55 protein-coding genes and 1 tRNA gene are annotated in these 50,063 nt (G+C 64.2%); 27 read left to right on the top strand and 29 right to left on the bottom strand.

Features of this window, described 5'->3' with window-relative positions; genetic code table 11:
• Positions 1 to 63 precede the first annotated feature (63 nt).
• From IH615_RS08165 to IH615_RS08120, 10 genes are all read right to left on the bottom strand, one after another.
• Entirely contained in the window at positions 64 to 1,302 is a 1,239-nt protein-coding gene (locus IH615_RS08165) for an extracellular solute-binding protein (protein ID WP_291361265.1), read from the bottom strand.
• 486 nt (positions 1,303 to 1,788) lie between these two features.
• The gene (locus tag IH615_RS08160; RefSeq protein WP_291361264.1) at positions 1,789 to 2,388 is read right to left on the bottom strand and encodes an HAD family phosphatase; all 600 of its coding nucleotides are present in this window, start codon (positions 2,386 to 2,388) and stop codon (positions 1,789 to 1,791) included.
• Between the two features lie 5 nt (positions 2,389 to 2,393).
• Positions 2,394 to 3,473, bottom strand: a complete 1,080-nt coding sequence (locus IH615_RS08155) for an ABC transporter ATP-binding protein (RefSeq protein ID WP_291361262.1) — start codon at positions 3,471 to 3,473, stop codon at positions 2,394 to 2,396.
• A complete protein-coding gene (locus IH615_RS08150; protein WP_291361260.1) occupies positions 3,457 to 5,685 on the bottom strand; it encodes an iron ABC transporter permease in 2,229 nt (742 codons plus the stop codon). The genes IH615_RS08155 and IH615_RS08150 overlap by 17 nt, the downstream gene beginning before the upstream one ends.
• A gap of 65 nt (positions 5,686 to 5,750) precedes the next feature.
• Complete coding sequence (locus IH615_RS08145; RefSeq protein WP_291361259.1) at positions 5,751 to 6,773, bottom strand: ABC transporter substrate-binding protein; 1,023 nt, start codon at positions 6,771 to 6,773, stop codon at positions 5,751 to 5,753.
• A 159-nt stretch (positions 6,774 to 6,932) separates the two neighbouring features.
• Positions 6,933 to 9,065: an ATP-binding protein gene (locus tag IH615_RS08140; RefSeq protein WP_291361258.1), complete on the bottom strand. Its 2,133-nt coding sequence runs from the start codon at positions 9,063 to 9,065 to the stop codon at positions 6,933 to 6,935.
• The gene (locus IH615_RS08135; RefSeq protein WP_291361256.1) at positions 9,056 to 9,754 is read right to left on the bottom strand and encodes a response regulator transcription factor; all 699 of its coding nucleotides are present in this window, start codon (positions 9,752 to 9,754) and stop codon (positions 9,056 to 9,058) included. Before IH615_RS08135 ends, IH615_RS08140 begins: the two co-directional genes overlap by 10 nt.
• Before the next feature lie 414 nt (positions 9,755 to 10,168).
• Positions 10,169 to 10,252 (bottom strand) — tRNA-Leu (locus tag IH615_RS08130).
• A 28-nt stretch (positions 10,253 to 10,280) separates the two neighbouring features.
• The gene (locus tag IH615_RS08125; RefSeq protein ID WP_291361255.1) at positions 10,281 to 10,589 is read right to left on the bottom strand and encodes an AzlD domain-containing protein; all 309 of its coding nucleotides are present in this window, start codon (positions 10,587 to 10,589) and stop codon (positions 10,281 to 10,283) included.
• Positions 10,579 to 11,298, bottom strand: coding sequence for an AzlC family ABC transporter permease (locus IH615_RS08120; protein ID WP_291361254.1), 720 nt, complete (start codon positions 11,296 to 11,298; stop codon positions 10,579 to 10,581). Before IH615_RS08120 ends, IH615_RS08125 begins: the two co-directional genes overlap by 11 nt.
• Positions 11,299 to 11,673: 375 nt before the next feature.
• Between IH615_RS08120 and IH615_RS08115 the strand changes: the two genes are divergently transcribed.
• Positions 11,674 to 13,032: an MATE family efflux transporter gene (locus IH615_RS08115; RefSeq protein ID WP_291361252.1), complete on the top strand. Its 1,359-nt coding sequence runs from the start codon at positions 11,674 to 11,676 to the stop codon at positions 13,030 to 13,032.
• Between the two features lie 164 nt (positions 13,033 to 13,196).
• Here IH615_RS08115 and IH615_RS08110 read toward each other — a convergent pair whose 3' ends face one another.
• Complete coding sequence (locus IH615_RS08110) at positions 13,197 to 13,613, bottom strand: helix-turn-helix domain-containing protein (protein ID WP_291361251.1); 417 nt, start codon at positions 13,611 to 13,613, stop codon at positions 13,197 to 13,199.
• A gap of 92 nt (positions 13,614 to 13,705) precedes the next feature.
• Here IH615_RS08110 and IH615_RS08105 point away from each other — a divergent pair, with 92 nt between their 5' ends.
• Together IH615_RS08105 and IH615_RS08100 are read left to right on the top strand one after the other, a co-directional pair.
• The gene (locus IH615_RS08105) at positions 13,706 to 14,128 is read left to right on the top strand and encodes a DoxX family protein (RefSeq protein ID WP_291361249.1); all 423 of its coding nucleotides are present in this window, start codon (positions 13,706 to 13,708) and stop codon (positions 14,126 to 14,128) included.
• Between the two features lie 97 nt (positions 14,129 to 14,225).
• Entirely contained in the window at positions 14,226 to 16,682 is a 2,457-nt protein-coding gene (locus IH615_RS08100; RefSeq protein WP_291361247.1) for a glycoside hydrolase family 3 C-terminal domain-containing protein, read from the top strand.
• A gap of 22 nt (positions 16,683 to 16,704) precedes the next feature.
• Here IH615_RS08100 and IH615_RS08095 read toward each other — a convergent pair whose 3' ends face one another.
• The 6 genes from IH615_RS08095 to IH615_RS08070 form a co-directional block, all read right to left on the bottom strand.
• Entirely contained in the window at positions 16,705 to 16,923 is a 219-nt protein-coding gene (locus IH615_RS08095; protein WP_291361246.1) for a hypothetical protein, read from the bottom strand.
• A 15-nt stretch (positions 16,924 to 16,938) separates the two neighbouring features.
• Positions 16,939 to 17,121, bottom strand: coding sequence for a YjfB family protein (locus tag IH615_RS08090; protein WP_291361244.1), 183 nt, complete (start codon positions 17,119 to 17,121; stop codon positions 16,939 to 16,941).
• A 110-nt stretch (positions 17,122 to 17,231) separates the two neighbouring features.
• On the bottom strand, positions 17,232 to 17,915 hold the full coding sequence (locus IH615_RS08085) for a rhomboid family intramembrane serine protease (RefSeq protein WP_291361243.1): 684 nt from the start codon (positions 17,913 to 17,915) through the stop codon (positions 17,232 to 17,234).
• Positions 17,916 to 18,094: 179 nt separating this feature from the next.
• Complete coding sequence (locus IH615_RS08080) at positions 18,095 to 18,691, bottom strand: cob(I)yrinic acid a,c-diamide adenosyltransferase (RefSeq protein WP_291361241.1); 597 nt, start codon at positions 18,689 to 18,691, stop codon at positions 18,095 to 18,097.
• Positions 18,692 to 18,696: 5 nt separating this feature from the next.
• Entirely contained in the window at positions 18,697 to 18,897 is a 201-nt protein-coding gene (locus IH615_RS08075; RefSeq protein ID WP_291361239.1) for a twin transmembrane helix small protein, read from the bottom strand.
• A gap of 21 nt (positions 18,898 to 18,918) precedes the next feature.
• On the bottom strand, positions 18,919 to 19,809 hold the full coding sequence (locus tag IH615_RS08070) for a LysR family transcriptional regulator (RefSeq protein WP_291361237.1): 891 nt from the start codon (positions 19,807 to 19,809) through the stop codon (positions 18,919 to 18,921).
• Positions 19,810 to 19,895: 86 nt separating this feature from the next.
• Between IH615_RS08070 and IH615_RS08065 the strand changes: the two genes are divergently transcribed.
• The gene (locus IH615_RS08065) at positions 19,896 to 20,843 is read left to right on the top strand and encodes an NAD-dependent epimerase/dehydratase family protein (protein WP_291361236.1); all 948 of its coding nucleotides are present in this window, start codon (positions 19,896 to 19,898) and stop codon (positions 20,841 to 20,843) included.
• A 108-nt stretch (positions 20,844 to 20,951) separates the two neighbouring features.
• Here the strand turns inward: IH615_RS08065 and gluQRS are convergent, their stop codons facing one another.
• Positions 20,952 to 21,815 carry a tRNA glutamyl-Q(34) synthetase GluQRS gene (gene gluQRS / locus IH615_RS08060; protein WP_291361235.1) on the bottom strand — a complete coding sequence of 288 codons (864 nt, stop codon included), beginning with the start codon at positions 21,813 to 21,815 and terminating at the stop codon, positions 20,952 to 20,954.
• Between the two features lie 13 nt (positions 21,816 to 21,828).
• Between gluQRS and IH615_RS08055 the strand changes: the two genes are divergently transcribed.
• The 5 genes from IH615_RS08055 to IH615_RS08035 all read left to right on the top strand — a co-directional run bounded on the left by IH615_RS08055 (position 21,829) and on the right by IH615_RS08035 (position 24,388).
• On the top strand, positions 21,829 to 22,488 hold the full coding sequence (locus IH615_RS08055) for a DNA-3-methyladenine glycosylase (protein WP_291361233.1): 660 nt from the start codon (positions 21,829 to 21,831) through the stop codon (positions 22,486 to 22,488).
• Positions 22,485 to 23,144 (top strand): alpha/beta hydrolase, encoded by a 660-nt coding sequence (locus tag IH615_RS08050; protein WP_291361231.1) that lies wholly within the window; start codon positions 22,485 to 22,487, stop codon positions 23,142 to 23,144. Before IH615_RS08055 ends, IH615_RS08050 begins: the two co-directional genes overlap by 4 nt.
• Positions 23,145 to 23,233: 89 nt before the next feature.
• Positions 23,234 to 23,791, top strand: coding sequence for an HNH endonuclease (locus IH615_RS08045; RefSeq protein ID WP_291361230.1), 558 nt, complete (start codon positions 23,234 to 23,236; stop codon positions 23,789 to 23,791).
• 58 nt (positions 23,792 to 23,849) lie between these two features.
• On the top strand, positions 23,850 to 24,107 hold the full coding sequence (locus tag IH615_RS08040) for a type II toxin-antitoxin system ParD family antitoxin (protein ID WP_291361229.1): 258 nt from the start codon (positions 23,850 to 23,852) through the stop codon (positions 24,105 to 24,107).
• Positions 24,104 to 24,388, top strand: coding sequence for a type II toxin-antitoxin system RelE/ParE family toxin (locus IH615_RS08035; protein ID WP_291361228.1), 285 nt, complete (start codon positions 24,104 to 24,106; stop codon positions 24,386 to 24,388). The genes IH615_RS08040 and IH615_RS08035 overlap by 4 nt, the downstream gene beginning before the upstream one ends.
• On the opposite strand, the gene IH615_RS08030 is transcribed toward IH615_RS08035, so the two are convergent.
• The 4 genes from IH615_RS08030 to IH615_RS08015 form a co-directional block, all read right to left on the bottom strand.
• Entirely contained in the window at positions 24,385 to 24,894 is a 510-nt protein-coding gene (locus tag IH615_RS08030) for a disulfide bond formation protein B (RefSeq protein WP_291361227.1), read from the bottom strand. The two genes, IH615_RS08035 and IH615_RS08030, sit on opposite strands and share 4 nt — an antisense overlap.
• A 136-nt stretch (positions 24,895 to 25,030) precedes the next feature.
• Positions 25,031 to 25,885 (bottom strand): PAS domain-containing protein, encoded by an 855-nt coding sequence (locus IH615_RS08025; protein ID WP_291361226.1) that lies wholly within the window; start codon positions 25,883 to 25,885, stop codon positions 25,031 to 25,033.
• Positions 25,886 to 26,005: 120 nt separating this feature from the next.
• Positions 26,006 to 26,830, bottom strand: a complete 825-nt coding sequence (locus IH615_RS08020; protein WP_291361225.1) for a DUF72 domain-containing protein — start codon at positions 26,828 to 26,830, stop codon at positions 26,006 to 26,008.
• Between the two features lie 58 nt (positions 26,831 to 26,888).
• A complete protein-coding gene (locus tag IH615_RS08015) occupies positions 26,889 to 27,539 on the bottom strand; it encodes a TetR/AcrR family transcriptional regulator (protein WP_291361224.1) in 651 nt (216 codons plus the stop codon).
• A gap of 102 nt (positions 27,540 to 27,641) precedes the next feature.
• Here IH615_RS08015 and IH615_RS08010 point away from each other — a divergent pair, with 102 nt between their 5' ends.
• The 3 genes from IH615_RS08010 to IH615_RS08000 are packed head-to-tail and all read left to right on the top strand — an operon-like array spanning position 27,642 to position 30,177.
• Complete coding sequence (locus IH615_RS08010) at positions 27,642 to 28,019, top strand: VOC family protein (protein WP_291361223.1); 378 nt, start codon at positions 27,642 to 27,644, stop codon at positions 28,017 to 28,019.
• Complete coding sequence (locus tag IH615_RS08005) at positions 28,016 to 28,960, top strand: alpha/beta hydrolase (protein WP_291361222.1); 945 nt, start codon at positions 28,016 to 28,018, stop codon at positions 28,958 to 28,960. The genes IH615_RS08010 and IH615_RS08005 overlap by 4 nt, the downstream gene beginning before the upstream one ends.
• A complete protein-coding gene (locus IH615_RS08000; RefSeq protein WP_291361221.1) occupies positions 28,957 to 30,177 on the top strand; it encodes an MFS transporter in 1,221 nt (406 codons plus the stop codon). The genes IH615_RS08005 and IH615_RS08000 overlap by 4 nt, the downstream gene beginning before the upstream one ends.
• A 21-nt stretch (positions 30,178 to 30,198) precedes the next feature.
• Here the strand turns inward: IH615_RS08000 and IH615_RS07995 are convergent, their stop codons facing one another.
• Both IH615_RS07995 and IH615_RS07990 read right to left on the bottom strand, forming a co-directional pair.
• On the bottom strand, positions 30,199 to 30,879 hold the full coding sequence (locus IH615_RS07995) for an outer membrane protein (RefSeq protein ID WP_291361220.1): 681 nt from the start codon (positions 30,877 to 30,879) through the stop codon (positions 30,199 to 30,201).
• Positions 30,880 to 31,031: 152 nt separating this feature from the next.
• Entirely contained in the window at positions 31,032 to 32,183 is a 1,152-nt protein-coding gene (locus IH615_RS07990; protein WP_291361219.1) for a D-alanyl-D-alanine carboxypeptidase family protein, read from the bottom strand.
• Positions 32,184 to 32,343: 160 nt separating this feature from the next.
• Between IH615_RS07990 and IH615_RS07985 the strand changes: the two genes are divergently transcribed.
• The gene (locus IH615_RS07985) at positions 32,344 to 32,913 is read left to right on the top strand and encodes a DJ-1/PfpI family protein (protein WP_291361218.1); all 570 of its coding nucleotides are present in this window, start codon (positions 32,344 to 32,346) and stop codon (positions 32,911 to 32,913) included.
• Positions 32,914 to 32,946: 33 nt separating this feature from the next.
• On the opposite strand, the gene IH615_RS07980 is transcribed toward IH615_RS07985, so the two are convergent.
• A complete protein-coding gene (locus IH615_RS07980; RefSeq protein WP_291361217.1) occupies positions 32,947 to 33,609 on the bottom strand; it encodes a redoxin domain-containing protein in 663 nt (220 codons plus the stop codon).
• Between the two features lie 14 nt (positions 33,610 to 33,623).
• Here IH615_RS07980 and argH point away from each other — a divergent pair, with 14 nt between their 5' ends.
• The 4 genes from argH (at position 33,624) to IH615_RS07960 (ending at position 38,579) form a co-directional block, all read left to right on the top strand.
• Positions 33,624 to 35,072, top strand: coding sequence for an argininosuccinate lyase (gene argH / locus IH615_RS07975; protein WP_291361216.1), 1,449 nt, complete (start codon positions 33,624 to 33,626; stop codon positions 35,070 to 35,072).
• Between the two features lie 140 nt (positions 35,073 to 35,212).
• Positions 35,213 to 35,929 (top strand): gamma-glutamylcyclotransferase, encoded by a 717-nt coding sequence (locus IH615_RS07970; RefSeq protein ID WP_291361215.1) that lies wholly within the window; start codon positions 35,213 to 35,215, stop codon positions 35,927 to 35,929.
• A gap of 189 nt (positions 35,930 to 36,118) precedes the next feature.
• Positions 36,119 to 37,378 carry a diaminopimelate decarboxylase gene (gene lysA, locus IH615_RS07965; protein WP_291361214.1) on the top strand — a complete coding sequence of 420 codons (1,260 nt, stop codon included), beginning with the start codon at positions 36,119 to 36,121 and terminating at the stop codon, positions 37,376 to 37,378.
• Positions 37,379 to 37,472: 94 nt separating this feature from the next.
• Positions 37,473 to 38,579: a winged helix DNA-binding domain-containing protein gene (locus IH615_RS07960; protein WP_291361213.1), complete on the top strand. Its 1,107-nt coding sequence runs from the start codon at positions 37,473 to 37,475 to the stop codon at positions 38,577 to 38,579.
• Positions 38,580 to 38,582: 3 nt separating this feature from the next.
• Here the strand turns inward: IH615_RS07960 and IH615_RS07955 are convergent, their stop codons facing one another.
• Complete coding sequence (locus tag IH615_RS07955) at positions 38,583 to 38,993, bottom strand: response regulator (protein WP_291361212.1); 411 nt, start codon at positions 38,991 to 38,993, stop codon at positions 38,583 to 38,585.
• Positions 38,993 to 39,946, bottom strand: a complete 954-nt coding sequence (locus IH615_RS07950; RefSeq protein ID WP_291361211.1) for a DUF3426 domain-containing protein — start codon at positions 39,944 to 39,946, stop codon at positions 38,993 to 38,995. Before IH615_RS07950 ends, IH615_RS07955 begins: the two co-directional genes overlap by 1 nt.
• Before the next feature lie 217 nt (positions 39,947 to 40,163).
• Between IH615_RS07950 and ftsE the strand changes: the two genes are divergently transcribed.
• The 7 genes from ftsE (at position 40,164) to IH615_RS07915 (ending at position 45,911) form a co-directional block, all read left to right on the top strand.
• Positions 40,164 to 40,826: a cell division ATP-binding protein FtsE gene (ftsE, locus tag IH615_RS07945; RefSeq protein ID WP_291361210.1), complete on the top strand. Its 663-nt coding sequence runs from the start codon at positions 40,164 to 40,166 to the stop codon at positions 40,824 to 40,826.
• The gene (locus IH615_RS07940) at positions 40,819 to 41,748 is read left to right on the top strand and encodes an ABC transporter permease (RefSeq protein ID WP_291361209.1); all 930 of its coding nucleotides are present in this window, start codon (positions 40,819 to 40,821) and stop codon (positions 41,746 to 41,748) included. Before ftsE ends, IH615_RS07940 begins: the two co-directional genes overlap by 8 nt.
• A 215-nt stretch (positions 41,749 to 41,963) precedes the next feature.
• Positions 41,964 to 42,773, top strand: coding sequence for a lysophospholipid acyltransferase family protein (locus IH615_RS07935; RefSeq protein ID WP_291361208.1), 810 nt, complete (start codon positions 41,964 to 41,966; stop codon positions 42,771 to 42,773).
• A gap of 127 nt (positions 42,774 to 42,900) precedes the next feature.
• Positions 42,901 to 43,245 (top strand): hypothetical protein, encoded by a 345-nt coding sequence (locus IH615_RS07930; RefSeq protein ID WP_291361207.1) that lies wholly within the window; start codon positions 42,901 to 42,903, stop codon positions 43,243 to 43,245.
• Between the two features lie 238 nt (positions 43,246 to 43,483).
• Entirely contained in the window at positions 43,484 to 43,663 is a 180-nt protein-coding gene (rpmF, locus tag IH615_RS07925; RefSeq protein ID WP_056233007.1) for a 50S ribosomal protein L32, read from the top strand.
• 122 nt (positions 43,664 to 43,785) lie between these two features.
• On the top strand, positions 43,786 to 45,186 hold the full coding sequence (gene fumC / locus IH615_RS07920; RefSeq protein ID WP_291361206.1) for a class II fumarate hydratase: 1,401 nt from the start codon (positions 43,786 to 43,788) through the stop codon (positions 45,184 to 45,186).
• 266 nt (positions 45,187 to 45,452) lie between these two features.
• Positions 45,453 to 45,911: a hypothetical protein gene (locus IH615_RS07915; protein ID WP_291361205.1), complete on the top strand. Its 459-nt coding sequence runs from the start codon at positions 45,453 to 45,455 to the stop codon at positions 45,909 to 45,911.
• 46 nt (positions 45,912 to 45,957) lie between these two features.
• On the opposite strand, the gene IH615_RS07910 is transcribed toward IH615_RS07915, so the two are convergent.
• Complete coding sequence (locus IH615_RS07910; protein ID WP_291361204.1) at positions 45,958 to 46,209, bottom strand: hypothetical protein; 252 nt, start codon at positions 46,207 to 46,209, stop codon at positions 45,958 to 45,960.
• 171 nt (positions 46,210 to 46,380) lie between these two features.
• Entirely contained in the window at positions 46,381 to 47,148 is a 768-nt protein-coding gene (gloB, locus tag IH615_RS07905; protein WP_291361203.1) for a hydroxyacylglutathione hydrolase, read from the bottom strand.
• A gap of 106 nt (positions 47,149 to 47,254) precedes the next feature.
• Between gloB and IH615_RS07900 the strand changes: the two genes are divergently transcribed.
• The 3 genes from IH615_RS07900 to IH615_RS07890 all read left to right on the top strand — a co-directional run.
• Positions 47,255 to 47,986, top strand: coding sequence for a class I SAM-dependent methyltransferase (locus tag IH615_RS07900; protein ID WP_291361202.1), 732 nt, complete (start codon positions 47,255 to 47,257; stop codon positions 47,984 to 47,986).
• Positions 47,987 to 48,058: 72 nt separating this feature from the next.
• Positions 48,059 to 49,156 carry a histidinol-phosphate transaminase gene (gene hisC / locus IH615_RS07895; RefSeq protein ID WP_291361201.1) on the top strand — a complete coding sequence of 366 codons (1,098 nt, stop codon included), beginning with the start codon at positions 48,059 to 48,061 and terminating at the stop codon, positions 49,154 to 49,156.
• Positions 49,153 to 50,063 (top strand): prephenate/arogenate dehydrogenase family protein (locus IH615_RS07890; protein ID WP_291361200.1); only part of this gene is annotated, 911 nt, incomplete at its 3' end. The genes hisC and IH615_RS07890, both read left to right, overlap by 4 nt.

The following is a 50,063-nucleotide window of genomic DNA, read 5'->3' as shown; positions in this document are numbered from 1 at the left end:
CATCAGAGGGGGAGGTGCCGTCTTGTGGATGCGGCGCAATCACGCCACATCCGCTTCGCCATCTTACAGGAAGCCGCCTTCCTTGGCAGCGGTATCGTAGGCGGCCTTGACGTCGGCCAGGGCCTGGGCAGCATCTTCGGTCCCGGCCATGAACTCGGCCAGCTCGGAAGAGAGGGCCGTGTGCAGCAGGCCCATATAGGGCTGCATCGGATAGGCACGGGCGCCGCCATTGGCCGTGGCGATCACGCCAACGGCCGCCGGACCGGGCTCGTAGCCAGCAACCAGCCAGGTGGCGACGGAGGGATTGGCAGCGACCATTTCGGGGCTGATGCCATGCACCATGGCCTGGAACGAGACCGCAGCGTCTTCGTCGGAGACATTCTTGGCAATGGTGAAGCCGTCCCACCACAGCGCAACCGCTGGGATGGTGCCGCCACCGATGGTCGGCGCAGCGGCCAGAACCGTGTTGGCGACGACGCCCTCAGCAGCGCCTTCATCATCGATGGTAGCGCCGGCGAGCGAGCCCCATTCGACCATCATGGCGGTGTTGCCGGCTTCATACTCGGCCTTGATGCCATTGGCGTCAAAAGTCAGGTAGTCCGGGTCCATATAGGCGGTCAAAGCGCGCATGGTCTCGAGGACCTTGAGGCCGTTTTCGTTGTCGATGGCCAGCTCGGCCGAGCCCGGTGTGAAGAACTCGCCGCCAGTGCCCAAATAGGCATTGACGAATTCGGCAGCGAGATCCCAGCCTGGCTTTACTGAAGCGGCCACCGGATATTCCATGGCGCCCGATGCCTTGATGGCTTCGGCGGCGGCCAGGATGTCTTCATAGGATTTGGGCTCGGCGACGCCGGCAGCGTCCAGGACGTCCTTGCGGTAGAACAGGTGCTGGGCGTTGCCCATGAAGGCGATCGCCATGACCTTGCCGTCGATCTTGATCAACTGGTTGGGCTGGAGCGAAGCACCATACTTGGCGACCAGGTCGTCAAGCGGACGGATCAGGTCGTCATTGAGCAGCGGCACGATGGAATTGTTGGCGACCACGGCCACGGTATATTCGGCCGGGTTGATCGAGAGCGCCGGAACCTGGAGGTTCTTGTGCTCGGCATTGGCATTGGCGGTGACGGTCACCGCATCGCTGGCGCATTCCTCGGCGGTGGCATTGACGAGGCGCAGGGCCTCGAAGTCGTTGGAGAGGATGCGGACGGAGCCGGCCCCCTCGATGCCGCAATCGGCAAACGCAGCGCCGGCAGTGAGGCACAGGACCCCAAGCGATACTGATGTCTTCAAGATAAGCTTCATGTTGTTCTCCTGACGGTGAACGGCGCTCCCTTGGGCCAGTGCGCCGACCATCCCCTGTTGTCGTTTACGCTCCCGCGACCGGGGCCGGGACACTTGCTCAACTCGTCCAGACCCGGCCTTTGTCTTCCGCACGTCATAATTGGTACGCAGCAATGCATACGCATGCAACACATTTTTGCATTCGTATGCAAAAATGATAGTGCGGGCTTGCCGATGCCACGACGCGACTAGACTGGCGTGACCGAAGAGCCAAAAGGCGGTGGTCGTTTTGCCTGGGATTGTCGAGCAGAGTCCTGCTTGACGGGGGGTTAGCCGCCCTGCCTGCGTCCGCTGACACTCGTGGAAACTAAACCGCCGTTCCGCCCCTACCCTGCCCGTCCGCAACGCGCCCGGTCCTTCAACACATTGTGGCGGCCCCCTAAAAGCAGACGCTCAGGCGAGCACGCGACGTTACAAGGATCAGCCGCGCGTTCGTGCAGGATCGCCTCAGCGCGTTCGATATGGCCGCACGTCGACGGCTTTCATCCTCGCGGCGAGTGCTGCGGTTAGGCCTTCAGCGGAATCTTCAAAAACGAGGCACTCCTCCGGTGGCAGGCGCAACAGATCGGCGGCCATTAGGAAGACGCGCGGTGCCGGCTTGGGCACGATCGCTTCCGTTATCGTCACGATAGCCGAGAAGGCCTCCAGCATGCCGATTGCCTTGAGCGTCGCCAGGACGACCGGCCGTTCGGCATTCGAGGCCACCGCCATGGGTATCTCGCCCTGGAACTGCTCTATGATCCGGGCTGTCGCCGCTATCGGCCTTACGCTCGACGCCATCGCACCGAAGGCGGCAATGCTCTGCCAGGCGGCGCGGCGGCAGTCCAGGTCAATGCCGAATTCTGAGCGGAAGCATTGTAGCAACTCGACGCGGGCCATACCGCCTCGGGCATGATACCAGTCTGCATCCATGGCGAACCCTTGCTGCGCCAGCGCTTCTTGAAACGACCGGAGGTGAAGCTCGCCGGTATCTGCCAGCGTGCCATCGCAATCAAAGATCAGCCCAGAGAAGCTGAACCCGGTGATGTCGATGTCGTCGACAACCATCGGCCTCATTTCACAACGCGCAGCTTGGCAGCGTCGAACCGGATGACGACGTCGCTGGACTTGGGATGCCTTACCGACGACGTGTGCTCGATATGGAACAACTGGCCCAGGGGACTGGAGAGCCCGTAATAGACACGGTCGCCAAGATAGGCCACCGAGCTGACAGTAGCAGGGATAGCACCGGCTCCGTCGCCTTCGGACAGCGTGGTTGCCTCCGGTCGGATGACCAGTGTCGCCTCGCCTCGAAGCTCGGTCTGCGGGACAGCAACGTGCACGCCGTTCACTTCGGCATGGCACTGCCCGTTCGCCGCGCGTTCGATTGAGCAAGGCACCAGGTTGGCCTCGCCGATGAAACTGGCGATGAACCGGGACCTGGGGTGTTCGTAGAGATCCTGTGGCGTCCCATCCTGGGCGACCTCGCCCTTCTCCATGACGATGATGCGATCGGAAACGGCCATGGCCTCTTCCTGGTCATGAGTGACGTAAATGGTGGTCACCTGCAGCCGCTGCTGCAGCGCCCTGATCTCTTCCCGCACCTGGCGGCGCAGCTTGGCATCAAGGTTGGAGAGCGGTTCGTCGAGCAGCAGGACCTCGGGTTGCAGCACAACTGCGCGCGCCACGGCGACGCGCTGCTGCTGGCCGCCGGAGAGTTCGCTGGGCAGGCGGGAGCCGTAGCCTTCCAGCCCCACCAGTCCCAGCGTTTGTTCGGCACGCACATAGGCATCAGCTTTCGGCACCTTCGTCATGCGCAGGCCATAGGAGACATTGTCGAGCACCGACATATGCGGGAACAGCGCGTAGGACTGGAAGACCATGGCGACGTTGCGATAGGTGGCCGGCAAATTGGACACGTCCGTGTCACCAATCTCGATCCTGCCGGCAGTCGGCAATTCGAGGCCGGCAATCATGCGCAGTGTCGTGGTCTTGCCGCAGCCACTGGGGCCCAACAGGGTCACCAATTGACCGGGGTCAATACTCAGGGTCGTGCCGTTGACCGCGCGTATCTTTCCATAGTTCTTGACGACGTCGGTAAACTGGACGCGTCCGAAATTGGCGAGAGACGTGGCTTTAGCGAGCTGGGACATGTTCAGCCTCCGAAATGGCTTGATTGGGGGTGGGCGCGATGGCGCCTTGGGCTTGCCCGAGGCGATTTTCGCGACGGAGCGTGCGCTTGCCGAACAACAACTGGACACCGGTCACGACCACCAGCATCACCAGGATCAGCACCGATGAATAGGCGATGGCCACGCCATATTCGCCGCTCTCGACCAGGCCGATAATGTAGGCCGTCGCCATGTTCTGATCGGCCGTGACGAGGAAGATCACGGCGCTGACCGAGGTGATGGCCCGGATGAAGCTATAGGCAATCGCGGCAACGATGGCCGGACGTAGCAGCGGCAGAATGACGACCCGCAGGGTCTGGAAGCTGTTCGCGCCTAGGGTCAGCGATGCTTCATCAAGGCTCGGATCGAGCTGCTTCATCGCGGCCACGCCACCGCGGACGCCGACGGGCATGTTGCGGAACACGAAGCACAGAACCAGGATGATGCCAGTGCCCGTTAGTTCGACAGGCGGGGCATTGAAGGCCAGGATATAGCTGACCCCCACGACCGTGCCGGGCACGGCAAAGCTCAGCATGGTGGCGAATTCGAAGGTCGCCTTGCCGAAGAAGTTCTGGCGGATCAGCAGCCAGGCCGTGAGCAGGCCTATTGCGGCGGTGATCGGCGCGGCGATGGCCGAAAGCGAGATGGTGGTCCAGAAGGAGTCCCAGGCGCGCCCGTTCCACCACAGGCCGCGCTCGGTCCATTCCACACCGAAGGCGCTCACATAGTGCTGCAGGGTCAGCGAGTGATCCAGGCCCCAGAGCTTGACCACGCTGCCATAGAAAATCATGACGTAGATGATCACGGTGAAGGCCAGCCACGGCACGGTGACGGCATGCACCAGGAATGAATGGGCCCTCGACAGTGGAGCGTGTGCACCGCTGTCGCCCTTGCCGGTAATGGTGGTGTAATTGGCCTTACCTAGCCATTGGCGCTGCACGTGGAAGGCGCCAAGGGTCATGCAAAGCAAGATCAGCGCCAGAACCCCCGCCCGGCCGGCATCGGCCTGAGCGCCGACGACTGCAAAGTAGATGTCGGTCGACAGGACGCCATGGGAACCGCCGAGCACCAAGGGGTTGCCGAAGTCGGCGAGGCTTTCGATGAAGCCAAGCAGGAAAGCGTTGGCGATACCGGGCTTGAATAGGGGCAGTGAAATGCTGCGCATGGTCGCGCCCAGGTCGGCCCTGAGCGTCTGTGCCGCCTCTTCGAGGGACGGACTGACGCCCTCAACCACGCCCACCAGCACGAGGAAGGCGATAGGCGTGAAGGCCAGCGTCTGGCCGAGCCAGACACCCCAAATGCCGTAGAACCAGCGGCCGGCATCCATGCCGGTCAGGTCGGCGAAGAATTGGGTGACGCTGCCGGCGCGGCCGAACAGCAGGATCAGCGCCAGCCCCACTACGAAGGGCGGCGTGATGACGGGCAACACGGCCAGCGCCCGCAGCAGGCGCTTGGCAGGGAAGCGGGTGCGCGTTGCCAATAGCGCAAAGGCCAGGCCCAAGAAGGTGGTGCTGGTGGCCGTCATGATGCCGAGGGTCAAGGAATTGACGGCAGAGCCGCAGGCGCGGCCACCAAACCAGCAGGATACACTCCAAAGGTCCGAACCGGTCAGTGTGTGCCACGCCGATTCAAGGCCGGAGCGGCCTCCGGCAGGACTGAAGGCGCTGCCCAGCACGTGGGCCAGCGGATAGAAGACGAAAATCCCGATGAGCGCGACGATGAAAGCAATCGCGCCTACCACGAAGGCATCGCGATTGCCACGGCCGAGCTTGGACCAGATCGTCGTGGCGCAGAAGAACATGCTCGCCAGGGCGGCCATCGCGCCATAGCCGAGCGGCTCCCTGATGACGCCGAGCGCGGGGAGGTCCAGGCCCGTCCAGCGCGACAGGAAGCCCGGTGCTGCTGTGACCAGCAGGCCGGCCAGCGTTACGCCGAGGGCTATCCGCTGTTGACCGGCGGTTGGCTTGCCGAGCCGGGCGAAGCCGAGAAGGAACATCAGGATGGCACCCGGCAGAAGCAGGTAGAAGCGGCCGGCGAGCGGAGTCTGCAGCAGCCCCGACGCACCCTCGGGCGAAAGCAGGCCGCCGGCGTCGATCCAGTCGCGCTCAAAGATGCCGTATTCGACGCCAAACCAGGGCAACAGGACATAGCCTATCAGCCCGAGCGCAGCGCTCAGGGTCAGGGGTTTTGCCACGATACACTCTCCGAAGAAGGAAAATGGGGCCGGCTAGTGCCGACCCCGAGCAGGTCGGGATGGACCTATTCGATGACGCGAACCTGCTCGGCGAAGCGCCCGAGCAAATAGGTCCGGTATTCCGCCGTGCCATAGGTGGCGAAGTCATAGTCGATCAGCTTGATCGTCGTGATGTCTGGCGCTTCTGGCGGCACCACCGAATTCACGTTGGATGGCACCTGGTTCATGCCGGCCGCAGCGCCCGCGCCTTGCCCTTCGGGGCTCAGGGCGAAATCGACAAACAGCTTGGCATTGTCGATGTTGCGAGCGCCCTTGATGATGCTCACGCCACCGATCTCATAACCCGTCCCCTCGCAGGGCGCGACGATCTCGATCGGGAAACCGGCCTGCTTCTGGGTAACCATGTCGTGCATGAACGAGATGCCGATCATCGTCTCGCCACGGGCAGCCGCCTTGATCGGAGCCGAGCCGGACTTGGTATAGCTGTTCACATTCTTGTCGAGCGCCACCAGATAAGTGAAGGCCTCCTTGTCGTCGAACAGTTGAACAAGCGTGGCCAGCGCGGTGTAGGCTGTGCCGGACGAGTTGGGATCGGCAATTTGGATTTCGCCGCGGTAGTCTTCCTTGATCAGGTCGGCCCAGCACTGCGGTGCCGGCACGCCCTTCTGGGCGAGCAACTCGCTGTTGTAACCGATACCGAGGGCGCCGGCGTAGATGCCGGTGGCCTGGCCGTTCGCAACCGAGGCAAAGTTCTGCGCCCAGCCCAGCAGGTCCGGCAAAGCGGGGGAGGTATATGGCTCAAGCAGGCCCTCCTCTGCGGCTTGAAGCTGCGGATCACCGGTGCCGCCCCACCAGACGTCGACCTTGGGATTGTCCTTCTCGGCGCGGACCTGGGCGAGGATCTCGCCAGTGGACTTGCGGACCATGGATACGTCGATGCCAGTCTTGGCCTCGAAAGCCGCTTCCAGTGCAGCGCAGTGGGGTTCTTCGGCGCCGCAGAGCACGCTCAGGCGACCATCGGCAAATGCCGGACCGGCGGCGGACAGCAGCGAAATCGCCGCAACGCTCACCAACAGTGAATTGCGCATATTCTTCCTCCTCTGGTGTGACCGCAAGTCTTGATTGCCCGCAGCACCACACCTAAAGCATCATCCCACGCCACTGTTTTCGATAAAATCAGATTTGAGTTTCAAAAGGCCCCGATATTCTACTACTGTGTTTCGGAATTACTTCAAATATTCCAAATATTACATTGTAGTGACCTGTACGGGGAACGATAGGGTGACGGCAGTGCCCTTCTCCAATGCAGACTTGATGTCCACTGCGCCGCCCGATTGCCGCACGAAGCCATAGACGACCGCCAAGCCAAGACCGGTTCCTCCCGAACCCGTCCGCGTGGTGAAGTAGGGGTCAAAGGCGCGATCCAGGACCTCGGGCGCCATCCCCGAGCCGGGGTCGGACACGCAGATATCGACGCCGCCATCCTCGCCTTTGGCGACGCGGATGGTGATGACGTGACCCGCCTCGGTCGCGGCGACCGCGTTCAGGCAGAGGTTGAGGATGGACTGCTCCAGGAGTGCCGGATCAAGATAGACCCTGGGCAGGTTCATCGCCGCGGCGAGGGCCAGCTTCCGATCCGGCCCAACGGCAAGCTCGAGGATGTCCTGCATGCCCCGCAGCAGGCCGGGTACGTCTGTCCATTCGGGCGCCAGCGGCTGATGGCTGGCGAAGGCCAGCATGCTGCCGGTGAGCGCCTTGCCGCGGTCCGCAACCTTCTTGATGCGACGCAGGTGGCGCGACTGCCTTTCATTGAGCGCACCGGCCGTTTCGAGCAAACCGGCGCTGCCACTGACGATGCCGATCATGTTGCCGATCTCGTGCGCGACCTGCTGTGTAATCGTTGTCATGCCCTCAAGCCGCTGCAACCGGCGCAACTCGCTTTCCTGTCGATCCAACTCCGTCCGGTCCTGCGCGGTCACGACAATGCGGCCATCGGTCTGCCTGGCTATGGTCATCTCGACCAGCGTATTTGGCCTTGGCCGGCACCGGACGACCCTCGAGGTGCCCGGAGAAATGTCGGCTGACAGCCAAGACAGGTCGACCTCCGGCAGCTCTGCCAGCAGTTCGGGCAGTTTCATCGCCCGCGCGCCGGGGCCACGGCCAAGAATTTCGACCATGCGCGAATTGACGGTAATGGGCCCGCCCTGCGCATCGAAAATGGCAATGCCATCCGTCATGCTGCGAAAGGTGGAGCGGATGATCCGGGCCGCCTTGGATGCCGTTTCCCGCAGCCGGCTCTCGCGATCGACGCTGGTCTTGAACGCCGAAAAGCTGGTGACCAGGCGAACCAGCTCGGTTTCCTTGCCCTCGATACGCGGCAGCGGCGCCTCGCGCTCGCCCTGTGCGAGGCGTTCCATAGAGGCCGAAATCCCGGCAATGGCCCGCGAAATCCGGACAACGACGTAATAGATGATCGCCGCGCTGATCAGGCCCACGAGAACCAGGCTGACCAGAATGGTCGTTTCCAGCCGTCCCAGGCGCGCATTGGTATCGGAGAGCCCCTCCCCGAGATTGACGTCGACAATCTCGGCATATTGCCGCGTGGCGGCCGCCAGCCGGCCGGATGCCTCTCGCATGGCGGTCAGCACCGTTCGTATTTCCAGCACGGTCTGGAGATAGGTGCCGCGCTCGGCGAATATCCTGGACTGAAGCGTGGTGATCACATCGGGCTGGCTTGCCGCCAATATCAGCTTCAACGCGGCGAATTCCCGCTGCAATTCGCCCAGCTGGATCAGACTTTCCGAGGATGCTGCCGTCAGTGCCAGAATCTGGAGCTGCCCATTGGGCCGGGAGCCATCGCTCTCCTCGTTGTTGAAGCTAGTGAGCCTGTTCACAACCTCGACCAGTCCGTTCCGGCTGGCCTGCGAGTTGGCGCCGACTTCGGCCAATGCCACGGTCCTCTCGCGTATGGCCTTGAGCTGGACGATCACCTCGTCGATGGGAAGGGGCGTCAGGTTGGTGCCGGACACGAGCTGCGGCTGCGTCGAAAGGAACGCCACCAGTTCATCGATCTGGCGTGTCACGCTGACGCTTTCGGTGGCTAGCCGATAGGGCGACGTGGCGCTCAGAAGGAACGGAGCGGATGCCAAGAGATCTGTTGTCTGGCGAGAAATGCTGGCGATGGCGCCCAGGCTGGCGAATGTGTTCGAGCCGTAGGCCGAGAGGTCATCCTTGGCCTGCCGCAGCACATAGGTGGCAACCCCGCCTATCACCGCGACCAATAGAAACAGCGCCACCATCGCGGCAGGCAATCGAAAGGCAATCGAGGAGAACCAGCCCGGCCGCCCGCGCCGGGCGGCGTCCGAGGCCTCTAGAGACACAGCAGGTAACCCTTGCCGCGACGTGTCTTGATATGGCGCGGCATTTCGGGGGCCAGTTCGATCTTGCGTCGCAGCCGAAGGATCAGCACGTCGACATTGCGATCGAGATAGCGCTCGTCGTCCGCGCCCAGGCGGCGCAGGATCTCGGCCCGTTCAATCGGCTTTTCCGGCTGTTCGGCCAATATTTCGAGCAAGGTGAATTCCGACGAAGTCAGCGTGAGTGTCGGATCATCGTCGCAATGGGCGGAGCGTGCCTTAAGGTCAATGCTCCAGCGGCCCAGTCGAAGCTCGGAACTGGGGTGGTCTGGGCTGGTGGCGGCCTTGGGAGGGGGGGTGCTTGGTGACCGGTCCAGTCGCCGCAGCACGGCGCGTATCCGAGCGCAGAGTTCAGCCGGCTCAAACGGCTTGACCACATAATCGTCGGCTACCAGTTCTAGGCCGAGCACTCGATCGATAGGGCTGCCTGCAGCCGTGACCAAGATGATGCCTGTCTTGCTGCGCTCCCGGAGCAATTGCGAAAAGGCGCGGCCCGACATGCCGGGCAAATTGTGATCAACGAGCGCGATGTCGGCCTCAACATCGAGCTTCAGGGCGGCTTCGGCCGAGTTCGCGGTGACGGCTGCATATCCTTCCGCCTCCACGAGGTCCACTAGGAGATCGCGCATGTCGTCGTCGTCCTCGACGATCATGACGGTCACCGATCGAGTCAAATTTATCATTGCCGTCTCCCCGCCACAACTTATGCAAGGGTAGCGGCAATGCCAACTCTGCAACCACCTCAGCGAAGTCCGAAGGCCGGCGGTCCGCTTTGTCACGACTGGCGGGCTGAAACAGTTTGCTGCCTTTCGGCTCTTGGGTAGCTGGACCAGAGGCGGTCGATCCCCGCCGGCGCCCGCAGGCCACTGGCACAAGTCCCGCGCGACGTCCTCTAGTGCGCCTTGGCCAGCAGAAGCTGCCGATCTGGTATCGGCGCCCTTCTTGCCGTTCGCCTTGCAGGCGACGTCTCTAGTCCAGTCGCCAGGTTATGAGGCGGACAAGAGGGTGGATAAACATTGCAGTTTACAGGCTAACCTGCTGTTTATCATGAACTTTCTAAGGAAAGTTGGTGCCCCCCGCCGGACTCGAACCGGCACGTCTTGCGACGGAGGATTTTGAGTCCTCTGCGTCTACCATTCCGCCAGAGGGGCACGGGAAAGGTCTCTAGCCCAGCTCGGGTTAGCCGACAAGCCACAACCGCGCCAGATAAACCGCCAGCACCCCTGCTGCCATCGCGGCCAGCAGGTTGCGCGTCAGGAAATAGACCATTGCCGTGATGGCGGCTGCGATGATCTCGGCCGGGCTGCCGGTGACCAGGGCCGGGGCCACCAGCGAGGCGAGGACAGCGCCGGGAATGTGCCTGAGCCAGGCAGCGGCAAAGCCATCGCGCGGCAGCCGGTTGGCGAGCAGCAGGCCGCCGGCCTTGACCATGAAGGTCACCAGCGCCATGCCCAGGATGGCGAGGAGGGCTTCGGTGCTAGTCAGCATGGCGCAGCCTTTCGGCCATGGCGCCGGCCAGGCTGCCGACAATGCCGCCGATCAGGATGTACCAGCTGCCGGGGATCAGCTTGGACGAGATGATGGCCGCCAGTGCTGCCACCAGCCAGGGGATGAGATCGCCCTTGCCCTTCCACATGCCCAGCAGCAAGGCGAGGAAGGTGGCGGTGAAGGCGAAATCGAGGCCATATTTGCTCGGATCGTCGATGGCCGAGCCCAGCGTGTGGCCGATGACAGTCGTCGCCATCCAGCAGGCATAGGCCAGAACGCCGCCGCCCAGCAGAAACGCCACCGTGCCGCGGCCCCTGGCCATTTCGCCCACCGTCATCGCCCAGGTTTCGTCCGAGACGATGCCCATCATGATAGCGCCGCTCCATTGCTGATCCTCGCGGAAGAGCGGTCGCAAGGTCGCGGTCAGCAGCAGGTAGCGCAGGTTGACGATGAGTGCGGCCAGGATCAGTGGGCCCACTGGAAGGGCCGCTGGCGTCGCGGTCCATAGATCGAGCGCCACGAATTGCGCCGAGCCGGCAAAGACCAGGCCGCTCATCAGGATGACTTCAAGCAGGCTCAGGCCCGCGCCGCGCGCCAGCACACCCCAGACCACGCCATAGGCCGCAACCGAGATGATGACGGGAATGCAGGCGCGGGCGCCGGCATAGAACTGGTCGGAGAAGCGATAGGACGTGGCGATGGTGGACATGACTGGTTTGTAGCGGGCGCCGCCGCACCGCGCATCGGGAATCGTCGGTCGGACGATGACAAGTGGTGATGGCAGGTATTTGTGGTGGTGATGCTGAACGCGCAGCCGACCCCCCTCCCCCTTGTGGAAGGGAGTCGACTGAAGCACCAGTGCAACAGGCCGGGAATCCCCGTCGCGACCTGCATTGACGCTTCTCCACCCCGGGCGTACACACACCGCCGTGTCATTTCCACGCCTCCAGCGCCCGTCCAGCCTGCGCCCCGATTTCGGGGTGTGAATCGGTCCCCGCAGCGGCCTGAACATTGCTCAGACCATCCGCTGCCTTAGGGGCCGGCGACGTGACGCGATTTGTCGAGGTTCTCCCGGAGTGTTCAAATGAGCCCCCAATCCCGCCCGCTCTGGCAGCGGTTTGCGCTGTTTCTCGTGCCGCTGATGGCTGCCAATATCCTGCAGGCCCTGTCGGGCACCATCAATTCGATCTATGTCGGCCAGCTGATCGGCGTGGAAGCGCTCGCCGCCATCGCCACCTTCTTCCCCATCATGTTCTTCCTGCTCAGCTTCACCATCGGCATTTCGGCGGGGTCCACCGTGCTGATCGGCCAGGCCTGGGGCGCCGGCAATGTCGACAAGGTCAAGCAGGTCACCGGTACGACGCTGGCGGCAGCCATCGCGCTGGGCATCTTCGTAGCCGTGGTCGGGGGGATCTGGACCGAGCAGATCCTCTCGGTGCTGGGCGCGCCCGACAATATCCTGCACATCGCGGTCGGCTATGCCCGCATCATGTTCATCTGCATGCCGTCCTTCTTCATCTTCTTCGTGGCGACGTCGGTGCTGCGCGGCGTCGGCGATACGGTGACGCCGCTGCTCTCGCTGATCATGTCCATGCTGGTGGGCCTTGTGGTCACGCCGGCGCTGATCCTGGGCTGGTTCGGCCTGCCGCAGATCGGCGTCAATGCCGCTGCGGTCGCGACCATTGCCGGCTTTGTCACGGTCCTCGCTTTCCTCTTTGTCTATATGCGCGCCCGCAACATGCCGCTGGCACCGGACAGGATCTTGCTTGGCGCCATGCTCAAGCCGGATTTCAAGCTGCTGGGCCTGATCCTCAGGCTCGGCGTGCCGGCGGGGCTGCAAATGGTCATCTCGTCCATATCAGGCATCGTCGTGGTCGGGCTGGTCAACCGCTTCGGCTCGGACGCCACCGCCGCCTATGGCGCGTTGGGCCAGGTGATGAGCTATGTGCAGTTCCCGGCCATGTCGATCGGCATCGCCGCCTCGATCTTTGCCGCCCAGGCCATCGGCGCCAGGCAGCTCCACCAGATCGGCTCCATCACCCGCACGGCACTGGTGCTGAACCTGATCATCACCGGCGGGTTGATCGTGCTGGCCTATCTGTTCAGCCAGCATCTGGTCGCCCTGTTCATCACCGATCCGGAGGTGATCGAGCTGACCGAGACGCTGCTGCATGTGGTGCTGTGGAGCATCCTCTGCTTCGGCGGGAGCGTCGTCTTCTCGGGCGTCATGCGCGCCAGCGGCACGGTCTATGCACCCATGCTGCTGTCATTGGCCTGCATCCTCTGCATCGAACTGCCCGGCGCCATCCTGCTCAGCCAGACCAGCCTGGGGCTGACGGGCATCTGGATCGCCTATGCGGCCAGCTTCACCATGATGCTGGTGCTGCAGGCGAGCTGGTACCAGTTGGTCTGGAAGAAGAAGCAGATCGTGGCGCTGATCTAGAATTGACGAGGCGGGCCCGGGATACCGGACCCGCCTTTTCGTATCGGCCGGGAGGTCTTGCATGGGATCAGCCGGCTGCCTCGATCGGAGCCTCGCCACCATGGGCCGGCCTCGTGACAATCCGCGTCAGGAGGCGAAGCGCCGACCGGGTCCAGGGGCCTGGTTCAGCCGCGCGCGTAGGCAACCTTGCGGGGTTCGGCACTGACCACCGCGCTCTCGCGGGCATCGTAGACCGCACGGGCGTCGATGATGGCAGCGTGGTGCTCGGACGACCAGTCCCAAAGCTTGCTGATGGGGCCCTCGAGCGTCTTGCCCAGTTCGGTGAGACCATATTCAACCCGCGGCGGCACTTCGGGATAGATGGTGCGGGTAACCAGGCCGTCGCGTTCCAGATTGCGGAGGGTCAGGGTCAGCATGCGCTGGGATACCCCGTTGATCATGCGCTTGAGCTCGTTGAAACGCAGCGTGCCGTTGCGGCCCAGCATGCCGACCACCATGACGCTCCACTTGTCGCCGATGCGGTTGAGAACGTCCGACATGGCGGTGCAGTTGGCGGATTTGGACGTATCATGCAGTGACATGGATGTGCCTTCTTGTGCGTAACTCAGGCACAAATATAGATGTAGTTCTCTTCTGTGCCTAGGGCGCAGTTGTCGCATCATGGGGGAATTGCATGACTGACATGACCAGTGGCGTCACGGGCCGCAGCGGGTGGAATATCGGATTGTGGGCCGCGCAGGTGCTGCTGGCCGGCTTCTATGGCTTTGCCGGGTTCAACAAGCTGACCCAGAGCATGGAAAGCCTCGGGGCCATGGGCATGAGCTATGCGCTCGATTTTCCCGAGCTGCTGACGCGCTTCATCGGCACGATGGAAATCCTGGGCGCCATCGGCATCATCCTGCCGGCACTGACCCGCATCATGCCGCGGCTGACGCCGCTGGCCGCCCTGGGCTTTTCGCTCATCCAGGTGCTGGCCATGGGCGTCCACATCTCCCGCGGCGAGTTCATGGTGCTGCCGATGAACCTGGTGCTGCTGGCTTTGTCGTTGTTCGTGCTCTGGGGCCGCGAGCGCAAGGCGCCAATCGCCGCCCGCTGAGCTTTCGACTGGTCCATCTGCCCAAGTGAATTGACAGCCCCCTCGCCGGGGCTGTCTTTGTTTGCATCACAAGAAGACCGCCCGCGAGGAGACTGCCGTGACCGATCGTATCGAAGAACTTGCCGATCAGCTGACGCTTGAGGAAAAGGTCTCGATCCTGTCGGGCGAGGATTTCTGGTCGGTCCCATCAATCCCGCGGCTCGGCATCGGCAAGCTGCGCGTCACCGATGGACCCAATGGCGCGCGCGGCGGCGGCTCGCTCATCGGCGGCGTCAAATCGGCCAGTTTTCCGGTCGGCATTGCCCTGGGCGCCACCTGGAATGTCGACCTGGTCGAAGAGATCGGCGCAGCCCTGGCTGACGAGGTCAAGTCCAAGGGCGCCCACATGCTGCTGGCGCCGACGGTCAACATCCACCGCTCGGTGACCAATGGCCGCAATTTCGAATGCTATTCCGAAGATCCCATTCTCTCGGCCGAACTGGCAGTGGCCTATATTACCGGCCTCCAGGGCCAGGGCATCGGCGCCACCATCAAGCATTTCGTCGGCAATGAAAGCGAGATCGAGCGCACCACCATTTCGAGCGAGATCGACGAGCGGAGCCTGCGCGAAATCTATCTCATTCCCTTCGAATGGGCGGTCAAGAAAGCCGACACCTGGGGCGTCATGAGCTCCTACAACCGGCTCAACGGCACCTATACCTCCGAACACAACTGGCTGCTGACCGAGGTGTTGCGCAATGAGTGGGGCTATGACGGCATCGTCATGTCCGACTGGTTCGGCAGCCATTCCACGGCAGAAACGGTCAATGCCGGGCTCGACCTCGAAATGCCCGGGCCGCCGCGCGATCGCGGGCAGAAGCTGATCGAGGCGGTCCAGACAGGCGCGGTCACCCAGGCCACCCTGCGCGAGCGCGTGGTCAACATGCTGCGTTTGATGCAGCGCGTCGGCTCGCTCGATGATCACAGCGAATGGCAGGAACGAGCCGACGATCGCCCCGAACATCGCGCCCTGATCCGCCGGGCGGGCGCCGAGGCGGCCGTGCTGCTCAAGAACAATGGCACCCTGCCGCTCAGGGGCGATGGCAGCATCGCCGTCATCGGTCCCAATACGAAAATCGCCCAGATCATGGGTGGCGGCAGCGCCCAGCTCAATGCGCATTATCGCATCTCGCCCTGGCAGGGGCTGGTATCAGCCCTTGGCGAGGATCGGCTGCGCTATGCCCCCGGCTGTACCAACCACCGCTTCGAGCCGGTGCTGCGCGGCAGCTTCAAGGTCGAATACTTCGCCAATGAGAAGCTCAGCGGCGAGCCGGCCCACATCGCCACCCAGGACGAGGCCCAGGCCTTCTGGATCGGCCACATCGCCGAAGGCAAGGTCGATCCGCTGCACTTTTCGGCGCGCCTCACCGGCAGCTTCACACCCGAGACATCAGGCGCCCACCGCGTCGGTATCTATTCGGCCGGTTTCGCCAAGGTCTATGTCGATGGCAAGCTGATCGCCGATGCCTGGACGAATTGGCAGAAGGGCCGCACTTTCTTCGAGGAAGGCTGCGATGAGGTGGTCGGCACGATCGAACTCGAGGCCGGGCGCACCCATGAGGTGGTGATCGAATTCGCCACCAAGGATTTTGCCACGCTGGGCCTGGCCGCCTTCGCCGCTGGCATCGGCAGGCCGCTCGGCGACGAGGCGATATCGGAGGCGGTGCGCATCGCCCGCAATGCCGATACCGCCATCGTCTTCATCGGACGCAATGGCGAATGGGACACCGAGGGCAGTGACCTGCCCTCCATCGACCTGCCGGGCCGGCAGAACGAACTGGTCGCGGCCATCGCGAATGCCAATCCCAACACCATTGTCGTCATGCAGACCGGTGGCCCGGTGGAAATGCCGTGGATCGGTTCGGTCGCCGCACTGATCCAGGCCTGGTATCCGGGCCAGGAGGCGGGCAATGCCATTGCCGACGTGCTCATTGGAGCCGCCGAGCCCTCCGGCCGTCTGCCGCAGACCTTTCCGGTGCGCTGGGCCGACAATCCGGCCCATAGCCAGGATCGCGAGGTCTATCCGGGCGTCGAGGGCAAGGTGCGCTACGAGGAGGGCATCTTCGTCGGCTACCGCCACTATGACCGGCTGGGCATGACCCCGCTCTTCCCCTTCGGTTTCGGCCTGGGCTATGCGCGTTTCGCGGTGAGCGACCTCACCGTCGACGACACCGAATTCGAGGCCGATGGCAGCGTGATGGTGGGCGTCAACGTCACCAACACCTCCGACCGCGACGGCGCCGCGGTGGTTCAGCTCTATGTGTCAGATGACCTCTCATCCGATCCGCGCCCGGAAAAGGAGCTCAAGGCCTTCCGCAAGGTCCAGATCAGAGCGGGGGAAAGCCGGCAGGTGACCATGACGCTCGACGCGCGCGCCTTTGCCTTTTTCCGCGTGGCGGCCCGGCACTGGCTGGTGGAGGATGGCAGCTTCACCCTGAGGGTCGGGCTGTCCTCCGCCGACCTGCCGCTGACGGCTCAGGTCCGCCGCACGACGACGCTGATGCTGCCTGTCTGAATGGAGCGAATCGCCGCGCTGGCTAGATCAGCCGGTCCACCACGGCGCCGGAATCGATCACCGGCGCCTCGGCCTCCCCTGTCGGGCTGAGCATGGCCTGCCGGTTCTGTTCGCCGGCGGCCGCTGTCATCAGGTCGGCACGCAGCTTGGCCACCTTGGCCAGGTGCGGCGTCGCGACGTCGCCTTCCCGGTGCACGATGCGGTTGATCATCACGGCAGGGCTGATTCCAAGGGCGCTCATGGCGGTCTCCCTGTGCTAGGCCAGCTTGTCGACCCGCGCGCCCTGTCCGGGCGGTGGCGCCGACTGCGACACCTGGATCAATGTATTGATCAGGTCGGTCTGCATTTCATGGGCCTTCTTGAACACCGCGATCTGCACGCTGTTCTGCAGCTTGGCCGAGCTCATCTGCAGCATCTGGGTCGAGAGATCGGTATTCACGCGGGACCTCCCTGTGCTGGCAGTCCATGACCGACTCTAGGGATCGGGTGTGAACAAAACCTTGGGCAATCGTGGCAATTTGGTGAAACTTGCGCCGATCTGCCTGGGGCTCATCGGCCGCCCAGCAGCATCACCCCATGTCGCCTGAAACCGGCTGCCAGCACCACGCCCGCGGCAAACCCGCCCAGGTGCGCCCACCAGGCCACCGGCTCGTCCGAGCCGACCACCACATAGAACAGCTGCGTCGCCACCCAGAAGCCGAGCATCCAGAAGGCCGGCACCGGCAGTGGCACCAGGATCACCAGCCGCGCCAGCACGAAGACGCGGGCATGGGGATAGAGCAGGATATAGGCCCCCATGACCCCGGCCACCGCGCCCGAAGCGCCGATCAGCGGACCATTGTCATTGAGGTTGAACGCCAGATGCACCAAGGCGGCGCAGACTGCGCAGGCGAGGTAGAACAGCAGGAACTTGGTGTGCCCCAGCGCGTCCTCGATATTGTCGCCGAACACCCAGAGAAACAGCATGTTGGATAGCAGGTGCAGCCAGTCGGCATGGAGGAACGCATAGGTCACCAGTGTCGCCCAGTCGGGCAGCCACGGCACCGGCTGGGGATAGATGTCGCGCACCACGATCGGGATCATGCCGAAATCGATGGTCGCCTGGTCGAACGCCGCCTGCGGCAGCACCGCCTGCAGCAGGAAGCAGAGCGTGGTGACCCCGATCAGCCCGTAATTGACATAGGGGAAGCGGATATGGCGGATCGAATTGGCATCATGCAGCGGCAGGAACATGGTTTGAACTCAGGCCCAGGCGTTCTCCTCGAAGACTGCCACGCCTCCCACCCCATCGTCATCACCCGGCTTGTCCGGATGATCCATCCTTCGACATGCTCGGCAAGATGGATTGCCCGGACAAGCCGGGCAATGACGAAAGCCAAATGCTCGGCGGCTGCCGCTCGCCTGTCGCTCGCTTACCCGCCCTTCTTCACGTCACCATAGTTGCCCGGCACCCACAGCACGTCCTTGACGCCATTGCTGTTGGCCACGCGGCCCAGCACGAACAGCAGGTCCGATAGCCGGTTGAGATAGCGCAGGGCTTCCGGGCTGGTATCGGCTTCCACAGCCGCCAGCTCGACCGTGATGCGCTCGGCGCGCCGGGTCACCGTCCGCGCCAGATGCAGCGCCGCCGCCAGCGGCGAGCCGCCGGGCAGGATGAAGCTCTTCAGCGGCGCGATATCGGCATTGTAATGGTCGATCTGCCTTTCGAGGAATTCGGTCTGCACCGGCCGGATGCGCAGCGTCGGATAATCGGCGGCCGGATCATCGGCGCCTGGAGTGGCCAGGTCCGAGCCGACGTCGAACAGGTCATTCTGGATGCGCGCCAGCAGCATGTCGATCTTGGGCATGGAACCCGTATGCAGCCGCGCCATGCCGACACAGGCATTGGCTTCCTCGACCGTGCCATAGGCATCGATCCTGACATCGCTTTTGGGCCGGCGCGGACCACGCACCAGGCCTGTCGTGCCGTCGTCGCCGGTCTTGGTATAGATGCGATTGAGCTTGACCATGACGATTAGCCGCGCCCGCCGCCAAACAGGAACAACGCACCCAGCAGCAGCGCAATCGCAACCGCCTGGCCGATGACGCGCAGCCGCATCAGCCGCTGGCTGGTATTGCCCGGCCCGCCCTTGAGCATGTTCCACAGGCCCATGCCCAGCACGATGATGACAAAGAGCAGTGCAAGGATGATGGCGATATTGAGAGCGGTCTGCATGAGGTCCTGCCGAAAGAGTCGCTAGGCGTTGATATAGGTCACAAGACCCTCAGCCAGCGCGTCATAGATGGCACGAATCCGGTGCGACGTGAACAATTCCCTGTGTGTGGTGAGCCAGACTTCGAGCGGTGGAATGGACAGATCGAGGGGCAGCGCCACCATGCCGGGGGTGGAGCGCACCAGGCTCGCCTGGGCAAAGCCGATGCCCAGGCCCGCCTTGAGCAGCTCCCACATATGGGTCTGGTCGTCCGAGCGCAGCACGAACTGCTCGCGCGTCAGCGGCAGGCCGATACGCCGGGCATGGGCGATGATGAGGTCGGAGCGGTCGAGCCCGATCAGGTCGTGATCATAGAGCTCGGTCGCGGTCGCCGGCGTGCCGCGGCGGGCGAGATAATCCTGGTGCGCGGTGGGAATGATCGGCAGGTCGCCCAGGTGCCGCGTCACCAGTTCGAGCTGGGTCGGGCGGAACATGCGGATGGCGATATCCGCCTCGCGCAGCAGCAGGTTCTCGGCCGAATCGGAGGGCACGGTCTCGATGGCGATCCGCGGATAACGCGCCCTTATCGGCAGCAGCAAACCGGGCAGCACGTAATTGGAAATCACCACGCTCGCCGTAATCCGCACCGTGCCGCCCAGGTCGTCCTGCGCCCCCTCGGCCATGATGGCGGCCTCGGCGAGCGACGCCTGCGCCTGCGCCACCGGCTCATAGAGGCGAAGCGCCGTCACATTGGGCTTGAGGCCACTGAGGCTGCGCTCGAACAGCACGATGCCGAGATCGGCCTCCAGCGTCTCGATATGCCGCCCCACGGTCGGCTGGCTTATGCCCAGCTCACGCGCCGCCGCCGACAGCGAGCCATTGGCCACCACCGCAGAAAAACTGCGCCACAAAGCCCAGTCCGGCTCCCTATTCATTCTTGAATATTCAATCCACGATTTCAGCCAATTCCGCGACGTTAGTGAATGAACGATCTTGTGTCCATCGCAATGGAGATTTCGAGATGAGCAAGGGTAACGTCACGGTTCTGGGCATTAACGGCCATATCGGCCATCACGCGGCGAAGGCATTCCGGCAGGCGGGGTTCGCCGTCAGCGGCTTCGGCCGCTCCAATCGCCATCCCCTCGAAGGCGTCGCCTTCATCAAGGGCGATGCGGGCAGCCTCGATGACCTCAAGTCGGCCATTGCCGGCGCCGACATCGTCGTCAATGCGCTCAACCTGCCCTATGACAAATGGGACAAGGGCCGCGCCGAAGCCCAGCTTGCCACGGTGATCACGGCGATGGGCGATAGCGGCAAGACGCTGATGTTCCCGGGCAACATCTACAACTATGCCGCCACCGACCGCCGCATCAGCCCCTCCACCCCACAGCGCCCGCAAACCCCGCGCGGCGCCATCAGGGTCCGGCAGGAAGACATGCTCGCCGCCGCCAGCAAGGCCGGCAAGTTCCAGACCATCATCGTCAGGGCTGGCGATTTCTACGCCCCCGGCAATACCGGCGACTGGTATGACCAGGCCATCATGATGGAGGCCAGGAAGGGCAAGGTCTATCGCATGGCGGACAGCGAACTGGGCCATGCCTGGGCCTACCTGCCCGACCTCGGTCGCGCCTTCGCCGTCCTGGGCGAGAAGCGCGGCGAATTCGGCGCCTTCGAGAACTTCCACTTTGCCGGCCACTACGTGACGCATGGCGCGCTGATGGAAGCCATCGTCAAGGCATCGCCGGTTCCCCTCAAGGTCGCGCCGCTGCCCTGGATTTTCCTCCAGGCCATGGGGCTCGCCAATGGCGTCATCCGCGAGGTGCTCAAGATGCGCTACCTGTGGAACAACCCGATGGAACTGGTCGATAGCAGGCTCGACGCCATCCTCGGCCCCGATTTCGGTACGCCGTTCGAGCGTGCGGTGGCCGAGACGGTCAGGCCGTTCTTCGTGCAGAAGGTTGCGGCCTAAGTCGAGTAGGCCTCATCCTGAGCCCGTCGAAGGACGAGGTCGTGGCACATTGGCCTCCACTCACTCGACCTCGTGGTTCGACAAGCTCACCATGAGGTCCTGAGACCTTCAGCCGCCCAGCCCCACCGCCCGCCTGACATGATCAGGCGTCCAGCCCTGGGCCCGCAGATCCGCCAGGCTCTGCGAGCCCCTCGACTTCGCCAGCTTCTTGCCCGCGTCATCGAGGATCAGCCGGTGGAAGTGATAGATCGGCGAGGGCAGGCCCAGCAGCATCTGCAGCAGGACGTGAATATCGGTTGCCGCCTCCATGTCGCGGCCGCGCGTCACATGCGTGATGCCTTGCGCCGCGTCATCGACCACCACGCTGAGGTGATAGCTCGTCGGCGTGCCCTTGCGCTGCAGCACCACATCGCCCCAGCGCTCGGGCCTGGCATAGCGGATCTGCGGACGGTCGGTCACCAGTGGCCCCACCACCGTGAAGCTCAGCATGCCGGTACGCGCCATGGCCTGTTCGGTGTCGAGTCGGAACTGCACCGGGTCGCCGCGCTCGAGCCGCTCGATCTGTTCGCCCCGATCCAGATGCCGGCAGGTGCCCGGATAGAGCGGCGCCCCATCGGGGTCGGTGTCATCAGCCGCTGCGGCGATGTCACTGCGCGAACAGAAGCAGGGATAGAGCAGTCCCTGCTCGCGCAACCGATTGCCGGCCTGCGCGTAAACCTCCATACGCTCGGACTGCTGCAGGACCGGCTCGGGCCAGTCGAGGCCCAGCCAATGCAGGTCCTCTGATATCGCCGCGGTGAATTCGGGTTTACTGCGCTCGGCATCGATGTCTTCGATCCGCAGCAGGACGGTGCCGCCGAGCAGGGCAGCGGCGTTCCAGGTCACCAGCGCCGAATAGGCATGGCCAAGGTGCAACCGCCCATTGGGGCTGGGGGCAAAGCGAAGGACGGGACTGGATGGTTTTTGCGACACGCAGGGTTTCTACATGAGCCAATTGCCGCCGTCACCGCGCCTCAACAGCGCCGAGGCCGTCGCCGCCCATCTTGACCTGCTGGTGACCATCGACCCGCGCCTGTCTGCGGTCCGCGACTTCGCGGGGCCCGTGCAGCCGCGCATCACTCAGCCGGGCTTTCCCGGCATCGCCAAAGTCATTACCGGGCAGCAGGTTTCAGTCGCCAGTGCCGCCGCCATCTGGAGCCGCTTCGAGCAACTGCCCGGCGCCCTCGACCCGGTGACCTATCTCTCCCTCAGCGAAGCCGAAGTGCGCGGGGTCGGCTTTTCCGGCAGCAAGTTCCGCACGGTGCGCGCCATCGCCGAAGCCATGGTGGCCGGGCAACTCGACTTCGACCACCTCGAAACACTGCCGGCCGAGGACGCCGTGCGCTATCTCGTCGCCCACAAGGGCATCGGGCCATGGACGGCGGAGGTCTATCTGATGTTCTGCGCCCAGCACCCGGACGTGTTTCCGGCGGGGGACCTGGCATTGCTCAAGGCAGTGCATCACGGGCTCGGGCTTGACGCTCGTCCCACCATCAGGGACATGATCGGCATCGCCGCCGACTGGCACCCGCATCGTTCGGCCGCGGCTTTGCTGTTCTGGCGCTATTTCGCCGTCATGCGCGACCGGGAAGGAATTCTTCTGTGACCAAGCTCTCCGGCCCCATGCTGCCGCCCGCCTCCGGCGGCGTTCCCAGACAGGCCGTGGTGCTGCTGCATGGATATGGCAGCGATGGCAATGACCTGATCGGCCTGGCCCCCCACTGGCAGGCCAGCCTGCCCGATGCCGTCTTCATCTCGCCCAATGCGCCCGAGCCATGCCGGCAGTTTGCCTTCGGCTTCCAGTGGTTCGATGTCAGCTTCGATGGCGACCGGCTGGCCCGGCGGCAGGAGGGTGTCGTGCAAGCACGGCCCGTACTGCTCGAATTTCTGGAGGACCTCTGGAGCCAGTCCGGCATCGCGCCCGAGCAAACCATCCTCGCCGGCTTCAGCCAGGGCGCGATGATGGCGCTGCATACCGGCCTGTCGCTCGAACGCCCGCTGATGGGCATCATCGCCTTTTCCGGCGCCTTCCTGCCGCCCGACGGCTTCGGCAGCGCGCACCTGGCCAAGAGCCCGGTTTGCCTCGTGCATGGCGACATGGACGAGGTGGTCGATCCCGAGCACAGCGCCGATGCCGATACGGCGCTGCGGCTGGCCGGCTATGATGTCAGCTATCATGTGAGCCCCGGCACCGGCCACGGCATCGCCCCGGACGGGCTGGCCTTTGCCACCACCTTCATCGAGCGGGTCGCCAACAAATAACGCTTCGGCCCCCGCTTCACAGCCCTGACACAAACGGCTTAGTATAAGGGGGCTATGGACTTACTCGATTCCCGTTCCGGGAGACTCAAGTGACGATCCACGTGTCGCCTGAGGCCTGTCCCGCGCTGGTGCTGAACGCCGATTTTCGGCCGCTCAGCTATTATCCGCTCTCGCTCTGGTCGTGGCAGGACGCCATCAAGGCGGTGTGCCTGGATCGCGTCAACATCGTGTCGCTCTACGACACGGTCATCCACTCGCCCAGCTTCGAAATGCGCCTGCCCAGCGTCGTGTCGCTGCGCGACTACGTGAAGCCGGCACGCCACCCCGCCTTTACCCGCTTCAACGTGTTCCTGCGCGATCGCTTCCAGTGCCAGTATTGCGGCTCCAAGGACGACCTGACCTTCGATCACGTCATCCCTCGCTCCAAGGGCGGCCAGACCACCTGGGAAAATGTCGTGGCCGCCTGCGCGCCCTGCAACCTGCGCAAGGCCAATCGCATGCCCAGCGAAATCCGCATGTTCCCGCATCAGAAGCCCTATCACCCCACGGTGCACGACCTGCATAATAACGGCCGCGCCTTCCCGCCCAACCACCTGCATCAGAGCTGGCTGGACTATCTCTACTGGGATATCGAGCTGGAGCCGTAACCCTTGCCGATCGCCCGACCAATAACTATTATTGGTCGGGCGATCGGAGACAGGCGCCATGGCCATCAGTGCAGAACTGGGTGAAACCCTCGAAAAGGTCGTCACGGACCTCGTGGAAAACGGCCGCTACAATTCCAAGAGCGAAGTCCTGCGCGAAGGCGTCCGCCTGGTGCAGGAGCGCGAGGCGCGGCTTCGTGAGCTTGAGGCAAGTCTGGAAGCTGCCGTTGTGGAGGCAGATCGAAACGGATGGCTCTCCCCAGACGAGGTCTTCGGCGATCTCGAGGCGCGCTATGCCGACAAGCGCCAAACGGGATGAGCGTTCAGTTCACGCCACAGTCCTTGCGGGATATGCGCGCCATCGGCGATTACATCGCCGCCGACAATCCAAGAAGAGCACAGACCTTCGTTGCCGACCTACGCGTGGCCTACGAGTCGCTGGCCATGACCAGCGACCGCTACCCGCTGTTTGGATCTGGGGGCTACCGTCGAATGCCCTTTGGCAACTACCTGATATTCTACCAAAGAGTGCAGGCGACCATAAGGGTCGTTCGCGTTATTCATAGCGCCAGGGACATGCGCGATTCGGACTTCGACTAGCCCCGCTTGCCGCGCTGTGCCTGGGCCCACATTGACAGCCCCAGCAGCGCCACGATGGCCAGCGAGATCAGCGCATTGTATCCCGCCAGCGAAATGCCCAGGAAGCGGAACTGCACCACATCGCAGCCGATGACCGGGGTCAGGTTGCTGAGGGCATCGAAATCCATGCTTTCGCCGACGCCGGTGCAGGCGGTCGGACCGGGCCAGAAGCCCCATTCGACGCCAGCATGATAGGCCCCCATATAGGCGCCCCACACGAAAATGGCAGTGACCACGGCCATGGCGATATACCACACCGCCAGCGGCAGGCGGTTCCAGGTGATCAGCACCGCCAGCAGGATCGGCAACCCATAATAATAGGCCATGCGCTGCTCGAGGCAGAGCTCGCACGGATAGAGGCCGCCGAAAATCTGCGAAGCCCAGGCCGCCAGGATGGTCACCAGGCCCAGGACGAAGGCGAGGCCCGCAGATTTCTTGTCGAGCGGGTGGAGGATCGATGCGGCCATGCTGGGATGAACTTTCGGCTGACGCTATGGACCAGCTGGATAGCCCGCGATTGCGGCGATTTCCAGCGGGAAACGGGCTTGTGAAGGGAATTGGCGACGGGACTTCATGCGCCGGCCGCCAGGACACACCAGCCGCCTAGAGATCCTGCAGGATCTCCAGCAGTTCGTGCCGGGTCGGGCGCGATGTCGGTCCGGCCGGCGTCAGGGGCACCGGCCCGTCGACCGCACCCAGCATCAGCATCATGCCGCCAATGGTGCCGTCAACCTTGTGCCAGGGACACATCACGCACATCTGCGGCACGATCTTGCCTGTCCTGTCCTTCATATAGGCGCGCGGGCTGTGGATGGTTTCCCCGGCCAGGACCCGCCTGTGCTCTACCCGATGCTCCTGGCTGATATCGGGGCGAACGACATAGTGATTCTTGCCCACAAGGTTGCCGCCCTCGGCGGTCTTGTGCCCGGCAATCCAGTAGTCGCTGACCGCCAGGTAGTTCATCTGCCGGTCCAGCACGGCGATCGCCGCCGGCACATTCTTCATCAGGGTGCGCACCAGGAGGCTCCTGCCGACAGCATTGGCATCCTTCATGGTGTGGCCGGTAATATCCTGCATCGTGCCGAACACTTCCGAGACGTCGCCGCCCGGGCCAATCCGCACATCGGCGGTATACTCCACCACCTTGATGCCAGCACCTGTTTCGATGCGGAATTTGGCCTTGTGGCCGCGCCTTTCAGCAACGGCGCGCTTGAGCAGGGCCACGGCCGACGGCCGATCATAGTCGACGATATGGCTCATCGCCTCTTCGGTCGTCAGCGGCTCGAGCTGGGGCGGCAGCCCGTAGATTTCGAAGGCATGCTCGGACCAGTAGGTAGCGCCATTGGCCACCAGCATGCGCCAGAATCCCATGCCAAGCTGCGAAGCAAGCAGGTCCAGCATGGCGTCGGCGTGGACGACTGCGGGAGATTCATGATCGTGTTGCACAGCGTCCGGCATCAGCAATAGCCCATCGAGGCACGCGCCGCGTGCCGGGCCGCCACTAAATCACCATTGCATTACCGAAATCTGTCGCCGCTGGCAGAAATTGCCCGCTGCCGAACCTTATGCTCCGTGCCCTTAGTCGCCTGTCAGGCTGATCCCAGCGGCCTGGCGCAGGGCGATCGCATTGGCGGGCGCATGCAGCTTGTCCTCGTGCACGAAGTAGGCGAACACGTCCTTGCCTTCAGCCGCCCAGGCCTTGGCCGTTGTCGCCCAGTCCGCGATATCGGCATCCTTGTAGCCGTACCCCCGGGGCGGCCCCTGCAGCCGGCAATAGGCGAAATCGGCGGTCAGTGCGCGTGACGGGTTTTCCGCCGTATCGGCAATGACCCGGGCCACGTTGTATTCGCCCAGCAGCGCATTGACCTCCGGCACATCGAAACTGGCATTGCGCATCTCGATGGCGTGGCGGATGGCGCCGACACCGTCCGTGGCGAGGAATGGCGTGGACTTGAGCCGCTCGTCGGCCTTGCCGGCGAGAGCGACATAATCCGCCGTGCTGCGCGGCAGCAGCTTGAGAAAGGTGCTCAGCACCTCAGCGTTGTAGCCGACATTGGGCGGCAACTGCCAGATGAAGGGTCCGAGCTTGCTCCCCAGCGCCAGCGGCCCCGAGGCAAAGAAATTGGCCAGCTCCTGCTCGCAATTCTTGAGCCGCTTGATGTGGGTGACCAGTTGCGGCCCCTTGATGGAGAAGACGAAACCGTCGCGCGCCTCGCCGGCCCATTTGGCAAAGTTCTCGGGCTTCTGGTTGGCGCGGAACGTTGCGTTGATCTCGATGGTGCCAAGTCTGGAGCTGGCATAGGCGAGCTCCTTCTTCTGCACCAGGCCATCGGGAAAGAACGTGCCGCGCCAGGGTTCGAACACCCAGCCGGCCGTCCCGGTCCGTATCGCACCATCAGTCATGCCAATTGTCCTCGTTGCCTGATCAGGCTAGCGCAAAAAAAGCGCGCCCAAAATATGCTCATCGCTGATCGGGATGCAGGAAGGCGGCAAGGAAGGTCGCGACGGCCGCCCCGGTATGCCGCTTGATTTCGGCGGGCGTCGGAATCGCCTCATTGCCCAGCATCATGACGCGATTGATCGGCTCCCCCATCAGCAGCCAGTTGAGCTGCGAGGCGGTTTCCGCGACATCCTCGAAGGCCAGCAGCCCGTCGTCCCGCAGCGTTTCGAACAGCGCCCCCATGGCGCCGATGGCCCGGCCGGCACCGCGTGCATAGAGTTCCCGCGCCAGCTCGGGAAAGCGCTGCACCTCCGATATCACCAGCCGCCGCAGCTGCATCAGTCCCGGGGTCAGCGCCACGGTCTGGATGCGCACCCCATAGTCGAGCAGGAACGCCTCGAGTTCCGCCCGGTCGCGCAACTGGGGCGGCGCCTGATGCACCGCTGCGCCCGCCTGGTCCATCATTTCGGTGACGACAGCCACAAACAGCAGATCCTTGCTGCTGAAGTGCTTGTAGACGGTCTGCTTGGAGACGCCGGACCGCGCTGCAATCTCGTCCATGCTGGCCCGGTCATAGCCCGTTTCGAGAAACACTGCGGCCGCCGCCGCGACGATGGCGGCATGCTTGCGCTCCGAACGCGTTGCGGTGGCGGGTGGGGCGCTGTCGGCCATTGTCGACTCCATTTGCTGAACCCTGCTTGACACAATCAGACTGTACAGTCTAGTTCTAAGAACGGAACTGAACGGTCTAGTTCAGTTTGGAAGGAGAAGAACATGCATATCCAGTTCGCCGAATTGCCCGTCTTCGATCAGGACCGGGCCAGGCACTTCTACTGTGACACACTTGGCTGCAGCACCGTCGCCGACAGCCCCATGGGCGATGATGGCTGGCGCTGGATCGAGTTGGGCCTGCCTGGCGCCCGGACGAACCTCCATTTCATCCGCCGGGGCGACGACCGGCCTGGCGACGAACCCGTGCTCGTGCTGGTGGTGGACAACGTTGCCGACACCGTCGGCGATCTCAGGCGCCGCGGCGTCTCCATCGTCACCGAGCCGCACGAGCCCGCCTGGGAACCTGGCCGGACCGTCGCCGAATTCCGCGATAGCGAGGGCAACCGCATGATCCTCTCGAGCGCCAGGCCACAGCCATGACCACCCGTCTCATTGCCGCGGCGGCCCTGCTGTCGCTGCTGAACCCGACACCCTCCATTGCCCAGAACGGCATCCCGAAAGCAGGAGTCTCCCAGATGACCAATGCCACCCAGTCCGCCACCCTCAAGGTGCCCGGCGCCACCCTCTATTATGAAACCACCGGTTCCGGCCCCACGCTGCTCATCATCCCGGGCGGCCCGCAGGATGCCGGCGTCTTTACGCCGCTGGCTGCCGAACTGGCGGGCCGGTTCAGGGTCGTTTCCTATGATCCGCGCGGCAATTCGCGCAGCAGCTTCGATGGCGAGGCGACCCCGCTCGATGTCGACCAGCAGGCTGACGACGCAGCCGCCCTCATCGGCCATGTCGGCGGCCCGGCCCATGTGTTCGGCACCAGCGGCGGCGCGCAGATCGGCCTCAACCTGGCCGCCCGCCATCCGCACCTGGTGACGACCCTGGTGGCGCATGAGCCGCCCTCGATGATGCTCATGGACGATCCCGAGCCCATGTTGGCGGCCGACCGCGCCCTCCATGAGACCTACAGGACCCAGGGTGTCGATGCCGCCATGGCGCAGTTCTTCGCGGAGCACGGGCTCGATGGCGGCGAGGCGCCAGAGGGCGACATGCCCGATTTCGATCCGGCCGGCATGCCGCCCGAAGCAGCCGAAACCTTCATGCGGGTCAGCGGCAATTTCGAATACTGGCTGGCCCATGGCATGCTGCCACTCTCCACCTACAAGCCGGACGTGACCGCGCTCAAGGTCGGTGCGCCCCGGGTCGTCGTCGCCATCGGCGAGCAATCGACAGGGCACCCCATCCATGCGATGAGCATGGCGCTCGCCAATGCGCTCGGCGTGGAACCGGTCAGCGTGCCCGGGGACCACATGGGCTTTGAAGCCCAGCCCGCCGAGTTCGCTCAACGACTGGAAGCCGCTTTCAAATGAGCCAGTCCGCCCGCCTGCCCATGGGGCCATCGCAAAGGACAGCCCTGCTGCTTGCCGCGAGCAGTGCCATTGCCGGCTCGGTGGGTCCGATCGCCATCGGCTCGGGCGGGCTGGCGGGTGCCTCTGTCCTGCCGGCGGATGCCCTGAGTCTGTCGACCATGCCGGTCACCACCTTTGTGATCGGCTCCGCCGTCGCCGCCATTCCTGCGGCGCTGCTGATGCGCCGCGTCGGCCGGCGCGCAGGCTTCATCACCGGCGCCTTGGTGGGCGCCACCGGGGCGGGCCTGGCAAGCCTGGCGCTCGGCCTCGGCTCGTTCTGGTTCTTCGCCATCGGCATGATGGTGCTGGGCGGCGCCGCCGCGTTCCTGCAGCAATACCGCTTTGCCGCCGCCGACGCGTCCGAGCCGGCCTTCAAGGATCAGGCGATCGCCTGGGTCATGGCGGGAGGCATCGTGTCGGGCGTGGCCGGTCCGCAGTTGGCCATCCATGGCCGGAGCATCTGGCCCGACACGCCCTATGCCGGAACGTTTTTCCTCCTGGCCCTGCTGTTCCTCTGCGCCATCCCGCTGTTGGCAAGGCTCCGCGTGCCCAAGCCCAGGGCGCTGCCCGGGGCGCTGAAAAATGGCAGGCCGCTCCGCGTGATCGTCAGCCAGCCGCGCTTCCTGCTCGCCATGCTGATCACGATATCAGCCTATGCGATGATGAGCCTGGTGATGACGGCCGCGCCACTGGCCATGGTGCAGCTCTGCGGTCACTCGGTCGCCGATGCCCAGATCGGTATCATCTTCCATGTGCTGGCCATGTTCGGACCCAGCTTCTTCACCGGGCGGCTCATTACCCGCTTTGGTCGCTCGACCATCGCCGCTGCCGGCTTCGTGCTGATTGCCGCCGCTGCCGGCGTCTCGCTGACCGGTATCACCGTCGGGCACTTCTGGCTGCTGCTGACGCTGCTTGGCATCGGCTGGAATTTCGGCTTCATCTCCGGCACCGCGATGATCACCGATCTCTATCGCCCCGAGGAAGCCGCCAAGACCCAGGCCTTCAGCGAATTCACCCTGTTCACCATCGTTGCCATGGTGACCTTTGCCTCGGGCGGCCTTATTGCGGCCGTCGGCTGGTGGGCGCTCAACCTGATGGTCCTGCCGCTGGTCGCGCTCGGCATTGCACTGATCGTGGTGGAGGAACTGGTCGAACGGCGCAGCGCCAGGGCCACATGACCCCGGCGCCCGCTCCGGTTTCTAGAACTTGTAGTTGAGGCCGGCGCGGACGACGCTGAAGCGCTGCGTCGCGTCGATATTGCCGATACCGGCCGGCAGGCCGTTATAGGTCTGCGTGCCCAGGTCGACATAAAGGTATTCGGCCTTGATCGAGATATTCGACGTCGCCTGTGCCTCAAGGCCGATGCCGGCGGTCCAGCCCATATGGGTAGCCGACTGCGAGGTGGTAACCCCACCCGGATTGGTGAGGCTCGCCGAGCCACGGCCCGCCGCGATACCACCCGTCACATAGGGCATCACCTGGCCGAAGGCCATGCCGGCGCGGCCGCGCAGCGTGCCGTAGAAGTCGATGCCAGCCTTGAACGAGCCGACCCCCGGAATGTCCTCGGTATAGCCCACATTGGACCATTGCAGGTCGGCTTCGCCACCCAGGATAAAGCCGCCCATATCCATATTGTAGCCAGCCTGGCCACCCAGGTTCCAGCCACCGGTGGCATTGGACGCCTGGGCCCCCGGGGCGGGCGTCACGGTCGCGGTACCAAAACCATAGCCGCCGCTGACGCCGGCATAAAAACCCGACCAGCCCGTGGCCGGGGTGGGCGAATAGATGGGGCTGGCGCCGCTGTTCCAGCCCAGGTCGGCGGCCTGGCTGGCGCTGGTGAGCAGCAGGATCGCGGAAAGCATGATGCCAAGGCGCTTCATGGATGTCCTCGTTCTCGAAAGGGAAATGGCTTTCCGCAAAATGCGACGGAAAAAATTAACACCCCGGTAAGGAACAAGGTTAACGCCATGCACAGGCGCCATGGCTCGACCAGACGCCTGCGTCTGGCGCATGGAACCGGCTCGCGAAGGCTCTAGAAGCTGGGGCGCGGCCGCGGAAAGGGGATGTCGCCGGGAACGCCAGCCGCAAGTCCCGGGCGCAGGTCGACAGCCAGCGCGGCCTCGGTGGTGGGCGCAGTGAAAACCGGCAGATGCGCCGGCCGCGGCCGCGGCAGGTTGATGCCGACGGCAATGCGGCCAAGATCGGTCGCCACATAGGAGGCGGGCTGCACGCTGTCGGTCAGCAGACTCGGCTGGCCTTCAAGGCCCATCGGGAAGGCCGCTTCCTGCGTCGCCACATAGGCCTTGGCATCCTTGCCGCAGATCAGCGGGCGCATATCGACCGCCGCAGCGCCCGGACTGTTGCTCAGCGTCAGCAGCGTCTGCCCGCTGGGCAGGGCGGCACCCGAAAGCCCGCGCAGGATCAGGTCGGCGGCGCGCTCATTGCGGTCGCGCGCCGATGAGCCGCCCAGCACCACCGCAAGCAGCCGGCGGCCACCGCGATCCACCGTCGCCACCATGTTGAGCCCCGAGGCACACACGAACCCGGTCTTCATGCCGGTGGTACCGGCAAAGCTCTCCAGCAGCTTGTTTTCCGATTCCAGCGCCTTGCCGTTGAGCATGACCGTGCCGGTGCCGAAGATGGGCATATATTGCGGGAAGCTCTGGCGTATATAGAGCGAGAGCACGGCCAGATCCCGGGCCGAGGTCACCTGTGCCGGATCGTGCAGCCCATTGGGATTGGTGTAGCGCGTCGCCGTCAGCCCCATCCGCTGCGCCGCATCGTTCATCAGCGCCACATAGCTCGCCTCATCGCCGGCAAGCGTTTCGGCAATGGCCATGGCCACGTCATTGGCCGATTTAACGAGCATGATGTAGAGCGCGTCCTGCAGCGTGATGGCGCTGCCGACCGCCAGGCCCGACTTGGACGGCGCCTCGTTGAACGCCTTCTTGGAAATGACCACGGGCATGTCGAGCGTCGCCTTGCCCTGCGCGATCTGCTCGAAGGCGACATAGGCGGTCATCAGCTTGGTGAGCGAGGCCGGATGCCAGGGCTGGCCGGCCTCCTGAGCATAGAGCACGTCGAATGTGTCCATATCCACCAGCAGCATCGGATTGGCGCGGGCCGGCATCAGGCTCAGCAGCGCCAGCATGGCGACAAGGACGAAACGGCGGGCGAACAGCACGGGCAAACGGCTCCACAATGGCGGCAAAATCGGCATCCTCATAGCAGCGGCGACGGTTCACCTCAATGCGGCGGCGGCCACGCTGACGGGCTTTTGAACCTGCTGACACGATCTGTCGCATGCGGGCACCATCCTGCGGCCAACAACAAGGAGAAGCCAGATGACATCCATCGTCACCATCCTGACCGAGGGCTATGCCGATTGGGAAACCGCCCTGCTCAACGCGGCGGCACGGACCTATTTCCACATCGACACGCGCTTTGCGACCCCCGGCGGCAAGCCGGTGACCTCGTCGGGTGGCCTCAAGGTCACGCCGGACCTGGCGGTGGAAGACATCGACGTCGGCGCCATCGATGCCCTCGTGGTCAATGGCGGCACGGCATGGAGCCAACCCGACGCGCCCGATATCGGCAAGGTGCTGCTGGCGGCCCGCGACGCAGGCAAGACCGTGGCCGCAATCTGCGATGGTACCCTGGCGCTGGCCCGGACCGGATTGCTCGACAATGTCGACCACACGTCCAATTCGACTGAAAATCTGACGCCCACCGGCTACAAGGGCGCCGTGCACTACAAGGACCAGCCCGATGCGGTCGTCGCCGGCAAGATCGTCACGGCACCCGGCACGGCGCCGGTCAGCTTCATGGGCGGGGTGCTCGAAACGCTGGGCCTGCGCGACGACAACCTCGAGTACTATCTCGGCATGTACGCCGCCGAGCACAAGGCGGCGTAGCCGAAGGCTCGCCTTGGGCGCCTGCCGACCGCCTCAGGTGCCCAATGCGATCAGCTTTTCGACCACCGCCTCGCCATCGGGCGTGTCCCAATGCGCCGGCCCCTGCAGCACGGCCAGCTCACACCCGTTCTCGTCCAGCACCAGCGTCGCCGGCAGGCCGACGGCCACTGCCTCCTGCTTGAGCCGCTCGAAGGCGGCGAAGGTGTTGTCGGCATAGAGCGGCAGGTTGGCGAAGCTGTTCTCGTCGAGAAAAGCCTGCGCCTTTTCGAGCCCGCCTTCCCCGATATCGAGATTGATCGGCAGCACCATGAAGGCGTCCGAATTGTACTTGGTCGCCAGGGCATCCAGCGCCGGCATTTCCTCGCGGCAGGGCACGCACCAGCTGGCCCAGAAATTGACCAGCAGCGCCTTGCCCTTGAAATCGGCAATGGTCATTGCCGTGCCACCGGCATCCTTGAACGCCATGGTCGCATAGCCCCGGCCCTCGCCGGTGCCGTTGAGCGCCGCCAGTTCCCCCACCGCTGCCTCGCCGATCGCCGCCGCTTCCTCGGCCTGGACAGGGCATTCCTTTGCCTGGCCGGCATTGCCGAGCCACACCCACGCCGCTATAGCTACCGCTAATCCCGCCAAGCCCAGGATGACCCACAGCCGGACCCGGCTCGTCGCTCCCGGGTTTGGCGCTTGCATATCGGTCATAGGGGTCTCCGGAAATGAGCAACAAGATGTGGGGCGGACGGTTTGCCACCGGCCCCGACGCCATCATGGAGGAAATCAACGCCTCGATCGGTTTTGATCAGCGCCTGTTCCGCCAGGATATTGCCGGATCGATCGCCCATGCCACAATGCTCGCTGAGACGGGCATTCTGACGCAGGAGGATCGTGACAGCATCATAGCCGGTCTAAACGAGGTGCTGGCCGAAATCGAGGGCGGCACTTTCACCTTCTCGCGCGCGCTGGAAGACATTCACATGAATGTCGAAAGCAAGCTGCGGGAAAAGATCGGGGATGCTGCCGGCAGGCTGCACACCGCCCGCTCGCGCAATGACCAGGTCGCGACCGACTTCAAGCTCTATGTCCGCGACACCATCGATACGCTGGTGACCCAGGTGCAGACGCTGCAACTGGCTTTGGTGACCCGGGCCGAGGACGAGGCCGAAACCATCATGCCCGGCTTCACCCACCTGCAGAGCGCCCAGCCCGTCACCTTCGGCCACCACCTGCTCGCCTATGTCGAAATGCTCGGCCGCGACGCCGGCCGCCTGCTCGACGCGCGCAGGCGCCTCAACGAATCGCCCCTGGGCTCGGCCGCACTGGCGGGCACGCCCTATCCGATCGACCGGTATATGACGGCCGAAAAGCTCGGCTTCGACCGGCCCACCGCCAATAGCCTCGACGCCGTCTCCGACCGCGATTTCATCCTCGAAACCCTGGCCGCGGCCAGCATCTGCGCCATGCACCTTTCCCGCTTCGCCGAGGAAATGGTGATCTGGAGCAGCGCCCAATTCGGCTTCGTGCGCCTCTCCGACAAGTTCACCACCGGCTCCTCCATCATGCCGCAGAAGCGCAATCCGGACGCCGCCGAACTGGTGCGCGCCAAGATCGGCCGCATCCTGGGCGCCCTCACCAGCCTCATGGTGGTGATGAAGGGCCTGCCGCTCGCCTATTCCAAGGATATGCAGGAAGACAAGGAAGTCGCCTTCGACGCGCTCGACGCGCTCAGCCTGTCCCTCGCCGCCATGACCGGCATGGTCAGCGATCTCACCCCCAATCGCGAGCGCATGCGCGCCTCGGCCTCGGCGGGATTCTCTACGGCCACCGACATTGCCGACTGGCTGGTGCGCGAGATCAACATCCCCTTCCGCGACGCCCACCACATTACCGGCCAGATCGTGGCCCTGGCCGAACAGAAGGGCTGCGGGCTCGAAGGCCTCACCATCGAGGACTTCAAGTTCATCGATTCTCGCATCGACAGCCGCATCCACAAGGTGCTGACCGTCGAAGCCTCGGTCGCCGCCCGGCAGAGCTATGGCGGCACGGCCCCAGCCAATGTGCTCATCCAGGCCGCCCGCTGGAAGACCGAGCTGACCGGCCAACCGCACGAACCGCGGCCCCTGGGCAAGAAGAAGCATGGCGGCCATGGCGATGGCGGGGTTGAATAGACAAGCCAACTCACGCCATCCTGCCAACAACCACAGTGTCATTCCCGCATAGGCGGGAATCCATTCTTTGCCGATTTCTCGGTTGGTAAGAGTGGTCCCGCCTGCGCGGGAATGACACTGTGAAAGGAACGGAGAACCCTTTGCCCAAACCTCCCCGGCAGATGCGTCTCACCGAGCGCCATGTCGGCTATGTCCAGCCCGAGGCGCCATCCGAAGACATGCCGCCGCCTCCACCCGGCATGCGCGCGGCCATGCCCGACGATCACCAGCGCACCATCACCGACCTGCTGGGCCCCGACCGCGGCGACGAAGTCTGGATCTTCGCCTATGGCTCACTGATCTGGAAACCGGCCTGCGACTTCGTCGAAATGCGGACCGGCCTGGTCCGCGGCTGGCATCGCGCCTTTTGCCTGGGCTGGAACAACCGCTTCCGCGGCTCCGACGCCAATCCAGGCCTGATGCTGGCGCTGGACCGGGGCGGCGCCTGCAAGGGCGTGCTCTATCGGCTGCCGCCAGGGCAGATCGAGCAGAGCATGACCAGCCTGCTGGAGCGCGAAATGGGCTGGCTGCCCTCGCCCTTCCCGCCGCGCTGGGTCAATGTCAACTCCGGCGAGCGGACCATCCGCGCCATCACCTTCTGCATCGATCGCAATTCGGGCCGCTATGTCTCGGGGCTTCCCATCGAAGCCATAGCCGACGTGCTGGCCACGGCCGTGGGCACGCGCGGCTCGATGGCCGAATACCTCTTCGCTACCGTGCGGCACCTCGAGGATATCGGCATTCACGACCCCCATCTCTGGCAGTTGCAGGCCCTCGTCGCCGAGCGCATCGAAACCGCTTATGAGCCGGATCGCTAAGTCTTGCTTTCGTTTTCAGTGGCACTGAACTAGGGATTGCCGCGAGACATCAACACCCACGATGTCATTCCGGCGCAGGCCAGAATCCATGCTCGATACATCCCACGCGCCAGCGCATGCGGGTGACCCCGGACATGGACCCCGGCCTTCGCCGGGGTGACATCGCGTGGTGAAACCACCGGGGCAAACATGGTCCACCACTTCGAACATCGCGGCGACACCCTCTATGCCGAGGACGTCAATCTCAACGACCTCGCCGCCAAGGTCGGAACGCCCTTCTATGTCTATTCCAGCGCCACCCTGCGCCGGCATGTGCGGGTGGTGAAGGCCGCCTTCGAGGGCATTCCGACGCTCCTGGCCTATGCCATGAAGGCCAATTCCAACCAGGCCGTGCTCAAGCTGATGGCCTCCGAGGGCGCCGGCGCCGACGTGGTGTCGATGGGCGAACTTGAGCGGGCTTTGGCCGCCGGCATCAGGCCAGACATGATCGTGTTCTCTGGCGTCGCCAAGACCGTCGCCGAGATGCGCCGCGGCCTCGAAGTCAGCATCAAGTGCTTCAATGTCGAGAGCGAACCCGAGCTGGAACGGCTCTCCATGGTCGCATCGGACATGGGCCGCACGGCTCGCGTCTCGGTTCGCATCAATCCTGATGTCGATGCCCGCACCCATGCCAAGATTTCCACCGGCAAGGCCGAGAACAAGTTCGGCATCCCCTATGCCCGCGCCCGCGACGTCTATCGCCGCATTGCCGAGCTGCCCAATGTCGAGGCTGTCGGCGTCGACATGCATATCGGCAGCCAGCTGACCGATCTCGAACCTTTCGGCACCGCCTTTGGCCTGATGGCCGAACTGGTGACGGCCCTCAAGGCCGACGGCCACGACATCCGCCATGTCGATGTCGGCGGCGGCCTGGGCATCCCCTATCACCACGACCAGGAAGCGCCACCGCATCCGGAAGCCTATGCCGCGGTGATCCGCGACAAGGTCGGCCAGCTCGGCTGCTCGCTCGTCATCGAACCCGGCCGCCTTCTGGTGGGCAATGCCGGCATCCTTGTGACCAAGGTTGAATATGTGAAGGAAGGCGGCACCAATTTCGTCATCGTCGACGCGGCGATGAACGACCTGATCCGCCCCACGCTCTACGAGGCCCATCACGACGTGGTGCCGGTCAACCATTCCAACCTCGCACCCATCACCGCCGATATCGTCGGCCCGGTCTGCGAAACCGGCGACTACCTCGCCAAGGCCCGCACCATGCCCGGCGTCAAGGAAGGCGATCTGCTCGCCATCATGAGCGCCGGCGCCTATGGCGCCGTCATGGCCTCGACCTATAATTCCCGCGCCCTGATCCCCGAAGTGCTGGTCGATGGCGACCGCTTCCACGTCATCCGCCCGCGCAAGTCGCTCGACGAACTGATCGCCCTCGACAGCGTGCCGGACTGGGTTTGAGCGCTTTACTTCTCCCTTTGGGGGAGAGGTGTCCATCCTGCCACCCCTTGTCAGCGCCCCTGCCCCATAGTCTCCTGACCCAAGGGAGACCGCCATGCCTGAGACGCTGACCGACCGCCAGCTCAACCGCGCCACGCTGGCCCGGCAATGGATGCTCGAGCGGGCAGACGTCGCAATATCCGATGCGGTAGCCTTCCTGCTCGGCCTCCAGGCCCAGACCAGCAACGGCCCTTATCAGGGCTTGTGGAACCGCCTCGCCGGCTTCCGGCACCAGAACCTGACGGCACTGATCGAGGACAAGACCCTGCTCCGTGCCACCACGATGCGCACGACCTTGCACCTGCATACCGCCGCCGATATGCGGAGCATCCGCCCCGTCATGCAGTCCGTGCTCGATCGCAGCTGGACCGCGACCTTCCGCAAGCGCTTTGCCGATGCCGACCACGACGCCGTGCATCGCCGCGGCGTCGAACTGCTCGATGAGGCGCCGATGACCAGCGGCGCGCTGGGCAAGCGCCTGGCCGAGACCTGGCCCAATTCCGAGCCGCTGGCGCTGGCGCAATTGCTGCATTGCCGCGAGACGCTGATCCAGACCCCGCCCACCCGCATCTGGGGTCACGGCGGCGCGCCGCTGCTGAGCCGCATCGAGAACTGGACCGGCAGGGGCCTCGACAATCCGCCTGCTTTGCCCGACCTCGTGCGGCGCTACCTTGCCGCCTATGGCCCCGCCAGCGTCATGGACATGCAGAGCTGGTCCGGCCTGACCCGACTGGCCCCGGCCTTCGAGGCGCTCAAGGGCGAACTGGTCGAATTCACCGGCGCCGATGGCCGCACACTCTACGACCTTCCCGATGGCCCCCGTCCCGATCCCGACACCCCCGCCCCGGTGCGCTTCATGCCCGAATATGACAATGTCTGGCTGGGCTTTGCCGACCGCTTTCGCATCCAGCCCGAGCTGGCGCGCAGCCGCATGGTGCTGGTCAACGGCTATGTCGCGACTTACACCGTGGATGGATTCATATCAGGCAACTGGACGCTCAAGCGCAACAAGACCGACATCGCGATCACCATCCTGCCCTTCCGCAAGCTCACTCCAGCCGAAACCGCCGATGTCGAGGCGGAGGCCCATGCCCACGGCGCCTTCCTGGCCGACGGCAAGGGCATGGTCACTGTTGCCTGGGACGCTGTGGTCGACGCGTAACGACTATTCCTGCTGCGCCCGCCGCCCGAGCGACAGCACTTCCACGGGCTTGCCCGCCAGCGCGTCATCCACCTTCTGCAGCAGGTCCACCAGCGTGAACGGCTTGGTGATGACGTCGTAGATCAGCGCTTCCAGCCCATGCGCGCGCTCACGCTGGTCGGCAAAGCCGGTCATCAGCACGATGATCACATCGGGATATTTCGCCGCCACGTGCAGCGCCAGCCCGATCCCGTCCATGATGGGCATCTTGATATCCGAGAGCAGCAGGTCGAAGCGGCCGTTCTCGGCATCGGCGGTCTCGGCGGCGAGACCCCCATCCTCCTCGGCGACAACCTCGTGCCCCTTCATGGTGAGGGCGCTGACCACGAAGGCGCGCACCGATGGATCGTCTTCGGCAACCAGGATACGGGCCATCAGTGCTGCTCCGGAGTGGAATGGTCGGATGCGGCCGGCGCCGCGTTTTCGGTTGCCGATCCGTGTTCGGGCGCGGCGGCATCGTGTCCGGCAGGTTCGTGCGTTTCCGCAGCAGCGCCGGCAGGCGCTTCGCTCAGACCGAGGGCGGCATGGGCCTCGGCGGAGATGATGGGCATGCCCTGCCCGCCAGCAAAGGTCAGGCGGACGCGCTCTGCGGCGCCGGGCGGCAAGGTCAGCTGCGTGTCGAAGCTCGAGCGCTCCCCGGCCATCAGGTCGCGCACCGCCGGGGTGACGCTCCACTCGTAGATGCCATGGCCATGCACGTCGATCAGCGTCACCACCACCGCCGGCACCTGCACCGGCTCTGGCTCGAGGCCTACGATCTGGGCGGAGACGACCAGTACTTCCTTGCCATCGCGCAGGGTGCGCATGCTGGACGCATTGGAGAACTCGAGGCCCACCACATTGACGCCGAGCCCGACCGCCTCATAGATGCCGGCCATGGCTGGAAACCGCTCCACCACCATCACGCGGCCGAAATAGGCCGTGGCCACAACGGCAGCCAGCAGCACAAGGCCGACCACGCGCAGCGTACGGCGCAGGCGAGCCAGCGGCAGGTCCGCCGCCATCGCCGTCTGCCGTCGCGTAAAGGCCTTCTGCCGCTTGCGGACCAGGGCCGGATCGACCCGGCCCGCGGCAGCCTGCTTCTCGAGCTCCAGCCGCTGCGCCACCTCAGCAGCAACCGCGCTTTCCTCGGCCTGCATGGCCTCGTCCAGCCCATCCTCGGCGATCGCCTCAAATGCCTGCTTCTGCTCGGGCGTGTCCGGCTTGCTCAGCGGGCGCTGTTGCCAGGCCTGCTGGCAATGGGCGCACTGCACCTTGCGGCCGGCCGATCCGATGGCCTCATAGGTCACCTGATACTTGGTCTGGCAATGTGGACAGGTGATGATCATCGGGCCAGACGGAACGGAGGACGGAATATGTCACTCCCGACCCTAGAGCGCGGGAGTTAAAACTCCCCAAACCATTCGCTCCACGGCAGCAATCCACCACATTCGTGCCGCTTTCATGCCGCCAAGGAGGCGACCATGCGCATGCTGGGCCCTGGGCTGTTATGATGCGCCCAACACCTGATTCGCCTTGCGCGGACCAATTGGGGAGCCGCTGTTCTTGATCGAGTTTTCCAATGTCGGGCTGCGTTACGGCAACGGTCCCGAAATCCTGCGAGACCTGACCTTTTCGGTTGAGCCCGGCTCGTTCCACTTCCTCACCGGCCCCTCCGGCGCCGGCAAGACCAGCCTCCTCCGCCTGCTGTTGCTGTCGCTCAAGCCCTCGCGCGGTCGCGTCACCATGTTCGGCGAGGATGTGAACAATCTCAGCCATGACCGCCTGCTGCAGATGCGCCGCCATATCGGCATCGTCTTCCAGGAATTCCGCCTGCTCGACCACCTGACCACCTTCGAGAATGTCGCTTTGCCCCTGCGCGTGCTGGGGCAGCCGGAAAGCGAATACCGCCCCAACGTCACAGAGCTGCTCGAATGGGTGGGCCTGGGCGAGCGCATGAATGCCCTGCCCTCGCTGCTATCAGGGGGCGAAAAGCAGCGCGCGGCCATTGCCCGCGCCGTCATCGCCCGGCCCAAGATCCTGCTGGCGGACGAGCCGACCGGCAATGTCGATCCTGATCTCTCGAGCCGACTGGTCCATCTCTTTGCCGAACTCAATCGCACATTGGGCATGACCATAATCCTGGCCACCCACGAACTGCCGCTGCTCGACAAGTTCAACTATCCGCGCATGCTGCTCTCCAAGGGCGAGTTGGTGATCCATGATTGAGCGCATCCTCGGTCTCTTGCCGGCCCGCAAGGGTGCCGCCCCCATCGTTCCCGAACGCAGCGTCGCCGGCCGCACCCTGCTTCTGCTCATCACCATCATGAGCTTCCTGTCCGCCGTGACGCTGGGCGGCGTGGTGCTGGTGCAGAAGTCGGCCATTGCCTGGTCGGCCGATGTCGGCCGCGAGGTCACGATCCAGATCCGCCCCGTCGAGGGCGAGGTGATGGACAGCAATCTGCGCACTGCTGTGTCGCTGGCCCAGTCCACCGCCGGTGTCGCCTCCGCCCGCGCCCTCACCATCGAGGAAAGCCAGCAGCTGCTCGAGCCCTGGCTCGGAGCCGGTCTCGACCTCACCGCCATCGAAATTCCGCGCCTAGTCGTGGTGCAGCTCGCCGACCCGGCCGAGGCCGATATCGACGGCCTCGAGCGCAACCTCGCCGCCGTCAAGGGCGCGAGCCTCGACACCCATGCCGCCTGGCGGCAGCAGCTCAACACCATGGCCGGAACCATCGTGGTCTCGGGCCTGCTGGTGCTGATCCTGATCGGCGCCGCCACCGTGCTCGCCATCGTCTTTGCCACGCGCGGCGCCATGGCGACCAACCGCGAGATTGTCGATGTCCTCCACTATATCGGGGCATCCAACCGCTTCATTGCCGGCGAATTCCAGGGGCGGTTCCTGTCCATCGGCCTGCAGGGGGGCCTGCTCGGCACCATAGCCGCCATGCTGTTTTTCACCCTCATCGGCACCGCCGCCGGCAATATGCTGTCGAGCGAGGCAGGGGCGCAGGTCGGCATCCTTTTCGGCCGCTTCGCCCTGGGCGTCGATGGCATTGTGGGCATCCTGGCCGTCGTGCCGGTCATTGCCGCCCTCACCGCCATTACCTCGCGGGTGACCGTCCGGCGCTTCCTCAACGAAACCTCCTGACCGGTGTGTTGCGGTTCACGTCAAGGTGAGCCGAAAATGGTGGCATTCGAGAACCGGAGCGGAGCGTACATCAGTACGTGAGCACCGGAAGCGCAGAAGGCCGCCGTTTGCAGGCCACCTTCACGTGAACCCCGGCACACTGGGAACGCCCCTCGCCAAGCCGGCGTTAGCTCGCTATGACGCTTCACATCGGCCAGATGCCGTGGGAGAGGTTCATGGCTATCGTGCAGGCAGTGCGCACCGCGCTGTTCTATTTCATCTTCATCGGCCAGACGGCGCTCGTGGCGATCACCATCGGCATCATCGCCATGGTCCGTGGGCGCACGCCCATGAGCTGGGCCCTGGCAAAATTCTGGTGCCGGTCCAACCTGGTCTATCTGCGCTACATAGCCGGCGTCAAAACCCGTGTCAGCGGGGAAGAGAACATCCCAGAGGGCGGCTGCATCATCGCCGCCAAGCACCAGAGCGACTGGGATGTCTTTGCCATTTTCCCCTATACCGGCCGCCCCGCCTATATCGTCAAGAAGGAACTGATGGACATCCCCTTCTTCGGTCCGGCGGCGCGCTCGCTCGATTGCATCGAGGTCGACCGCAAGCGGGGCGCGGAGGCTATTCCTTTGATGATGGCGCAGGCCCATGCCGCCATCGAGCGCGGCTGCCGCATCGTCATCTTCCCCGAAGGCACCCGCAAGGCGCCGCTGGCGCCCGCTGATTACCGCCAGGGCATCGTACGGCTCTACCTCGAGCTCAATGTGCCCGTCGTCCCGGTGGCGCTGAATTCAGGCCTGTTCTGGGGCCGCAACAGCCTGGTCATCTGGCCGGGCACCGCCGAAGCCCGCTTCCTGCCCGCCATCGAGTCCGGCCTTTCCGCCGACGTTTTCCAGGAGCGACTCAAAAAAGCCATCGAATCTGAGTCCGATGCACTGATTCTCAAGGCGGAAGACGAAGGCCTCTCCCGCCCTGTCGGACCCGAACTGCGCAGCCGTCTCGATGCCCTCCGCCGAAGCCACGCCGCTACCTCGTGAACACTACATATTGACGAAGTCAGCGAACAACCACATACATATAGTCGTCAATCAAGTCGGCTCTTGACATACGTCGCATTTCGTTCTATTTTTGTTCTTGTTTGACGATCGCTGTGGGGATGGCGTGATGGCTGGCAATACCGAGAACAGGGTCTTGATTCACGGCTTCGGCCGGCTCAGCAAGTGGCTGGGCCGTTCTGGTCAGGCCTATGGCCTGGTCAGCGAAAATCTCGAGCGCTTCGCCATGGCCGATGCCGATCTCTATCTCATCGCCAAGGGAAACCACGTCCTCTGGGTCGGCTCTACCGGCGAGCTGGTGGGCGACCCCATGAGCCGCAGCCGCTTCCGCCTGGCACTCGATTGCGCCGACCGGGTATTCCGCCTGCTCACCCCCGGCACCGCCGCCGAACGCCTCAGCACCATCTGGGACCTCGAAGGCGCCGAGCCCATGCAGGGCATGCAGGCGGCCTAATTACCATTCTGGGCATCGGTACCCCACCACTGGGCGTCGCCCTCGGGTCAAGCCCGAGGGTGACGATCGAGTGTGTAGGGACCGATTATGGACGAGGCGCAATTTGCGGTTGTCGACTCTTCCACAACCCCCTAGCCAAGCCCCGATACTTGCTCTATAGAGCCGACCAATCCCTTTCAGAGATGAACTCTCTGGGCCGCTTTGGCGGCGCAACGATATTGAATTCGGAGTACCGACCATGGCAGTGCCAAAACGAAAGACCTCGCCGATGAAGCGCGGCTTCCGCCGCTCGGCCGACGCTCTTGCCACCGCATCCTACGTCGAAGACAAGGATTCGGGCGAGCTGCGCCGCCCGCATCACGTCGACCTCAAGACCGGCATGTATCGCGGTCGCCAGATCCTCGACGTCAAGAAGTAAACGAAAGACGAGGCGCGCCTTGCGCTCGTTTCTGATATTGCAGCGGCCGATCCCTTCAGGGGTCGGCCGTTTTGCTTTGCCCGCCGCCGGAAAGAGCGGCGCCATCTAGCTGGAGTTAAGCCATGAGCACGCGCGTTGAATCGGACACCATGGGCACCATCGAGGTTCCTGCCGACAAGTATTACGGCGCGCAGACGGCCCGTAGCCTCATGAATTTCGACATTGGCGGCGAGAAGATGCCGACCGAAATCGTCACCGCCTTCGGCGTGCTCAAGAAAGCCGCGGCCCTGGCCAATCACAAGCTGGGCCTGCTTGACGAAAAGACCCGCGACCTGATCGTCGCTGCGGCCGACGAAGTGATCTCGGGCAAGCTGGCCGACCATTTTCCGCTGGTGGTCTGGCAGACCGGCTCGGGCACCCAGTCCAACATGAATGTCAACGAGGTCATCTCCAACCGCGCCATCGAGATGGCGGGCGGCACCATGGGCTCCAAGAAGCCCGTGCACCCCAATGACCATGTCAACATGAGCCAGTCGTCCAACGACACCTACCCCACGGCCATGCACATCGCCGCCGTCGAGGCGCTGGAGAATTACCTCTTCCCCCGCGTCGCCCTGCTGCGCAACACGCTCGCCGCCAAGGCCGAAGAGTTCATGGACGTGGTCAAGATCGGCCGCACCCACCTGCAGGATGCGACGCCCCTGACCCTGGGCCAGGAAATCTCCGGCTGGGTCGCCCAGATCGACTATGCCATCGCGGCCATCAAGGCCACCCTGCCCCAGCTCAGGGAACTGGCTCTGGGCGGCACCGCCGTCGGCACGGGCCTCAATGCCCATCCCGACTATGCCGTCGCCGTGGCCAAGGAGATCGCTGCCCTCACCGGGCATGATTTCGTCACCGGCCCCAACAAGTTCGCCCTCCTGGCCGGCCACGACGCCTTTGTCGGCACGTCCGGCGCCCTCAAGCAGCTCGCCGTCGCCTTCATGAAGATCGCCAATGACGTGCGCTGGCTGGCCTCGGGCCCCCGTTCGGGCCTGGGCGAGATCACCATCCCGGAAAACGAACCCGGCAGCTCCATCATGCCGGGCAAGGTCAACCCCACCCAGTCCGAAGCCATGACCATGGTCGTCGCCCATGTCATGGGAAATGACGCCGCCATCGGCTTTGCCGCCAGCCAGGGCAATTTCGAGCTCAACGTCTTCAAGCCCGTCATCGCCTACAATTTCCTGCAGGCGGTGCGGCTTCTCGCCGACAGTGCAAAATCGTTCAACGACAACTGCGCCATCGGCATCGAACCCGACCGCAAGCGCATCAAGCAGTTGGTCGACCAGTCGCTGATGCTGGTCACCGCGCTCAACCGCAAGATCGGCTACGACAACGCCGCCAAGATCGCCAAGACCGCCCACAAGAACGGCGGCACCCTGCGGGAGACGGCGATCGAACTGGGCCTGCTGACCGGCGAGGAATTCGACGCGGAAGTGAAGCCCGAACAGATGGTCGGCCCGCTCAAGCTGAAGAAGTAGGCGCTCTCCCGGCCTAACACCACGTCATTCCCGCGAAAGCGGGAATCCACCCTTTCGGCGGCAGTGTGCGCGACTAGGCGTCATTGCCGGGCTTGTCCCGGCAATCCATGCACCAGGCCAGGGATGGATCACCCGGACAAGCCGGGTGATGACGGTGGTGCAAGGCACCCCACTCAGCTCCCATTCATCTCCGCCCCGCTACGCAGCCTTTGCGGCGGTCCCGCAATCTGGCATGGTCCGCGCACGAGGGAATAAGGAGAGCCACCTTGGTCGAACATGTCTATGTGCCACCCACCGGCGCCGCACCACGCCGCACCGGACCGTTCATTCCGCCGCTGCTGATCATCCCCTTCCTGATCTACAACATCGTGGTCTTCCTGTTCCTGGGCGGCAACCCGGCCGGCTGGAGCAACACGGTGCTCAACATCGCCATGGTTTCGGGCGTGCCGTGGGCGGTCTCGGTGGGCGACCTGCTGATCGTCGGCTCGCTCATCCTGCTGTTCTTCGAGCTGCTCAAATCGACCCGCATCGGCGCAGTCTCGATCCTTGAGCACATGCTCTCGATGATCGTCTTCGTGGTGATTCTGGTGGAATTCCTGCTGCTCGGCGCCGCTTCGAGCACGGTGTTCTTCATCCTGCTGGTCATGGCGCTGATCGACGTCGTCGCCGGCTTCACCATGTCCATTACGTCAGCCACGCGCGACATGAGCATGGCCGGCCATTAGTCGTTCTTCTCTCCCCTCGAGGGGAGAGAAGGCTGTCGTCTGAAGATTACGCGACGATACTGGTCCTATACCCCGCCGGCATGCGTTTCACGGCAACCTTCGCGCCGTCGGCATAAGCCCCGATGGCACCTTCCGACGTGCCCCGGCGGCGCGCGCGTTGCGGAGCCAGGTTGGCGCGTTCGGCCAGCAATTGGCTGACAAAGGCAGCCGTGGTTTGGTTGCGCCATAGCGAGGGACGGGGTTGCGGCGTCCCGATCAGGACCGGCAAACCCGCGGGCTTTGTTTCAGAATCCGACATTTCTGCCTCGCTTGTCTCAAAGCGGGCCAGCCTGTCTCAAAATGAAACAACGCATCTGGCCCTGTACCCCATTAGGGGCAATCGGCGTGCCAGATGCTAACGTTTTGTTAACGATTTCCGCTCCCAAAACGTGAAATGGTTAAATCGGGACCGCGCTGTCGCGTCCCGGAATCAGAAATTGTCCTTGCCCTTGCGGATGGCGGCGAACACCTCCGCCGGGTCGGCACCTTCCAGGCCATAGTGCCGCGCCAGAACAGGATCATCCGCCCGCAGGAACGGATTGGCCGCCTTGTCCTCGCCCAGCACGAACGGAATGGTCGGCCGCCCGGCCTTCCGCAACGCCTCGACCTCGGCGGCGCGTTTCTGCAGTGCCGCATTGTCGGCGTCGATCGACAGCGCGAATTTCGCATTGCTCTGGGTATATTCGTGCCCGCAATAGACCAGCGTATCGTCAGGCAGCTCGCGCAGCGCCTTGATGCCGGCCCACATCGGCCCCGGCGTCCCCTCGAACATGCGCCCGACGCCCAGCGAAAACAGCGCATCGGCGGAAAACAGATGCTTGCCCTCCCGGTCGTGGAACACGATGTGCCCCAGCGTATGCCCGGGCGTGTCATAGACGTGGAACACCGTTTCCCCGAGGCTCACCGTATCGCCGCCCGCCACCAGTGCGTCGAGGCCGGCAATCTTGTCCGCCTCGGCGCGCGGCCCCACCACCCTTGCGCCAAACTCCGCCTTCAGTTCGGGAATGGCCTCGACATGGTCGATATGGTGGTGGGTGATAAAGATATCGGTCAGCGTCCAGCCCCGATGCAGCAGCGCAGTCCTGATCGCCGCAGCCTCGGGCGCATCGATGGCGGCCGTGCGCCCGCTGGCGGTGTCATGCACCAGGTAGCCGAAATTGTCGCTCCGGGCGGGAAACACATCGACGATCAGACTCATGGGGGTAGCACTCCTTGAACGGGCAAACTTGAAAGCTAGGGATGCCGGTTCCACATGACAACCGCCCCGTTGGACAAGTCCTTGAGAAAGCGGCAGAGTTGCGCGCATGACTGCCGATGTCACCCGCCTCATCGCCTATTACAAGTCCCCCCTAGGGCGCATTTCGCGCGCGCTGGTCCGCGAGCAGGTCATCGGACTGGCCGACGATGTCGCGGGCAAGCGCGTCCTGGGCCTGGGCTTTGCCACCCCCTATCTGCGCTTCGCCCTCGAACGGGCCGAGCGGGTACTGGCCTTCATGCCGGCGCGGCAGGGGGCCTCGGCCTGGCCGCGCGAGGGCCCCTCGCATACCGTGCTGTGCGACCCGCTCGAAATGCCGCTCACCGATGCCGCCATCGATCTGACCATCGCCATCCATGCCATCGAGCATGTCGCCGATGCAGAGGAACTGATGCGTGAGCTGTGGCGCGTCACCGCGCCCAATGGTCACCTGATCCTGGTCGTGCCGCGCCGACGCGGCATCTGGGCCCAGCGCGACAATACGCCCTTTGGTTCAGGCAATCCCTATTCCGGCGGCCAGCTCGACAAGCTGCTGCGCGACCACAGTTTCGTACCCGAGGCCTGGCGCGACGGCCTCTTCCTGCCCCCGTTCCAGAGCTCGCTCGTACTGAAGTCCACCCGCCTGTTCGAGCAGGTCGGGCGGCTGTTCGGCCCGGCCATGAGCGGCGTCATCTGCGTCCGCGCCCGCAAGGAAGCCTTCCCCGCCGTCCCCCGCCGCAAGCGCGAGGAACGCTTCGTCCGCGTACCGGGCCTGAGCACCGCCACGGCGCGGCAGGGCTAGCGCAACCACCCTTTGCCTTCCGCCCCCGCTTTGACTATGGTCCGCGCGGTTTTCCCGCCCTGGCGTCCCCTCATGTCCGACGACCCTATCCGCCCTATTCCGCAGCCTGGCATTCTCGACATTGCCCCCTACCTGCCCGGCAAGTCCGGCGCACCGGGCAGTAATGCTGTCAAGCTCTCGGCCAATGAAAGCCCGCTCGGCGCCAGCCCCAAGGCGATGGAGGCCTTCCGCGCTGCCGCCGAACACCTCGAAATCTATCCCGAGGGATCATCGAAGATTCTGCGCACCGCCCTGGCCGAAGTCCACGGCATCGATCCCGACCGCATCGTCTGCGGCAATGGTTCGGATGACCTGCTGCACCTGCTGGCCCAGACCTATCTGGGCGAAGGCGACGAGGCGGTGATGAACCGCTATGGCTTCTCGGTCTATCCGATCATCACCAAGGCCACCGGCGCATCCATCGTCATGGTCGAGGAGACCGACTACACCGCCGATGTCGACCTGCTGCTGGCCGCAGTGACTGATCGAACCAAGGTCATCTGGCTCGCCAATCCCAACAACCCCACCGGCACCTATCTCAGCGATGCCGAAGTGCGGCGGCTGCATGCCGGCCTCCGCCCCGATATCCTGCTCGTCATCGACAGCGCCTATGCCGAATATGTCACTGCCGCCGACTATTCGGTCGGGCTCGACCTGGTCGGCGAAGCGAGCAATGTCGTCATGGTCCGCACCTTCTCCAAGATGGGCCTCGCCGCCGCCCGCATCGGCTGGATGGTGGGCCCGGCCCATGTGGTCGACGCCATCAACCGCATTCGCGGCCCCTTCAATGTCAACCTGCCGGCGCAGCTGGCCGGCGCCGCAGCCACGCGCGATGTCGAATTCACCGCCCGGCTCCGCGAACACAATGCCAGGTGGCGCGACTGGCTGACATCAGAACTCCAGTCCAACTACATGCGCGTCATTCCCAGCCAGGCCAATTTCATCATGGTGCTGTTTGCCGATGCCGCCTCCGCCGCCATGGCCTTCGAGACCCTGCGCGAGCGCGGCCTGATCGTGCGCGAAATCGGCCCCTCCTACGGCATTGCCAACGGCCTGCGCATCTCCATCGGTTCCGAAGCGGCCATGATCGGCGTGGCCGGCATTCTCAAAGCACTGAGCAAGGTTTCATGAGCGTCCACTTCCGCAAGCTCGCCCTCATCGGCATCGGCCTTATCGGCTCGTCCATCGCCCTGGCCGCGCGGCGGCAGGGGCTGGTGGAGGTCATCTCCATCGCCACCCGCAAGCAGGAAACGCTCGATCAGGCCCGCGATCTCGAGCTGGGCGACCTCTATACGCTCGACCCCGCCGAGGCCGTGCGTGGCGCCGATCTCGTTATCCTCTGCGCCCCCGTCGGCGCCTATGAGGACATTGCCAGAGCCATCGGCCCGGCCCTGGCACCGGGCGCCATCGTCTCCGATGTCGGCTCGGTCAAGGCGCATGTGGTCAAGGTCGTGGCGCCGCATCTGCCGCCAACAGTCAGCTTCATTCCCGGCCACCCCATTGCCGGCACCGAGCATTCCGGTCCCGCCGCCGGCTTTGCCGAGCTCTTCGCCGGCCGCTGGTGCATCCTGACCCCGCAGCCCGATGCCAGCCCGGCCCATACCGACAAGCTCGCCGCCTTCTGGGAAGCCATGGGCAGCAATGTCGAAATCATGGAAGCGGGCCACCACGACATGGTGCTGGCCATCACCAGCCACATCCCGCACCTGATCGCCTACAATATCGTCGGCACCGCCGATGATCTGGAATCGGTCACGAAGTCGGAAGTGATCAAGTTCTCCGCCGGCGGCTTCCGCGACTTTACCCGCATCGCCGCCTCCGACCCGGTCATGTGGCGCGACGTGTTCCTCACCAATCGCGACGCCGTGCTGGAAATGCTCGGCCGCTTCCTGGGCGATCTCAGCGTGCTGCAGAAGGCCGTCGAAACCGGCGATGGCGCCGCCCTCGAATCGATCTTCACCCGCACCCGCGCCATCCGCCGCTCGATCATCTCGGCCGGCCAGGAAACCGCCGCCCCCGATTTCGGCCGCCCCCACGA

The organism is Devosia sp., from assembly GCF_014860165.1.
Classification (GTDB): Bacteria; Pseudomonadota; Alphaproteobacteria; order Rhizobiales; family Devosiaceae; genus Devosia.
This window is presented reverse-complemented; position numbering and strand designations above follow the sequence as displayed.

Bases quoted from the DNA above. Each gene is read 5' to 3' on its own strand.
- IH615_RS08000 (WP_291361221.1), top strand. From the start codon at position 28,957: ATGAGCCAGTCCGCCCGCCTGCCCATGGGGCCATCGCAAAGGACAGCC.
- IH615_RS07955 (WP_291361212.1), bottom strand. From the start codon at position 38,993: ATGGCCCGTATCCTGGTTGCCGAAGACGATCCATCGGTGCGCGCCTTC.
- IH615_RS08165 (WP_291361265.1), bottom strand. From the start codon at position 1,302: ATGAAGCTTATCTTGAAGACATCAGTATCGCTTGGGGTCCTGTGCCTC.
- IH615_RS07995 (WP_291361220.1), bottom strand. From the start codon at position 30,879: ATGAAGCGCCTTGGCATCATGCTTTCCGCGATCCTGCTGCTCACCAGC.
- IH615_RS08105 (WP_291361249.1), top strand. From the start codon at position 13,706: ATGACTGACATGACCAGTGGCGTCACGGGCCGCAGCGGGTGGAATATC.
- IH615_RS07950 (WP_291361211.1), bottom strand. From the start codon at position 39,946: ATGATCATCACCTGTCCACATTGCCAGACCAAGTATCAGGTGACCTAT.
- IH615_RS08005 (WP_291361222.1), top strand. From the start codon at position 28,016: ATGACCACCCGTCTCATTGCCGCGGCGGCCCTGCTGTCGCTGCTGAAC.
- fumC (WP_291361206.1), top strand. From the start codon at position 43,786: ATGAGCACGCGCGTTGAATCGGACACCATGGGCACCATCGAGGTTCCT.
- IH615_RS07980 (WP_291361217.1), bottom strand. From the start codon at position 33,609: ATGACCGATATGCAAGCGCCAAACCCGGGAGCGACGAGCCGGGTCCGG.
- IH615_RS08080 (WP_291361241.1), bottom strand. From the start codon at position 18,691: ATGGTCAAGCTCAATCGCATCTATACCAAGACCGGCGACGACGGCACG.
- IH615_RS08110 (WP_291361251.1), bottom strand. From the start codon at position 13,613: ATGTCACTGCATGATACGTCCAAATCCGCCAACTGCACCGCCATGTCG.
- IH615_RS07930 (WP_291361207.1), top strand. From the start codon at position 42,901: ATGGCTGGCAATACCGAGAACAGGGTCTTGATTCACGGCTTCGGCCGG.
- IH615_RS08025 (WP_291361226.1), bottom strand. From the start codon at position 25,885: ATGCCGGACGCTGTGCAACACGATCATGAATCTCCCGCAGTCGTCCAC.
- IH615_RS08145 (WP_291361259.1), bottom strand. From the start codon at position 6,773: ATGCGCAATTCACTGTTGGTGAGCGTTGCGGCGATTTCGCTGCTGTCC.
- IH615_RS08155 (WP_291361262.1), bottom strand. From the start codon at position 3,473: ATGTCCCAGCTCGCTAAAGCCACGTCTCTCGCCAATTTCGGACGCGTC.
- IH615_RS08020 (WP_291361225.1), bottom strand. From the start codon at position 26,830: ATGACTGATGGTGCGATACGGACCGGGACGGCCGGCTGGGTGTTCGAA.
- IH615_RS08115 (WP_291361252.1), top strand. From the start codon at position 11,674: ATGAGCCCCCAATCCCGCCCGCTCTGGCAGCGGTTTGCGCTGTTTCTC.
- IH615_RS08015 (WP_291361224.1), bottom strand. From the start codon at position 27,539: ATGGCCGACAGCGCCCCACCCGCCACCGCAACGCGTTCGGAGCGCAAG.
- IH615_RS08160 (WP_291361264.1), bottom strand. From the start codon at position 2,388: ATGGTTGTCGACGACATCGACATCACCGGGTTCAGCTTCTCTGGGCTG.
- IH615_RS08055 (WP_291361233.1), top strand. From the start codon at position 21,829: ATGAGCCAATTGCCGCCGTCACCGCGCCTCAACAGCGCCGAGGCCGTC.
- IH615_RS07935 (WP_291361208.1), top strand. From the start codon at position 41,964: ATGGCTATCGTGCAGGCAGTGCGCACCGCGCTGTTCTATTTCATCTTC.
- lysA (WP_291361214.1), top strand. From the start codon at position 36,119: ATGGTCCACCACTTCGAACATCGCGGCGACACCCTCTATGCCGAGGAC.
- IH615_RS08035 (WP_291361228.1), top strand. From the start codon at position 24,104: ATGAGCGTTCAGTTCACGCCACAGTCCTTGCGGGATATGCGCGCCATC.
- argH (WP_291361216.1), top strand. From the start codon at position 33,624: ATGAGCAACAAGATGTGGGGCGGACGGTTTGCCACCGGCCCCGACGCC.
- IH615_RS08010 (WP_291361223.1), top strand. From the start codon at position 27,642: ATGCATATCCAGTTCGCCGAATTGCCCGTCTTCGATCAGGACCGGGCC.
- IH615_RS08030 (WP_291361227.1), bottom strand. From the start codon at position 24,894: ATGGCCGCATCGATCCTCCACCCGCTCGACAAGAAATCTGCGGGCCTC.
- rpmF (WP_056233007.1), top strand. From the start codon at position 43,484: ATGGCAGTGCCAAAACGAAAGACCTCGCCGATGAAGCGCGGCTTCCGC.
- IH615_RS07900 (WP_291361202.1), top strand. From the start codon at position 47,255: ATGACTGCCGATGTCACCCGCCTCATCGCCTATTACAAGTCCCCCCTA.
- IH615_RS08085 (WP_291361243.1), bottom strand. From the start codon at position 17,915: ATGTTCCTGCCGCTGCATGATGCCAATTCGATCCGCCATATCCGCTTC.
- gloB (WP_291361203.1), bottom strand. From the start codon at position 47,148: ATGAGTCTGATCGTCGATGTGTTTCCCGCCCGGAGCGACAATTTCGGC.
- IH615_RS08040 (WP_291361229.1), top strand. From the start codon at position 23,850: ATGGCCATCAGTGCAGAACTGGGTGAAACCCTCGAAAAGGTCGTCACG.
- IH615_RS07940 (WP_291361209.1), top strand. From the start codon at position 40,819: ATGATTGAGCGCATCCTCGGTCTCTTGCCGGCCCGCAAGGGTGCCGCC.
- IH615_RS08065 (WP_291361236.1), top strand. From the start codon at position 19,896: ATGAGCAAGGGTAACGTCACGGTTCTGGGCATTAACGGCCATATCGGC.
- IH615_RS08125 (WP_291361255.1), bottom strand. From the start codon at position 10,589: ATGCTGACTAGCACCGAAGCCCTCCTCGCCATCCTGGGCATGGCGCTG.
- IH615_RS08070 (WP_291361237.1), bottom strand. From the start codon at position 19,809: ATGAATAGGGAGCCGGACTGGGCTTTGTGGCGCAGTTTTTCTGCGGTG.
- IH615_RS07985 (WP_291361218.1), top strand. From the start codon at position 32,344: ATGACATCCATCGTCACCATCCTGACCGAGGGCTATGCCGATTGGGAA.
- IH615_RS08120 (WP_291361254.1), bottom strand. From the start codon at position 11,298: ATGTCCACCATCGCCACGTCCTATCGCTTCTCCGACCAGTTCTATGCC.
- hisC (WP_291361201.1), top strand. From the start codon at position 48,059: ATGTCCGACGACCCTATCCGCCCTATTCCGCAGCCTGGCATTCTCGAC.
- IH615_RS07960 (WP_291361213.1), top strand. From the start codon at position 37,473: ATGCCTGAGACGCTGACCGACCGCCAGCTCAACCGCGCCACGCTGGCC.
- IH615_RS08075 (WP_291361239.1), bottom strand. From the start codon at position 18,897: ATGCAGACCGCTCTCAATATCGCCATCATCCTTGCACTGCTCTTTGTC.
- IH615_RS08135 (WP_291361256.1), bottom strand. From the start codon at position 9,754: ATGATCGTCGAGGACGACGACGACATGCGCGATCTCCTAGTGGACCTC.
- IH615_RS07910 (WP_291361204.1), bottom strand. From the start codon at position 46,209: ATGTCGGATTCTGAAACAAAGCCCGCGGGTTTGCCGGTCCTGATCGGG.
- IH615_RS08095 (WP_291361246.1), bottom strand. From the start codon at position 16,923: ATGAGCGCCCTTGGAATCAGCCCTGCCGTGATGATCAACCGCATCGTG.